Here is a 57,671-nt window from a genome sequence, read left to right as displayed (position 1 = left end):
AGGAAGAACACCAACAGCGACGGGACCAGGGCGATGGTGGACATGGCCAGCACCTCGTTCCAGGCCGTGGCTTCGGTTACGTCGATGGCCATCTTCAAGGCCAGCGCGACCGGATACTTCTCGACGCTGGAGAGATAGATCAACGGGTAGAGAAAGTCGTTCATGCTCCACATGAACTGGAACAGGGCGACAGAGATCACCGCCGGCATCACCACCGGAGCCACGACATAGGCAAGGATCTGCATGCTGTTGCAGCCGTCAATCATGGCGGCCTCTTCCATGTCCGGCGGAATACCGCGCAGAAACTGGATGACCATGAAGACGAAGAAGCCCTCGGTGGCGAAGGCGCAGGGCACATAGAGCGGCAGGAAGCTGTCCAGCCAGCCAAACTGCCGGAACATCAGATATTGCGGGATCAGCAGCACGCTTTTCGGCAGCAGCACCGTCGCCATCAGCAGGGCGAACCACAGCCGCTTGCCCGGAATGGCGAAGCGGGCGAAGCCATAGGCCACCAGCACCGAGGAGACGGAAGTCAACACCACCTTGGGAATGATGATGGCGAAGGTGTTGGCGAAATAGGTGGTGAAGCTGTACTCGGTCCCGGTCTGCCAGCCGCGGGCAAATCCATCCAGCGTCGGAGCATGGGGCCAGAGGCCGACGGAGGTGAAGATCTCATGGTTCGGCTTGAAGGCGGCCGACACCATCCACAGCAGCGGATAGAGCATCACCAGCCCCACCGCGGTCAGCACGGCATAGCGGAGCAGGACGTTGACGCGTCCGCGTTGGGCGGTGCGGCCCGCCCGCTGGACCATGACCGGGCGCTTCCGGCCGGGCGCGGCCGGAAGCGCGGAGCCCAGGCGCTGGCTGTGGATCTGCCCGGCGCTCATGTCCGCTCCCCCCGCTCGCCGCCATAAAAGACCCAGTAGCGTTGCGAGCCGAAAGCCAGGGCCGTGAACAGGGCCACGATCAGGAACAGCGTCCAGGACAATGCACTGGCATAGCCGACATTGAAATATTTGAACGCCTCGTCATAGATCATCAGCGGCAGCAGATAGGTGGACTTCAATGGTCCGCCGCCGGTGATGATGTAGGGGCCATTGAACTCCTGGAAGGCCTGGACGATCTGCATGACGAAGTTGAAGAAGATCACCGGCGTCAGCAGCGGCAGGGTGATGGTGAAGAAGATGCGGGCCTTGCCGGCTCCGTCCACCGTTGCCGCCTCGTAAAGATCGGTGGGGATGGTCTGCAGTCCGGCCAGGAACACCACCATGGCCGAGCCGAACTGCCACAGCCGCAGCAGCACGATGGTGGTCAGGGCATAGGCGGGATCGCCCAGCCAGTTGACCGCACTGATGCCCGCGGCCCCCAGTGCCTGGTTGATCAGCCCGTCACCGGCGAAGACGTAGCGCCAGAGCACAGCGATGGCGACGCTGCCGCCCAGGATGGAGGGGATGTAATAGGCGGTCCGGAACAAGCCGATGGCCCGCAGCTTGAAGTTCAGCACAAAGGCGATGAACAGGGCGAAGGCCAGTTTCAGCGGGACCGTGGCGAAGACATAGAGCAGCGTCACTCCCAAGGCATGGCGGAAGGTGCGGTCGCCCACCATCTGCCGATAGTTCTCCAGCCCAATGGCATGGGCTGCCGAAACCGGGTCCTGCAGCTGGTAATCGGTGAAGCTGAGCAGCAGCGACGAGACGAAGGGGAACAGGGTGAACATCACCAGTCCCAGCAGGAAGGGCGCGATATAGAGCAGTCCCGTGATCCTGTTCTCGTACATGGCCCCCTCCCCATGCAGCCCCTGCTCTCGGCGGAGCCTTCTTTCAACACGGCTGCCCCGTGCTGACGACCGTGCGCAGCCGCGACGCCCCGGCACCGGTGCCTGCGAAGGGGATATGACAGGGACCTGTTGTCGAGCGGGACTTTGGTCGTGGGCACCCCCATCCGCGAACCCGCCCGGTAAACCCTGATCCTCCCTTGCGCCACCGCCCGCCGTCTTTCCACGGTCTTTCGCGGCAGTTGCGTCTTAATGGTTTTGACTGTAACGGTAACCGGTGTCATTTACAACAGGGTTCCTGCCGCCGGCCGTAGAAATGACTGGCGGACAAAAAGAGCCCTCGCCCATGGCTGGACCGCCCGTGGGCAATCGGGAGGGAAGACGCTGCATGACCATCCACGCCGCCCCCACCGGGCCGGCCCTGCGCATCGACCCGCGCGACGATGTGGCCGTCGCCATCTGCCCCATCGCTGCCGGCGAGCAGGTGACGCTTGGCGATGTCCAGGTGACCGCGACGGCCGAGATCCCGCGAGGCCACAAACTGGCGCTCCGCCGGATCCCCGTCGGGGTCCCGGTGCACAAATATGGCTGGCCGATCGGGCTGTCCACGCGGGAAATCGCCCCTGGGGACCATGTCCACGCCCACAATGTGCGCACGCGCCTGTCCGGTACGCTGGCGTACCGGTACCAACCGGATATCCCGACGGCGGCGACGGCGGCCCCCGTCCGGCCGGGCTTCCTCGGCTATCGCCGGGCCGATGGGCGCGTCGGTACCCGCAACGAGATCTGGATTCTGTGTACCGTCGGCTGTGTCGGCCGCACGGCGGAACGCATCGCCACGCTGGCGGCGGAACGCTTTGCCGGCCGGGTGGACGGCATCCACGCCTTCCCCCACCCCTATGGCTGCTCGCAGTTGGGGGACGACCTGTCCCATACCCGCGACCTGATCGCGGCCCTGGCCCGGCATCCCAATGCCGGCGGCGTGCTGATCCTGGGGCTGGGCTGCGAATCCAATCAGCTTGACCGGCTGCTGGACCAGATCGGACGTGACAGCCGCATCCGTGCCTTCACCGCCCAGACGGCGGCGGACGAGGTCGAGGACGGGCTTGCCGCGGTGGAGGCCCTGGTTGCCCAGGCCGAGCAGGATCGGCGCAGCCCCTGCGCCTTCTCCGATCTGGTCATCGGCCTGAAGTGCGGCGGCTCAGACGGGTTCAGCGGCCTGACAGCCAATCCACTGGTGGGGCGCATCGCCGACCGGCTGGCCCTGGCCGGCGGTACACCGGTACTGGCCGAGATCCCCGAGATCTTCGGAGCAGAGGAACTGCTGATGCGGCGGGCCGCCGACCAGGCGGTGTTCAACAGCATTGTCGGACTGGTCAATGGCTTCAAGCAGTACTTCCTGGAGCACAACCAGCCTGTCTACGAGAACCCGTCCCCCGGCAATATCGCCGGCGGCATCACCACGCTGGAGGAGAAATCCCTGGGTGCGGTGCAGAAGGGGGGCCGGACAGCCGTGACGCAGGTGTTACGCTATGGGGAGCAGATCCATCGTCCGGGTCTGGCCCTGTTGGAATCCCCCGGCAACGATGCCGTCTCCTCCACTGCCCTGACAGCGGCCGGCGCCACCCTGCTGTTGTTCACGACGGGCCGCGGTACGCCGCTGGGGTTTCCCGTGCCGACACTGAAGCTGGCCTCAAACCCGGACCTGGCCGCCCGCAAGCCGCACTGGATCGATTTCGATGCCGGCATGCTGCTGCAGGGCCAGACCATGGAGCAGGCGGCCGATGCCCTCCAGACCCTGATCCTGACCACCGCCTCCGGCCAGCCAACCCGCAACGAACTGGCCGGCCAGCGCGATATCGCCATCTGGAAGAATGGAGTGACCCTGTGACCGCTTCCCGGCCCGGCATATCGGCGCCACGCCTGTGCAACGGCACCCTGCCCCGCCTTCCGGCATCCATGATCCGCCCGGCTTACGACCGCACGGCGGCGGCTATCGGCATCGTGCATTTCGGACCCGGCGCCTTCCACCGTGCCCATCAGGCTGTCTATGTGGACGACCTGCTTGCCCATGGCGGCGACTGGGCCATCAGCGGGGTCTCCCTGCAGAGTTCCGGCGTGCGCACAGCGCTGGCACCGCAGGACGGGCTCTATACCCTGGCGATCCTGAACGAGACGCCGTCCTGGCGCGTGATCGGCAGCTTGAAGGAACTGTTGGCGGCGCGGGACGATCCGGAGCCTGTCCTGCGCCGGCTGGCCGATCCCGCCACCCGCATCGTCACCATGACGGTGACGGAGAAAGGCTACTGCCTGACCGCTGGTGGCGACCTGGATGCCGCCCATCGCGACATCCGCCGTGATCTGGCGGCGCCGGAGAGGCCGGTCAGCCTCATCGGCTATCTGGTGGAAGGCCTGCGCCGACGCCGCGCGGCGGGGCTGCCCCCCGTCACCCTGGTCTCCTGTGACAATCTGGTGGACAATGGCACCCGGCTGCGTCAGGCCGTCATCCAGTTCGCCGGCGAGCACGACCCCGCCCTGGCCCGCTGGATCGGCGAGCACGCCACCTTTCCCAACACCATGATCGACAGCATCACGCCGGCCACCGACGATGCCCTGCGGGCGCGGGCGGCGGCGGCCACGGGCTTGACCGATGCGTGGCCGATCCAGCGCGAGGCCTTCAGCCAATGGGTGGTGGAGGACCGCTTCTGCAATGGCCGCCCGGACTTCGCCGCCGTGGGCGTGACCCTGACCGGCGATGTCGCCGCATTCGACCGGGCCAAGCTGCGTCTGCTGAACGGGCCGCATTCATCCCTGGCCTATCTGGGCCTGCTGGCCGGGCATGAAACGGTGGCCGATGCCATGGCCGATCCGGTCTTCGCCCGCTTCCTGAACCGGCTGATGCGGGAGGACATCCTGCCCACGGTGACGCCGCCGGCCGGCTTCGACCTGAACGCCTATATCGACGCGATCCTCCACCGGTTCGCCAATCCCGGCATCCGTCATCGTCTGGCGCAGATCGCCTGGGACGGGTCGCAGAAGCTGCCCTTCCGCCTGCTGGGCACGGTGGCTGACCGGCTGAAGGACGGGGCGGATATCCATCGGTTGTGTCTGCCGGTGGCAGGATGGCTGCATGTCCTGCGCGGCACGGCGGCCAGCGGCGCGACACTGGTCGATCCGCTGGCCGACCGGCTGTTGTCCATTGCCCGGCGCTGCGGTGCCGGGGTGGACGCGGATGTGGCCGGGTTCCTCGCTGTCGATGGCATCTTCCCTCCGTCCCTGGCCGGAAACGCCACCTTCCGCCGCAGCCTCGCCCACGCCTATGCCGTGCTGGGCCGCGCTGGACCGACAGCGATCCGTCAGGCCCTGGCAACGGCCTGACGGTCGGCATTTTCTACAAAAAGTCGAAAATGTTAGACAAATAGCACGCCCCAGATATAAGGTTGCGCCATCCACATCATCACCCCTTGGTTGCGCAGCAAGCAATGGCGGGCATCTCAGACATCACGGCGCAGCCTCCGGCTGCCGCCACGCCGGCCTTACCGGCCCGGTACACCTGGTCACCGCAGATCCTGACGCTGCTGAACCGGCTGACCGACATGCTGTTGCTGATGCTGGCCGCGGGACTGGCGGCCTGGCTGCGCTTCGGGACGCTCGTCCATTCATCGGACCAGGGGGTGATGGTCGCCCTGGCCCTGCTGCTGCATCTGGGGGTGGCCGGCCCGCTCAACGCGTATGATGACGCCAGGGGACGGGGGCGCGCGTGGCATCTGGGACGCTTGCTCGGCGCCTGGAGCCTGACGATCGCCGGCTTGATCGTTCTCTGCTATGCTAGCAAGACCGCGGATGACACGTCACGGCTGTGGATGTTCTCCTGGTGGCTGGTGGGGTGCGTGGCCCTGGGCATATCACGGCTGGGCTTTGAGGCCATACATGGCTGGGCCCTGGAACGCGGCCTGCTGCACCGCCGGGGTATCCTGATCGCACCGGCGTCGAATTGTGCCGATCTGGTGCAGGTCCTGCACGGGTTGGACCCACAGCTCACGCTGGACACCATCCCCCTGGCGGGGGACGCCGACCTGCAGCAGGCTGCCGACGGCATCGTCGAGGGCTGTGCGCGGCAGCCGCTGCATTGTGTGATCCTGGCGCCGCCCTTGGACAATATGGCGGCCTTCGACGCCTATGTTCAGACCTTCCGCTTCCTGCCGGCGGAAGTGCTGGTGGCCCCTCCCCTCTGTACATTGTGCCGGACGCTCAATACCGCCCGTGGTCGTGGCATGCCGGTCATGGAGGTGGTGGCCCGGCCGCCCCTGACAGAGATGGAGCGGCTGGTCAAGCGCATGACGGATCTGATCTGGGCCGCGCTCCTGCTGCTGCTGTTCAGCCCGCTGATGCTGCTGATCGCCCTGGCCATCCGTCTGGACAGCCCAGGCCCGGTCTTCTTCCTGCAGGAGCGGGTCGGTTTCGGCCGCGCGCATTTCCGGGTCTGGAAGTTCAGGACCATGACCTGGGAGGCGTCCTGCTCCGGCAATGTGACCCAGGCGGTACCTGGGGATTCGCGGGTGACCCGGGTTGGGCGCATCCTGCGTGCCAGCAGCCTGGATGAGTTGCCGCAACTGCTGAACGTGCTGCGCGGTGACATGTCCCTGGTCGGCCCCCGGCCCCATGCCATCGCCCATGACCAACTATTCTCGCAGCAACTCCGCCGCTATATGGCCCGCCAGCGCGTCAAGCCGGGCATAACCGGCCTGGCCCAGGTCAGCGGCAGCCGCGGCGTGGTCCACGATGCCGAAGAGTTGAACCAGCGTGTCGAACTGGATCTGATCTATGTGGAGAACTGGTCGCTGATGCTGGATCTGAAGATCCTGCTGCGGACGCTGCTGGTGGTGTTCAAACTGGATGCCTACTGACCCGTGCCGGCCTGTCGCTGGCCCGCCGGCCAGGCCCCATCCGAAGGCCAGCCCCCCACAGCGCCGGCGGTCCGGGGCAGATTATACGGAAACGACGGACAAGGCGCGGATCAGGTATGGAGGAAGCGGCGCTCCTGACCTTCCAGCACCAGGGCCGTTAGCCGGCCGGTGGCGAAGGCGCCGGTATCGATGCCGATACGGTTGTCGCGCACGTCCGGCCATTCCGTCATGCTGTGCCCATGGACCACCATGGCCCCGTGTCTGGCCCGGCTCTGTAGAAACGGATCACGTATCCACAACAGATCCGCCTCGCTCTGCCGCTCCAGCGCCACACCGGGCCGGATTCCCGCATGGACGAAGAGGTAATCCCCGACATGGTGCTGAAGGCGCAATCCTGACAGAAATGCCAGATGTGCCGGCGGCAGCCGCTGGTGCAATGCGGCTTGCAGCGCGCGATAATCGCCCGGCCGCTGCACCAGATCCGGCGGTACACCGTAGCTCAACAGGGTGGCGTCTCCACCAAAGGCCAGCCAGTTCCGTCCGACGGTACGGTCGGTCAGGAAGTCGAGCAGGGCTGCCTCGTGATTGCCTTTGAGAAAGACCGGGGCAGCATCCAGATCCAACCTCTGGAGCACGTACTCGATGACCCCGGCCGACTCCAGACCGCGATCGATATAGTCGCCCAGGAAGACCAGATGGGTCCGCCCGGAAAATCCCGCGGCATCGGCAGCGATCCGCACCAGCAGACGCTGGAGCAGATCACAGCGGCCATGGATGTCACCGATGGCGTACAGGCGGAGACCGGGGGGAACCGCAGGCAACATCCGCCAGGACGGACGGAGGAACTGCCGCAGACGGGTCAGCATGATCCCTCGCTTCGCCCTTGGGATCGGATGCGCGGGGACCCGAGACGGGCGCAGCCAGAACAGGCTTCAACACAGCTTGATGGCCCAGGGCAGTGATGGCTCGCCGCCAAGAATGTTGCGCCATAGGGGAATTCCATGCCATCACCCACAACACAACGTTTCATCCATGATGGAAGAGGTACCCTGCCGCTCCACGGGGCAGCAAGGAAAACCGCGGTGGCCCGGAGCTGCTGATGCCTGCCCTTCCCGTCCTGTGCCTGCTGCTGACCACCGGCCTGCTGCCCCTCGCCTTCGGTGGCGTGGGCGCCGCCGCCTGGAGCCTGTATGCGGCGGCCATCGGCACGCTGCTGGCCGTGCAGACCGTGTCCGGGGCATGGCAACGGACCGGGCGGGTGATCCCCTGGACATCACCCCAGCTGCGGACATTGTCGATGCTGGGAATGGGCTTCGTGCTGTTGGCTCTCTGGATCGCTGCGCAGGCCATTCCCGGCCTTCCCGGCATCCATCCCGTTTTCTCCCTGGCCGGCGACTATTTCCGGGGCGTGGGCCAGACCGGGCTGGCCCAGGCCGGAACCCTGTCCGTGGCCCCCGACCGGACGGCCGAGGCGCTCATCCGCTGGCTGGCCTATGGCTGCACCTTTCTGGCCGCAGCGGATCTGGCCCGGCAGCGGGAGCAGGCTTGGCGGCTGGTCCAAGGCACAGCCCTCATCGGCCTTGCCTATGCCGCCTATGGCATGTTGATGTACCTGGCCGGCATCCCCCTGGTGCTCTGGGTGGAGAAGACCGGTTTCCGGGATGCGCTGACCTCCACCTTCATCAACCGCAATTCCTTCGCCACCTATGCCGGCCTCTCCGCCCTGTGCTGGATGAGCTGGCTCCTGGCGGCTCTGCCCAGCACTGCACCGCATCTGCCGGCACCGGAGCGCAGGCTGCGGCTGATCCGGCATCTGCTCAACCGCTCGCTGCCGCTGGCGGTGTGCCTGATGTTGACGCTGTCCGCCGTACTGCTGACGAAATCGCGCGCCGGGATCGCCGCAACCCTGACCGGAATGATAGTGCTTGTGTTGGCCGATCTGGCCGCGCGCGGCCTGACAATGGCCCGGGCGCTGCGTGCCGGAGCCATCATTCTGGCCAGCCTCGCCGTTGTCGCGGTCAGTGCCGACGGGTTGGCCACACGGCTGCGCTGGCATGGCATCGCCGATCCGCTGCGGTCAGCCGCGGCAGACATCATGATCGAGGCCGTCCCCGATTCCCTCTGGACCGGAATGGGTCGCGGTGCCTTCGAGCCGGCATTCTCCCTCTACCGTGACACCCGTCTAGCCGCCCATTTTGACCGCGGACACCAGGATTATCTGGAGTTGCTGTTCGAGATCGGGCTGCCGGCAAGTCTGCTGTTGCTGGGGCTGAGTGTGGCCGTTGCCGTCAGTTGTATCCTGGGATTGCGGCGCCGGCAGCGGGACCGCACGCTGCCGGCGCTCGGGCTGGGGACGCTGGCCCTGGTCGGCGTGCATGCCCGCTTCGACTTCAGCCTGCAAATCCCGGCAGTCGCCGCCCTGCTGATGCTGATCCTTGGCATCAGTTGGAGCCAATCCTACAGGCAGCCGCGTCGCCGCCCCGCCGGAAACGGCGGCTGATCTACTTTTGGATGCATTTCATGTTGATTTTTCTCGGTCACAGCCCTATCCCAGTAGGGAAGTCAGCCGATCAGCATGCCCGGACGGAGACCCTGGATGGCAACGCCCTCGCGCTTCAAACGCTTTAGGCACCTGCTCCTGGCCGGTGTCGTTGCCCCGTTGGCGCTGGGAATGGCCACGGCGGCGGCTCAGACCAGCCCGCCCTTGTCACCACAACTGGCCAGCGCCATCCAGAATCTGGCCGGACTGAGCGGGGAGGCGTTGACGGCCGCCCTGCAGACGCTGGTCACAGCCAATCCCGATCAGGCGGCGGTCATCGCCGCCCAGGCCGCCATGGCCAATCCGGGAGCGGCGGCGATCATCGCCAGCACCGTCGCTGCCGCAGCCCCGGCGCAGGCGGCCCAGATCGCCACCGCCGTCGCGGTGGCGGTTCCCGCCCAGGCGGCACAGGTTGCGGCGGCCGTCGCCCAGGCGGCGCCCACCCAGGCCGCACAGATCGCCGCCGCGGTGGTCCAGGCCAATCCGGCCCTGGCCACGCAGATCGCAGCCGCCGTGGTGCAGGCGGTGCCCTCGCAGGCCGCACAGATCGCGACCAGCGTGGCCCAGACGGCGAATCTGCCGGTTGCCGCCGTTCAGGCCGCCGTGAACACGCAGACGGCGGCACCGCCTGCTCCGCCGCCCGCGCCTCCTCCGCCGCCGCCGCCGCCTCCGGCGTCGCCCACCTGAGACCGATCCTTCGGCCCCCCGGTGGGTGTTCCGCCGCTGGACGCGTCAGGCCCGGATCTGTCCGGGTCACCGGTGACCGGCTGGCGGTATGATCCGACAGGAACGCGGCAGCAGGATCACGGCAAGGGGGTGGCCAGAAGGCGGGCCAGCTGCCCCAGGTCGGGCGGCGTCAGTTGATCATGCAGCAAGGACAGATGCCCGTGCTGCCGCAGCAGGGCCACCAGCTGCACCGGCGCAAAGATCCATCCGGCCCGGATCTGCTGTGCCAGCAGCTGGCGATCATCGGCGCCCAGCAGCGATTCATGCGCCAACAACAAACCGACCCGCCAGACAACCAGCGTCGCCTCCGCCGGTGCCATGCTGATCGACAGGCGCAGGGCCGACAGGCTGGCGTCCCCCGGCCCTGAACGCCGCAGACGGGCAAAGGCCAGCGCCGCCCAGGCCGCAGTGTCCGCCGGTGCCGCCGACAAGCCCTGCTCCAGCCGCCCGATGGCCTCATCCAGCAAATGGACGGCCAGCACCGGGTCCGACGTCACCAGCGCCTGCCCCAACCGCAGCCTGCCCATCTGCTTCTGGTCGCTGGCGGAGCCGAGGCGCCGGCTCGTCTCGAACCGCTCGATCTCTGCCGGTGACAACGGCTGAAATCGCAGGACCGAAGGGACCAGCTCATCGCCGGGCAGACGGACCAAGGCGGGCCATGCGGCTGCCAGTCCGGCCACAGCCGTGACCAGGGCCAGGACCAATGTCCCGCAATACTGGTATAGCCGCAGCATCCTGGCCATCTTCACGCAACCACGAACAGACTCCTGAACACAATCAGAACAAAAGATCAGTTCTTGTAATATTCTCGATAGCGACCGTAATAATATCCATAATCTCCATAACCATAACGGGCATGTTTACGCAGATCAACCTGGGACAGAACCACGCCGGCCAGCGGCGCATTGCAGGCGCGCAGCTGCTTGATACCCGTGGCTACCATCTCACGCGCCGTCGATCCCCAATGGACGACATAGAGTAGTGCATCGGCGACCTTGGACACGGCCAGGGCATCGGACACGGCCAGCACCGGCGGCGTATCGATGATGATGAGGTCGTAGAGCGCCCGCGCCTGATCGACGAAACGCTCCATCTGCTTGGAAGCCAGCAGGTCCTGTGGATTGGGCGTACCGGGCGCCGCCGCGATCAGATGGGCGCCGGACAGGGCGTCCACTTGGATGGCATCGTTGACCTCGTGGCTCCCCGCCAGCATGTCGGACAGGGTTGCTGCGGCGGGAACTGCCGCCATTTTGGTGATCCGCGGCCGGCGGAAGTCGGCATCGATCAGCAGCACACGGCTTCCCGCCCTGGCCGTCGCCCGGGCAAAACACAACGACAAGGTGCTTTTGCCTTCCCGCGGAACCGTGGAGGTGATGACGATCACCTTGGGCGGATCATCGACATTGGTGTAATGCAACGCCGTCCGCAGAGACCGCAGCGCCTCGGAAAAGGAGGATAGCGGTTTATCGAGCACGTACTGCTCCGGCTTCTGCTTGGTGGCACGCTCGTTCAAGGCCGGAACCTGGGCCAGGACGGGAAGCGCCAGCGCACCCTCGACCTGTTCGGCGCCCCGGAACCCCCGGTCCAGCCGCTCCAGCATGAAGGCGGCCAGGAGTCCAAGGGCCAGACCGGCTGCCGTTCCCAACGCCAGAACCATGCTCTTCTTAGGAAAGGACGGACCGAGCGGCATGACCGCCGGGGAGATCAGCCGGGCATCGGCCGACTGCAGATCCTGCTGCTCGCTGGTTTCCTTGTAGCGATTGAGGAAATTCTCATACAGGACACGGCCGGCCTCCGACTCCCGCTCCAGTTCGCGCAGACGCACCTCGGCCCGGGCATTGCTGCCTGTCGCCCCTTGCAGGTCATCGAGGGCGGCACGGAGGCTGCTTTCCTTGGCCTTGGCCACCTCCACCTCATTGGCCAGCCCCTGAATGATGCGGCGCACCTCTTCGGCGATCTTCTGGCGCAGATCCTGCAACTCGGCCCGGACATTGATCATGGTCGGATGCCGGGCGCCATAGCGGTTCGACAGTTCCGCCTCCCGGCGGCGAACCTGGGACTCCTGCTCGCGCAGGCGCTGGATCAGGGGTGACGCCAGCACTTCGACCGCGCTGTCGATTGTGTCGCCGCCGCTGGCCACCCGCTGAGCAGCCCGCAGCCGGGCCTCCGCCTGGCTGCGCTCGGCACGGGCCAGAACCAGCTGCGAATTGATTTCCGACAATTGCTGGGCGGAAATTGTCGCCCCCCGCGACTGGATGAGGTTGTTGGCTTCCCGGTACTGCTGCACGGCGTTCTCGGCGGCACGCACCTGGTCGCGCAGCTCGGCCAAGCGGTTGCTCAACCAGTCATTGGCCCGCTTCGTCGCCTCGAACTTGGCTTCCAGCTGGTCGGTCAGATAGGACTCGGCATAGCCATTGGCGATGCGCATGGCCTTGACGGCCGTGCTGGCGGTGAAGCTCAGACGGATGGAATAGGAGCGGCCATCATTGTCCGCCGCCAATCCGGCGATGACCCGGTCGATGATGGCAGCCCGGATCAGATCGGCCTGCACGTCCGGACCGGGTGGCGGCGGATTTCCCGCCAGGGCCAGACGCCAGGAGGCCGGAATCCAGGCCAGCGGGCTGATCCAGTCCCAGATGCTGGGGGCCTGCGGCAGTACGGGGTTGAACTCGGGATCGGCGGCCAGACCCAGCCTGTCCACCACTTTCGACGCCAGTTGCCGCGACCGCAACACATCCAGCTCGCTGCGGACGACGGCCGCATCCGGCGGCAGGCCGGACAGCACCGATTCCACATCGACCACCTGGTTCTTGCGGATATCCAGCATCAGCACAGCTTCGGCCGTGTAGAGCGGCTTCAGTTGAAAGGCCAGAAGCAGCGACAGGGTGACGAAGCTGGCCACCACCGAAAGGATGACCACGCGCTGCCGGGACAGGATGCGGAGAATTTCAGGCAGATCAATGCCCTGGGATGCCTGTGCTCCCGAGTGGTCCTGGGGGGGCAGAAGAAGATCCGTCATCACCGGGGTCCGATTCTGGGACATGTCAGAAGAGCCGCTCGGGCACGCGGATGATGTCGCCCGGCAGCACGGACGATCCCTCCTGCGCCATGGTTTCCCTGCCGCTGTCACCGCCCCGGACAATGACGATCTGGTCCTTGCGCGCGCGATAGGTGTAGCCGCCAGCCACGGCCACGGCGTTCAGCACCGTCATGCCGTTGACATAGGGGTATTTCCCCGGCTCCTTGACTTCGCCCAGGATGAAGAAAGGCCGGTAGTTCAGAACCTCGATGCTGACGCGCGGATTGACGAGATAGCCGTCGGACAGCGCCTTGGCCACATCCCGCTCCAGATCGCGCGGTGTCTTGGCCACTGCCACGATCTCACCGATCAGCGGCAGCGACAGCGAGCCGCCGCTGTCCACCTCGAATTCTCCGGAAAGGTCATCCTCACCGAAGACGACGATCCGCAGCTTGTCGCCGGCCCCCAGCCTGTAGAGTGACTTCGCGTCCCCACCACTTGCCCCATCACTTGGCCCGCCCGCCGGTGCGCTGGCGGATGCCCCCGTGGCCACGGCATCCGCCGCTGCCTGCGCCGACAGAAACAGAAGTGACAAGGTACCGCCCAAGCCGGTCATAAGGGTACGTCGTCGCGACAGCAGATCGGAGGCGTCCATGGGCGATCATTCCGGAACATTTACCATATATACGTGTAGACCTACCTCAAAAAGGTCGATCCGTCAAAACATAGATCTACCCTTGGTTTTGGATGCCATGTACAACCCAACCCAGATCCAAGAAAGATAAGGACATGAATATACAATAAAATATGTCGCAATATCCGCGATATTTTGTTGACACTTTGTGATTTCAAAGAGAAAGCCCTTAGGTATTACTTCGGAAAAAGCACCAAGCAATTGCAATGCACCCCTCCGCAGGCCGAAACTAACCCGTTTGTTGTCTTGACTGCCGAAACAAAACCCTCTTCGCTCTATACCCTGAACTTACGGAGGCAGCGGCGGTGCGGGTCCTTGTTACGGGTTGCGCAGGTTTCATCGGCTCCTGCGTCGTGCGGATGCTGAGCGGACAGGACGGGATCACGCTGTGCAACCTGGACCAGCCGACCTATGTGGCCGGTCCAGAGACGGTGGCCGCGGCTGCCCCGCTGGGCAAGACCGGCTATGGCGCGTATCTGCACCGGGTCGCCGATGAACGCCCCTGATGAGGCGGCGCCCGCTCGGGCGGTTCGCTGATGTGTGGTCTTGCCGGTTTCCTGCCGCAGCCCGGCCCGGCCGGTGCCGTCGCCCGGCTCCTCGACCGTATGTTGACCAGCCTTGCCCATCGCGGTCCCGATGGCGAGGGTTCGTTTCTTGATCTGGATGCTGGGATCGCGCTGGGCCATCGGCGGCTGGCCATCCTCGATCTGTCCCCCGCCGGCCGACAACCCATGATCTCCCAGGACGGGCGCTGGGTTCTGAGTTTCGTCGGCGAGATCTACAATCATCCGGATCTGCGGCGCGCGCTCCAGGAGCAGGGGGTCCGCTTCCATGGCCATGCCGACACGGAGGTCCTGCTGGAGGCTGTCGCCCGCTGGGGCCTCGCCGCCACGCTCGACCAGTTGAACGGCATGTTCGCCATCGCCCTCTGGGATCGGCAGGCGCGGGAACTGGTCCTGGCCCGCGATCCGGTGGGCATCAAGCCGCTCTATTGGGGGCGCGTGGACGGCAGCTGGATGTTCGCGTCGGAGCTGAAGGCGATCCGGGCGGCCAGCCCGGCCAACCTGCCGCTGGACCGGCAGGCCCTGACCAGCCTGCTGCGGCGGGGCTACATTGCCGGACCCCGCAGCATCTATGCCGGCGTGGCCCATCTGCCGCCGGGACACTGGGTCCGGCTGGCACCGGGATCGCCGGACCCGCTCGAGCTGCGGCCCTTCTGGTCGCTGGAACAGAGTTCCGCCTGCACCGAACCCATGAGCGAGGCCGAGGCGGTCGAGGCGTTGACCACCACGATCAGGGCGGCGGTCCGGCGCCAGATGGGCGCCGACGTCCCTTTGGGTGCCTTCCTGTCCGGCGGGCTGGACAGCAGCACGGTGGTGGCGGCCATGTGCGAGGCAACATCGGAGCCGGTCCGTACCTTCACCATCGGCTTCGAAGGGGGAAGCGACGAACGTCCTGCCGCGGCGGCCATCGCCCACCGGCTGGGAACCGAACATCGAGACCAGCTGCTGACTGATCGGGATGCGCTGACCCTGATTCCGGCGCTGCCCGCGCTGTACGATGAGCCCCTGGCCGATCCGTCCCAGATCCCGACACTGCTGTTGAGCCGCTTGGCCAAGACCCGCGTCAGCGTCGCCCTGTCCGGGGATGGAGGCGACGAGTTGTTCGCGGGCTATCCGCGCTATGCCATGACAGCCGCCTTGTGGACGCGGGCGGCCCGCCTGCCGCGACCGCTGCGGCAGGCCGGTGGCGGGCTGCTGACGCGGACCCCCGCGGCGGTCCTGCGCCGCCTCCAGCCGCTTCTGCCTCACCGGTTGTGGCGCCGCAGTCTGCTGGACACCAGCCGTGCCGCCGCCGGCGTGCTCCAGGCCACGACGGCGGATCTGGCCTATGAGGCGGCCCTGCGGATCTGGCCGCGGCCGCACCAGGTCGTCATTGGCGCCGATCCGGAACCACCATTGCCGCTGCCCGGCCACACCCGTCCCTTCGCCGACCGTATGCGCCTGCAGGACATGACCTGGTACCTGCCGGACGATATTCTGGCCAAAGTGGACCGGGCCAGCATGTCCTATGGGTTGGAGGTGCGGGTCCCCCTGCTGGACCGCGCCGTCGTTGAGCTGTGCCTGCGTCTCCCCCCCGGGCTGGTGGACCCGGCACGCCCCAAGCATCTGCTGCGGCAGGTGCGGCAACGTCTGCTGCCGGCCGACCTCGTCCAGGCGCCTCCTCCCCTGCCGGGGGGCAAGAGTGGATTCAGCCCACCCGTCGGCATGTGGCTGCGCGGCCCGCTGCGAAGCTGGGCCGAGGACCTGCTGACCGGACAGGGGCTGTCAGCCGACGGACTGTTCCATCCCGCCCCGGTTCGCCGCGCTCTGGCCGAACATCTCGGTGGCCGGCAGGACCATGCCCAGCGGCTGTGGACCATTCTGATGGCCACCGCCTGGCTGCATCAATGGCGGGCGTAGGCCTGAATAATCAAGGGTGTGGCACAAACCCTGCTCCAGCACAGTCGAAGCCTGGACGCCGAGAAGACGGATGGCCCGCCGCGGATCACCCAGGGAACGGGCGATATCCCCCGCCCGGGCAGGACCGTGCTGGATCGGGCTGTCCGATCCGGTCAGGCGCCGCAGAAGCGTGGCCAGTTCAAGAATGCTGGTGGGACGGCCGGTGCAGACGGTGAAAATCTCGGCCACCGCCGCCCGGTGTCCGTGCAGACGTCCCATGGCGGCCAGCAGATGGGCCACAGCGTCACCGACATAGACGAAATCACGCAGGGCGCTGCCATCGCCATTGATGCGGAGCGGCTGCCCCTGGCGGGCACGGTCGGCGAAAATGGCGATGACGCCGGTGTAGGGCGAGCGTGGGTCCTGGCCGGGGCCATAGATGTTGAAGAAGCGCAGCCCGGCCGTGGGGACGTTGTGGATCAGGGCGGCGACCCGCCCGTGATACTCACAGCCCAACTTATCGGCGCCATAGGCCGACAACGGCCCCGTCTGCGACTCTTCGGACAGGGGCAGCACCGGATTGTCGCCATAGACGGCGGCCGAGGACGCATAGACCACCGGAACGCGTCCGGCCTTCGCCGCCGCATCGAACACGGTGATGCTGCCGGTCAGATTGGTACGATGGCAGCCCAGCCAGTCCTGATGGCCGCGTTCGACCGAGGCCACGGCGGCCAGATGGAAACACCCATCCATTCCCAGCATCGCCTGCCGTACCACCGCCCTGTCGGCCACATCGCCAAGAATGAGATCGGCACCCGGAGACACCGCGGGAGCCGACCCGGTGGAAAGATCATCGAGAACACGGACATGATGGCCACGCTCCAGCAGCGCCGCCACCAGATGGGAGCCGATGAAGCCGGCGCCCCCCGTCACCAGGAAGGAAGACATGCGGCACCTCAGGCCTTGGGCTGGGGCAAGCGGTGGCGCTCCGGCCGCTGCTGCACCGCCTCGACCGCCACGCCGGCCAGGAACCGCGGCACCACATGCAGATAGCGCGGCCCCAGCCGCCGCGGTTCGCAGGCCATACGATAGGCCCATTCCAGACCCGACCGCCGGACCCATCCGGGTGCCTCAGTGCGACGGCCGGTCAGGAAATCGAAGGCCGCCCCGACACCGAGTTGGACATTGGCGGCCAGTCGGTCGCGATGGGCGTCCATCCACAATTCCTGCTTGGGCGTACTCAACCCCACCCAGACGATATCCGCCCTGGCAGCGTTGATGGTCCGTATGATCCGCTCATCCTCCTGCACGGTCAGGTTACGATACGGTGGCGACAGGACGCCGGCGACCTGAAGACCGGGATATGCCGCCCCCAACCGTCCAGCCAGTTCCTCCGCCACACCCGGGGCGCCGCCATAGAAGAAATGGCGGTAGCCGTATCGGATCGAATCAGCGCAGAGCCGGCGCATGAGATCGCACCCCCGCACCTGCGCAACGTGCCTGTAGCCACGCCAGCGCAGCAATGCCGCCACGGGCCAACCATCGGGCACCACCAGCCCGGCCCGGGCGTGCAGGTCACGCAGCCACGGTTCATCCAGCCCCCGCACAATGCCGTGGGCATCGCGCACGCAGACGAAGTGGTGCTGTCCATCGCGCAGCCAGCCATGGATGACGTGGATGGCCCGATCCAGGTCCACCGCGCTGACGGCGGTGCCCAGGACTGACGTATTGATCACCGTCGCCGACATCGCACCACCATCACTTTTGGTTGCCCAACACAGCAATCTATACGCTTAAAACGGGATCTGTGCTATTGAGATTGTGTTTTGCTAAAATTTTAACGCTTTGGTGGTAACGATGAGGCTGCAATTCCTGGCGCCCCTTCCGCCGCCGGTCCATGGCGTGACCCAGGTCACGCTGCAGGCCTGGACCCATCTGCGGGACCGTCCGGGTCTGGCCGTGCTTGCGGTCGATATCGGACAGTCCGGCAATCTGACCGACCTGGGGCGGAACAGGCTGCGCAAGGCTTTGCAGCTGATTCGCAGCGCAGCCCGCCTGCTGGTGGCGCGGTGCCGGCGCGGCCCTGCCGACCTCAGCTACACGACCCTGTCGCCTTTCGGGTCTGCCCGGTTCCGCGACGGGGCCATCATCCTGCTCGGACGGCTGACGGCGCAGCGCTGTCTGGTGCATCTGCATGCAGAGGGGCTGGAGGCGATCCTGTCCGGACGCGCGGCCGGCGACCGGCTGCTGCGTATCTGCCTGCGGGGAACAGAGCTTCTGACCAGCGCCAGCCACAGCGCGCGGCGTGCCCGGGGGTCCGGCCGATTCGCCCGGATCTGGCCGGTTCCCAACCCGGCGCCCGATCCTGGACCGCCACCGGACCGATCCCCCGGCCCGCTGCGTATCCTGCATCTGGCCAACCTCATCCCCGGCAAAGGCGTGCAGGAGGTGATCGCCGCCCTGGCGCAACTGGCCGCGGCCGGCATCCCCTTCGAGGCCAAGCTGGTGGGCGCTCCGACAGCGGCCCTGACCCTGGATCGGGTGCGCGGGGCCGTGCGGCAGGCCGGGCTGGAGCAGACCGTCGCGGTGACAGGTCCCCTTTACGGCGCAGACAAGGAGCGGGCCATCGGCTGGGCCGACATCCTGGCCTATCCCAGCCGCCACGACCATACGCCGCTGGTGGTGATCGAGGCCATGGCGGCCGGAACGGTTCCCATCGTCTATGCCACCGGCGCTGTGGCGGATCTGCTGGGGCCGGCGCTTCAGGACAATGTCATTGCCGCCGGGTCACCACCGGACACCATCTCCCGCCAACTGGCGGCGCGGATCGCCTTTTATGCCGCCGCGCCGGACCGCCTGCGGACCGACCGGCTGGCCGCACGGCAGCGCTACTGCACCAACTATACACCCGGTCACTTCCATGCGGCCCTGGATCGGGCCGTGAACGGCCCCCGTCTGCCCGATACGGCCCCGGTGCCCTCATTTGATCGCAGCAAGATCGCAGGACGGTAGTCCCCTCGACAGCGACAGGAGTCCGGCCGTGGCCACCCGTCTCGCCAGCGTCAGCTGATGATCATGACCGCCGGTCCTTACTCGGCCATGGCTCTCCAGGCGGAGGCCGGGGTGATCCGTCTCTGAGGTTTCATCGCAATGAGCGACCACCCGTTGCAGATCAATGGCTCAAACAAACCGCGGAAAATGACGACATTCACACGCGATAAAATCATCAGAATCTGGATATCACGTCCCAGCATCAGTCCCGTCTTCGTCTCCAGAGGTGCTGCATTTTCATTGGCCGATCAGGCCATACAGGGACTGGCCACGTTCACATTCACTGCACTTCTGACACGGACGCTCGGCGTCACCGAGTTCGGGCGATTCAGCTTGGTCTGGGTTCTGGCCTTTCTGGCAGAGGGATGCGTCTCGGCGCTCATCTCCGATCCGATGCCGATGGTTCACGCGAGATGCAGCAGATTCAAACGCCCTGAGCTGCTCACTTCGGGACTTTTCATCAGCTTCATTGCCTCAAGCGCCCTTTCAATACTAATTATTTTTTTCGGATACATGTCATGTATTGAAGATATATTCATGGTGATGTGCTTGGCCATTGCAAACATAACGTGGCGCATGCACATGCAGACACGGCGAAACTTCTATCTGCACGGATCTATCGGGAGGTCACTTCCCGGCTCCACCGCCTACCTTCTCCTCTTGCTGATTGGGGCGGCATTGTCTGCCCATGGTGGACACGCCGAAGGAGCCGTCTTGCTGTGGAGTGTGGCAAGCACAGCCGCAATTCTTGTGAATATCTGGCTTCACCCCACCCCGCTGGTGCGTCCGTCACGGCGCCTCCTGGTCTGGATGTGCCCACTCCTTTGGCGGGCCGGGCGCTGGCTCGTCGGCACAAGCGTGGCGTTCTGGATCGGAAATCAAGGCGTGATCGCGTATACCGCCTCTCTGGTCAGCCTGCATGACGCGGGAACCTTGCGCGCCATGCAGAACCTATTCATGCCGTTCACGCAAATCATGTCGGCGCTTTACACCGCAATGATTCCACGAGTGACAATGAAAATCCACAAGACCCGCCAAAATTCCGCCCGCAATTACAGCGCAATTGGCGGAATTTTATTCACAATAGCCGCTATTATGTACGGAATTTTCCTTTATTCATCAACGGATTTACTGATCATGTTTTTGTATGGGGATCAATCTCTCATTAAGTCCACGTCACTTCTGCTGCCTCTCTTCCTCATCGCCGCAACCGATGCCTGCCGGCAGGGGTTAGGCTTCGGTCTGCTTGCCACGGGAAGAACGCAACCGGTGTTCTGGAGCCGAATTGCCGGACTGGTCGTCCTGGGATTGGGGCTGCTGCTGCTGCCCCCGAGCGCAATGTCGATCGCCTGGGCCATGGCACTCGCAGGGATCGCGGTGACGCCCGGCATCGGGTGGGCGGCGTTGCGCACGCGTCAGGGACTATGACCTGCCGCGCCGACAAGGGACTGATAGAGATGCGCCACCTGGGCGGCCCGGGCCGGATAGCTGAGTTCCTGTGCCCGGGCGCGGGCGCCGTCGGCGAGTTTCTCGCGCGTCTCCGGCGACCGCCACAACGCCTGGATGGCTACCGCGAAGCGGGATGCCGCGGTAGAGGCCGGTGTCGTGGGAATGGCAATTCCGCAATCCGGTGTGATGCTGTCATGCATCCCGCAACAGTCAAAGCAGACAACCGGAAGCCCCAGACTCAGCGCCTCCATCACGACGGTTGCCGATCCTTCCAGCAGGCTGGGGAAAAGGAAGATGTCGGCATCTTTCATGATCTCGATCGCCTCGGCACGCGGCCGCCACCCATGCCAGACAATCCGCTCCGTGATCCCCAACCCGTCGGCCAGCCCCCGCAGATGGGGGGTTTCCGGCCCCTCGCCCAACAGATGCAATGTCCACGGGACATCCGGCCCCAGCAGGGCGAGGGCATGCAAGCCCACGGGAAGCGATTTCCGCGCGATATGCAGACCGCTGCTGACCAATGTCAGACTGTTTCCGGCAATCCGGCGGGGGCGGTCCGGCATGGGACCACACGCGGCATCGCCGGTGACCAGTGGCTTGAGTCCATAGCAACGGCGCATCATTTCCGCATCCGCCGACGTCGCCGCCAGAACCACAGCCGCCGTCCGCAAGGCTCGCGCAACCCGTCGGTCCAACCGCATGGTGAGGGTGTTCACGATGCTCCGCGCCGACTGGCGCAGGCGCTCGGCGGGCCGCAGAACCGGCATGTATGACCACGGATAATTAAGAAAGCCGCCCACAGGGCCGATGACAAAAGGACGATCAAGAAGCCAGAGGTAACCAGGTTCCCGATAGCCTGTCATGTTGAGATGGTGGACGATATCGATCTGGTTATCCGCAACAATCTTCTGCGCGTGCAAGAATGCCATCCATTGCCAGCGCCGATATGCCCGATAATATCTGAACGGAGAGGCGCCGATCCGGGCGCGGTCCGGATCATCGGCAGGGGGCAGGAATGCCGGCAGGTAATGGATTGTCGCCGATGGATGCAGTCCGAGGCCCTGCGCGCGAAGGCGGTCTATACGCTCTTTGTTGCCATTGTCATGCTGCGTGAGGATGTGCAGATCGGCATGCTCCGACAAGGCGCACGCCCAGTTCCAGCCCATCCCCGGCTCCGACCCGCGGCTTGGATCAAAGGCGACAGCCGAGAGCAGAACCCGGGGACGGCTGGGCATCATGACCCGTGCTGACGAATGATGGCCGCGCTTCCAGCCCCATTGAGCAAGGCCACCCCCATCATCAGCCCGAAGAATACGACGGGGATATCGGTGACCATCAGACAGAGCAGGCCAATGCCGGCAAGGACGGCCGCACGGTTAAGCGGGCTGCCGCTGTTCAGAGCGTGGCGATAGTTCCGGCGCAGGATGAGCAGGAGCGGCAAAACAAACAGAACCAGGCCAATCAGCCCGAAATCATAGAGCAGACGAAGATAATCATTATGGGCATGGGCAATGGCGTAGAACTTTATGGTCTCCATGCCGGATGAACCGGCACCATGCCCGATCCAGGGAGAGGTCTGCACCTTGGCGAACAGATGGTCCCACAGCACCATGCGCCCGCTGGTGTTGAGTGTGAGGCCGCCGACCTGGACGGCGGCATCCCCTTCCATCATACGGCTGCGCAAAGCGGGAATGGCATCGATCAGCCAAAGGAACAGTCCACCCAGACCGCCGAGACTGCCCAGCAGAAGCAGCCGGCCGGCCCAAGTGCCCCGGTGCAGGCTGGACAGAGTGACAAGCAACAGTGCGGTCAGCAGCGCCATGCGCGACAACGATGCGCCAATGGCCACCAGCAGCAGCAGAAGCCGCATCGCGCCGTGGGGCGACGTCCAGGGGGTGGCCGCCACGCTGACCGCTACGCCCAGGATCAGGATCATCGCCGTGCTGCGCGGCGCGAACACCAGATCGTGTCCAGGCCCCAACACGAGGGCCAGGACCAGATAGGTGGCGGCCAACAGCTGGGACAGCCGCAGGATCAGCCGCATCAGCCGCAGTGGAAAGCCAGGGTCCAGCAGGCTGAGCGCGGCCGAGGCATGGAGCGCGCCGATGAAGGCGGTATAGGTCACCAGATTCTGCACCCCGGATATCGGCAGGCCGGACACCAGGGATACGGTCACCGCCAGCAGCAGAAATCCGGACTGCATGCCGGCAGGAATCATGAGATGCCGGGGCAACCGGACGGCACTGAGGCAGTGGATCAGAATCAGGACGGCAAACAGTGCAGAAATTGCCCCCGCCAGGGACAGGCCGCCGGCCAGTGGAATTTTGTTGAAGAAGTCCGTGACAAAGCCGAAGGCACAGGCCGCAAGCAGCAGGGACGATGCCCCGCCGCCCACCCGCGGCAGCCGGGCCGTGACCAGGGTCATGGCAGCCCCCCCTGCAGCATGGCTGCCCTCCCGGACGATATGCCGGCCAATACCGCCGCCATATGGTCGGCCATGGCGTCCGGCGTGACCGCAGCGATCCGGGCCTGCGCGGCGGCCCGGATCACATCCAGCTCGGCCGGGGATGCCGCCATCAACCGGTCCAGGGCCGCAGCCAGACTGCCAGGCACCTCCGGATCGAAGATGAAGCCGGTGCGCCCGTCCTCGATCAACTCCTCCACGGCCTGTGCGTGCCGGCTGCCCAGAACCACCACGCCGGCCGCCATGGCCTCATTCACCACCAGACCCCATTCCTCATAGAGAGAGGGAAGGAGCAGAACGCCCGCTTTTGCGTAAAGGGCCGGCATGGCCGCGTAGGGGATGGGATCGGCGAGATGCGCCGTGACATTGGCCGGAAGCCGGGCCATCGCCTCCAGAACATCGGAACGCTGCCGGCCCCTGCCGATGATCTGCAGACGGATGCCGGCCACCGGCCGCTGCTCGGCCCAGCCGCGAAGCTGATCGAGGGCCGGAAGCAACCCTTTCCAAGCCTCAAGATTGCCGATGAAAACCAGATCGTGGGCCGTCTCCGGCGGTCGAAAGGGCGGCTGCCGGAACAGGGAAACAGGAACGGCTTGACCGATCGGATGGATGCGCTGCGCCGGACAGCCAAGCCGTTGCAGGTAGCGCCGGCCTGACTGGCCGTTGGTGAGAACGGCGTCTGCCCCCCATAGCAGCAGCCGGCGCAGCCTGGTGCGCAGACGTCCGGCCTTGGTTTCCGTCCGGTCCGACAGGGTGGCCCAGATGACCAGCCGGCTGCGCGGCACCAGCCGCCGGTAGAGCCAGGCCATCAGCGTGCGCAGGCCCATCTCACCGGTTATGACGATGTCGGGCCGGAGGCGGACCAGCTGGATCAAGGTGTCATAAGGCAGGTGCAGTTCGGTGTGAATGACGGTCCCGTCGGGATGCGTCAGTTTCATGGTCCGTGACAGGCTGGCCTGGAGGCGGACATCCAACCCGTCCCAATCCGGCTGCCAGTGCCGGTCCCGCTCCATGGTCGTGGAGATGAGGATGCGCAGGGCCGACAGGTGTGCCTGGAGCCTGCGCAGCACCGGCACGCGGTAGGGCGGCACGAAATTGACCAGCAGCGCCACGCGCCGGCGATGCAGCTCACCATCGGCGCCTCCCCTGGAAACCGTCATTGCACCAGGACCTTTCGCACATGGTACCAGCAGGGCTTCAGGTCATAGATGCGCAATGCCCAGGGAATCCGGTTCATCCGCCGGCCCGTTGCCAGGGCAGCGCGATAATCCCGGAAATAATCAGGGAATCTCCGCCGTTTGAAGCTGCTGTGGGGTGACAGGCGGACATGGACCAGCGGCTCGTCAACATAGACAAACCGCCCCTGGCCCAGCAGACGGAAATAGAAGTCGAAATCGATACAGGAACCGAGATCCTCGTTATAGCCACCGGCCGCAGCCCAAGCCGACTTGCGGAACAGCAATGTGGAATGGGCGACCCGGTTGCCGCGGTAGAAATCCGCAGCGGCAAACTCGATGATGCGGCCGCCGGGGTCCGGCGGGACCAGGGGCACCGGCATGTCCCCATGCTCGGCCACTGTCACAAAGGCGGTCCCGACAGCGACGGATCCTGGAGAGTCCGTCAGCGCCGCCACCTGCCGCCGCAGCCGGTGCGGCAAGCTGATATCATCGGCGTCGTTGATCGCGATCAGCGGTCCCGCCGCCGCATCCACCCCCAGATTGAGCGCCCGCGCCCGACCGATACGACCGGGTGTCAGCAACCTTATGCGCGGCCCGGCGGCGGCCCGGCGGCGCACGAGATCGACGGTCCCGTCCCTGGACCCGTCATCGACAATGACGCATTCGAGACTGTCCCAATCCAGGAGGGCAATGGCGTCCAGCATGCGGCCGATATGAGCGGCTGCATTGTAGGTGGTGGTGACGATGGACACCCGCGCACTCATCTCATTCCCTCTCATCCCCGCCAAGCCCGCCTGTACCGACGCCGGATTGGCGTCACAGCCGTCTGGACCGGGTTCCGCATGCCGGGTCCCGCCCGGAAACGCCGCCATGGAAAACCATCATTCCGTGCAATTTTCATAAAAAAACCAACTTCTGATAACAGGCAGCACCACGGCCGGCAACGAGGAATTTCGAGGAAATTCCAGGAAAAACCTCCTGTGGTTGCGGCCGCTGCCGCTATCCTGCCGGACAGGAAAGTGCTAGGGACAACCCGTGCAGCGTCCGGGCCGCGGCCCGGATCGGCGGACACAGCCAGTGGGATCGGGAGCAATGACGAAAACGGCGTTGGTCACAGGCATTACGGGGCAAGACGGCGCCTATCTGGCGGAACTCCTGCTGTCGAAGGGCTATCGGGTCCATGGGGTCAAGCGGCGTTCCTCCTCGATCAATACGGCCCGCATCGACCATCTGTACGAAGATCCCCACACCGGCAGCGAAAAGTCCCGCCGTTTCCAGCTGCATTACGGCGACCTGACCGATGCGACGAACCTGATCCGCCTGGTGCAGCAGGTGCAGCCGGACGAGATCTACAATCTGGCGGCCCAGAGCCATGTTCAGGTCAGTTTCGAGACGCCGGAATACACGGCCAATGCCGACGGTCTGGGGACGCTGCGGCTGCTGGAGGCGATCCGCATCCTGGGGCTGGAGCGGCGCACCCGCTTCTACCAGGCCAGCACCTCGGAGCTGTACGGGCTGGTGCAGGAGACGCCGCAGCGCGAGACCACGCCCTTCTATCCCCGCAGCCCCTATGCCGCGGCCAAGCTCTATGCCTACTGGATCACGGTGAATTACCGCGAGGCCTATGGCATGCATGCCTCCAACGGCATCCTGTTCAACCATGAAAGCCCGATCCGCGGCGAGACCTTCGTCACCCGCAAGATCACCCGCGCCGTCGCCGCCATCGCCCTGGGCCTGCAGGACTGCCTCTATCTCGGCAATCTCGACGCCAGGCGCGACTGGGGCCATGCCCGCGACTATGTCGAGGGCATGTGGCGCATGCTGCAGCAGGATCAGCCCGGCGACTATGTGCTGGCCACCGGCGAGACGCATACCGTCCGCGACTTCGTCGAACGCGCCCTTGCGCGTGTGGGCATCAGCCTTGTCTGGAAGGGCCAGGGTGTGGACGAACACGGCGTTGATGTCGCCAGCGGACGCGTGGTTGTCCGGATCGATCCGCGCTATTTCCGCCCGACCGAGGTCGATCTGCTGCTGGGTGATCCCTCCAAGGCGCGGACGGTGCTGGGCTGGCAGCACTCGACCCCCTTTGCTAAACTGGTCGAAGAAATGGTCGATGCGGATATCGCGCTGCTGAAGCAAGGCGCATCGACGCTGGGGGCCATGGATGACTGAACCGATGTATTCGTTGGCCGGCAAGCGGGTTTTTGTCGCCGGACATAAGGGCATGGTCGGCAGTGCCGTGGTCCGCCGCCTGCAGCAGGCCCCCTGCACCATCCTGACCGCCGATCGCCGGACGCTGGACCTGCGGGATCAGGCGGCAGTGACCGCCTGGATGGCGGACAACCGGCCGCAGGCGGTGGTGCTCGCGGCGGCCAAGGTCGGCGGCATCCTGGCCAATGACCGGCTCCCCGCCGACTTCCTCTATGACAACCTGATGATCGAGGCCAACCTGATCCAGGCGGCCCATCAGGTCGGCGTGGAGAAACTGCTGTTCCTGGGCTCGTCCTGCATCTATCCGAAGCTGGCGCCGCAACCGCTGACCGAGGACAGCCTGCTGACCGGACCGCTGGAACCGACCAACGAATGGTATGCGGTGGCCAAAATCGCCGGCATCAAACTGTGTCAGGCCTTCCGGCGCCAACATGGCTGTGACTTCATCTCGGCCATGCCGACCAACCTCTATGGCCCCGGCGACAATTTCGACCTGACGGCCAGCCATGTGCTGCCGGCGCTGATGCGCAAGATCCATGAGGCCAAACTCAGCGGCGCCGACAGTGTCGAACTCTGGGGCAGCGGCCGGCCGATGCGGGAGTTCCTGCATGTGGACGATCTGGCCGATGCGCTGGTGTTCCTGCTTGAGCACTATTCCGGCGAGACGCATGTCAATGTCGGCACCGGCCAGGATCTCAGCATCCTGGCCCTGGCCGAGCTGATGGCCGGGATCATCGGGTTCGAGGGGCGCTTCATCTTCGACACCAGCAAGCCCGACGGCACACCACGCAAGCTGATGGATGTCCGCCGCCTGACGGACCTGGGCTGGACCGCCCGCATCGGGATCGAGGACGGTATCCGCGACACCTATCGCTGGTTCCTGGAGCAGGAACGGTCCGAGCTGCGCGGCCTGTGACAGGCGCTTCCCCGCCACCGAGGCGGCGGGGATTCCGATTCAGAATCCGGCAGACGGACCGGACTTCGGGATCATGAAGCGCAGATCCCAGGCCGCCGGATCGAAGGGGCGGCGGGTTTCCGCATAGGCGGGATAGCCGCCAACCTGCCGTTCACTGTCGATAAAGCCGCCACGGCCTTCGATCACATCGGCAACGATCCGGGCATCGATCGGGTCCCGGTCCCAGGGCCGGGCGCCGGCTTCGGCGATGACGCGATCCTGAACCGCCGCGGCGGGCAATACCGCCAGCCCTGCCGGCCAGACAGGGGGCTGGTCCAGCGCCGACGCCGTGAGCGGCGCCGTGGTATAGCGTCCGACCTCCGGCAACGGCTGGCCGCGCCAATCGACCCGGATATTGTCGCGCAGATGATAATCCAGGTCGCCGGAGCCGCCGATCATCAGCAAGGGCAGCTCGGCCGGGGTATCCGGTCCCCCGCGCAGCACATTGCCCACCACCGACATCTGTCCACGCTGATAGGCATGGTCGCCCCATTCCTGGGCGATCAGGTTATAATGGATGGCCTTCGGCCCCGGATTGTAGATCAGGTTGTTGACGATGGCGCCGCGGACACCCCCCTTGAACAGGGGGCTGCGCTCCCGGTTGTGAGCGTACAGATTGCCCACGATCAGAATATCGGTGACGTTGTCGTGGATCAGCGAGCCCTTTGAATGCTCCCCCTTGGCATGGGTGGCATTGGCCAATCCCTCCGCCACCAGATTGTTGCTGAAGGTGATGCGGTGCGAGGTATTGCGGCGCCATTCGTCCGGTCCATCGCCCTTGAACCGGGGACCGGAGGCGGACAGGTTCTCATCCGTGGCCCAGGTCAGCGAGCAATGGTCGACGATGACATTGTACGCCCCGCCCACCGTCGAGATGGCGTCGATGTCCAGACCGCTGTGCTTGGCCGCCCCGGCTTCGCCGGGACGGACACGGATATGGCGGACCACGACATTATGGGTCGCGATCTGCAGGCCGCCGCGGATGAAGGTGATGCCCGGCGCCGGCGCCGTCTGCCCGGTGATGGTGACAAAGGGCTCGGTCAGCTTGATCTCCCGGCCCCCGAGATCGATGACTCCGCCCACCTCGAACACGATGATCCGTGGCCCCTTGGTCTCCAGGGCCTCCAGGAAAGATCCCGGCCCCTCGGCCGCCAGGCTGGTCACGCGGATGATCTGGCCGCCCCGCCCCCCCGCTGTGTCCGCGGCCCAGCCGAGGGCGCCGGGAAAGGCGGGCAGGCCCGCCGCCCGGGCACCGGTCGCTGCGGGACTGCCAGCGCTGGCCTGGGAGAGCGAACTGCAGGCCGCCAACGGCAACAGAGCCACGGCGGCAAGAAGAGCACGTCGGTCCACCATCATCCTCCCCCGAGTTTTTGCGGCAGGCCGCTCGGTCACGCGCAGATGTCGTGGCAAGACAGCCATTCTTGAAAATGACACCGGTTTCCTATAGTAGAGGCCAGGAGAAAGCGTCAAGACCCGTTTCACAAGAGCGGCAGGGCTGCTCGGCATTCCGCCGGTCATCCGGAGGACGCAGCACCGCTTCCGGGAGAAGAACCAGATGCCCCTGGATATCGAGCATATCGCCTCATCGTTCGTCGCCGCCCGCCAGGCCGGACGCGCATTGGCTGCCTATCCCGGCGGTCAGGTCCCGGAGACGCTGGATGCGGGGTATGCCTGCCAGGACCGTGCCCTGGCCCTCTGGCCCGACCACGTCGCCGGATGGAAGGTCGGGCTGGTGCCTCCGGCCTTGCGCCCCCGGCTGGGGGCCGAGCGGCTGGCCGGCCCGATCTTCCAACAGGCCGTGCAGATGGCACCGACGGATGGTCCTGTATCATTTCCGGTGTATCCGGACGGCTTCGCCGCCGTCGAGGCGGAATTCGTCATCAAACTGGCCCGTGATGTTCCACCGGGACCGGCGCCGACGCTGGAGGAGGCCGGATCGCTGGTCGCCGCCCTCCATATCGGAATCGAGCCGGCAGGCAGCCCGCTGGCCAGCATCAACGATCTGGGGCCGACGGTCGTGGTCAGCGATTTCGGCAACAACAACGGGCTGATCATCGGCCCGGACATTCCGGACTGGCATCGACAGCGGCCGGACGATCTGTACGTCGAAACCATGGTGGACGATGTGGTCGTCGGCCGGGGAACCGCGGCCTCCATCCCTGGAGGTCCATTGGCGGCACTGGTCTTCCTCATCGGGTTGATGGGACGCCGGGGCCTCTCCCTGTCGGCAGGAAGCTGGGTCTCGACGGGGGCCGCCACCGGCATCCATCGCGTGGACGCCGGCGCCCGGGCGCAGGTCTGCCTGGCCGGGGCCACACCCATCCGGGCCATGGCGGTCGCTGCGGCCTGATGCAAAAGCCCGGACGCAGGCGCCCGGGCCTCCCGTATCAGCCGGAAGGGCAACCTGCCGTCACAGGCTGCCACGCAGGCTCAACAGGACCTGATTGCGGGTATAGTCCTGGCCGGTCACATTCACCGAGCGGTCCGTCAGGGTGTAGCTGACACCGAGCCGCAACGAGCGGTTCAGCAGATAATCTGCCTTGGCACCTGCGGTCCACATTTTCTCCAGCCGGTCGAGGCCACGATAGTCGTTTTCCGTGTACCCGATGCGCCCCCCGATCAGCACATTGCGCCGCAATTCATGATCGATCTGAAGAGAGGCTCCGTTGGAAATATAGCCCGATGCACCAGCAAGGGTCGATTCATTGAGATCATTGATGAGAGAGAGCTGGACCGAGGTCAGACCGCTGGGATTCCACAACAGCGAGCCGCCATAGCTGAAGCCGGATTGCGAGGAAAAGCCGGGAGAGTCATAGGTCTGCGACCGGTAGCCGGCATAGATCTCACCCGTCGTGATGCCGCCAAAATCAAAAGCAAAACCTGTATCGAGACGGTATCCGTCTGAATCGCGATTGCCGCTGTCGTAGTCACGCCAGTTGAGATTGCCCTGGATGAACGTGTTGACGTCCGGCATGAACTCGTAGCCGAGCCGGACAGATCCGGCATATTCGGTGCGGTCACGGAAATCCTGGTCGATGATCGTGGCACCTGCGCCGGGCGTATCGTCATAATTGTAATAGGTCATGGTGCCGAGAGCCCGCAAGGTGATGCGGGTTTCGGTACGGTTCAGCCCCAGGGCGCTGTAGACCATGTCATATTCGGTCGGCTCCCGCCCGCCGGCGTCGCTCGGCGTGCCGCGCTCGTCATGCGCACGGCGATAGTCGCTCGTTGCTGTCGCGGACCAGCCCTGCGCGATATCGAGGCGTCCCTCCAGACCGGCTTGATAATCGTCGTAATCTTCCGCCGTGAAGTCATGATGGCGGCCCAATTCGGCGGCCGCATGGAACTCCATATAATGGACATTCCAGTCCGAGCGGATCAGCAGCTTCGGCGCGATGATGAAGATATAGTCGTCGTCTTTCCTGCTTTCCTGGGCATAGATATTGTCGTCATAGCTCGCCTCCACGGCGATTGATGGAAGGACCAGAAACCCCCCGGCGCGCAGCCCCACGGGATCGTAGTCGCTACGCGGACGATCCGCGACCGGTTGGCCGCGCATGTCCTGTGCCACGGCCCCGGAGATGCCAACGAACAAGGCGATTGCCGCAGCGAGCGTCTTCCGCATGATCCTTCCTTCCGGTACAGACAGCCAGAGGGCGAACATCCTTCCAGCCCTCACCGATCAGGTGCCGAACGGGCTCGGAGAAATAAACGCAAAAGTAGATAAATCATTTGCGTCAATCAATCAAGGCGCATGTCGCTGCGGCGCGACAGCCGGCATCGGATCAACAACCTGGACGCGATCTCCGAAACAGGGGACACGCTACACGGAAGCCGGAATTCAATACTCCGTGCAGAAAACGGGAATATTTCTGTAATATCCTCAGGATTCCTTGGCCGCCCCCAGAAGCGCCGCGTTGCGTGCGTTGACGGTGATAAGATCCCAGTTCTCCGCGGCGAGAGCACTGGCCGGTGCGATCCAGGACCCGCCCACGGCGGCCACACTCTTCAAGGCAAGGTAGGCGGACGCCTTGCTCTGGTCTATCCCGCCGGTCGGACAGAACTGTACCGATGGCAGCGGTCCGGCGATCGCTTTCAGCAACCCGACGCCGCCACACTGCTCGGCAGGGAACAGCTTGAGGATCTGGAACCCATCCTCGATGCGCGCGAGGATCTCACTGACGGTCTGCACCCCCGGAATGACCGGGACACCGGCACCACGCAATGCCGGAACCAGGGAGACCGGCGTCCCCGGCGTGACGATGAAATCGGCGCCGGCGGTGACCGCGCTGTCGACATCCCCGGGGGTCAGCACGGTACCGGCGCCAACCGTCAGCGCAGGGACCCGCTTCATACGTCGAATCACCTCCAGCGCCGCCGGCGTGCGCAAGGTGACTTCCACCACCGTCAGCCCACCTTCCGCCAAAGCCGTGGCCAGCGGTTCGGCATGCTCGACCCGGTCGACGACCAGGACCGGGATGACGGGTGAGCGGCGCAGGTGATCGGAAAAGCAGGTCATGGATGGACATCCTTCGCCAGGACATGGGCGGAAGAACCGGACAAGGGGCTGCCCACCGGGACAGCGGGGCCTTGTCCGGCAAAGTGGATCGGAAGACAGGGAAATACCCCTGGGATGGTCAGTATGTGTACTGGAAGCCCAAATAGAATTGCCGACCTGTATGGTGATAGACATAGACACGGTCACCGGCCGTATCCACATACTGATCGTTGAACTCGTCGGTCAGATTCAGGGCTTCCAGCGTCACCTTCAGCTGTTCGGTGATCCTGTAGGAGGTGGACATGTCGATGCTCAACGTGCCCTTGGTTCCCTCCACATCATTATTATTCTGGCCGGGCACGCGGGTCAGATAATCGTCGCGGTAGGCGGCGGAGACACGGGCACTGAAGGCATCATCCTCGTAATAAAGGGTGGCGTTGTAGGCATGCTTGGACAGGCCGGTCAGGGTCTGGGTCACCGTGGCCGTGCTGCTGCTGCCGCGCAGATAATCGATCTCAGAATCCACATAGGTGTAGTTCAGAATCGTGCCGAAGTTGGAGAAGGGCTCGGGCAGGAAAGAGAAGGGTGTCTGGAAACTGATCTCCACGCCTTTCAGCGGACCACCTTCGGTGTTCACGGGGCGGGTGAAGACGAAATCCTCACTGCCGGTCAGACCGGTCCCGTCCAGCAGGCTGAGCGGCAGGCCCGATGTGGTGAAGGGACGGGATTCCGACAGGCTCTGCACGAAGGTATCGATATCCTTGTAGAACAGGCCGATGGACAGCAGCGATTCCTTGGCGAAATACCATTCGAAGCCCAGATCGTAGGTGGTTGCCCGGAACGGCTCGATCTCGGGATTGCCGGAGGTGACGGAGCGCTGCGCCCCGCTGATGTTGACACTGCCGCCGGGCGTGACGCTGCCAAGGCCGGGGCGGGCCATGACCTTGGCCCAGCCGGCACGGACCAGGATATCGTCGGTCACGTCCAGCACCAGATTGACCGACGGCAGCCAGTCATCGTAGCTGCGGTCCGCCGTCACCTGGACGGGCGTGCTGCCGACGAACTGATAGCCGGTCGACGTCTGCTTGGTCTTGACGTAGCGGACACCGGCATTGCCATGGAACGGGCGGCCGAACAGCTCCAGTTCGAAATTGCCCTGGACATAGGCTCCCTGGTCCTCCTCCTCGACACTGCGGGTATCGCCCAGGGCCGAGGAGTTCTGCACCAGCGCGAAGGTGCCGGTGTTGCTGTAGATCCCAAGGAGGCGGTTGAAGGCGTCGATGTCCGGGATGACCCACCGGGTCGGCGTGCCGCCAGGCACATCCAGGTTCTTGCCGAAACCATCCACCAGCGTGGTCAGGTCGGCCAGAGTGGTTCCGGCCGGCAGTCCGGGCACCGTGGTTTCCGACTGGCGGCGCAGGGCGCGGCTGTCGAATTTGTACGTCTTCCAACTGAGACCGGACGACAGGGTGAACATCTCGTTCACCTCATAATCGGCGTCCAGGGTCCCCGTCTTGACCGTGTTCTCCACCCATTGCGGACGCAGACGGATCTCCGAGCCCGAACCGAAGGTATAATTGGCCGGATTCGTGACATCGTAGCCGTAGGACAGCTGTGGCAGCCGGTCGTCACCGCGATAGTCCCAGCTGTAATTGTCGGAATTCAGCCGGTCGATGGTGACGGTGGTCTGGATCGGGTTGGAATAGTCCGACTTGGCATAACCGGCCAGGGCGCGGACCTTGAAGCTGTCGGAGAATTCGTGCTCGCCGCTGAGCACATATTGCGTGTACTCGGTCGTCATCTCGTCATAGCGGGACTCCGAGCGGATATCGACGTCGTCAAAGACGCCATAGACCAGATTGTTGCGGCTGTCCCGCTCGCCCGCCTTGACGATGGTCTGCGGCTTGCCGCCCTGGGAGGCGGGCCGGCTGAAGGAGATGGCCTCCAGGAAGTCCTCCTGACGGGTGGAGTCCATCTTCGCGTACATGACATCGAGATTGAACAGCGTGCGTTCCGCCGGCTGCCATTGCAGCGCCCCGGTCAGCCCCAGACGTTCCTGTTCATGGGTCAGCCGGCCATAACGCGGCAGGCGCGGATGGAAGGCGGAGCGCAGGTCCGTCGTGCTGATACCGGTCGGGCTGGAGGCGGCATTGAAACCACCATTGCTGGTCCCGTTGTCCCAGCGGCCCGTGCTGTGGCCCTCCTCCAGGATACGACGCTTGGTATAGGCGGCGGAGAACAGGGCACCGAAGGTCCCATCGGCCCAGGTGTTGCTGACCAGCACGGCTCCGCGCGGATCAACCTTCTCCGACAGATCATTGTAGCCCCCCTGGCCGGAGACCACGAAGGTCATGTCGTCATAGTCGAACGGCCGCGCCGCCTGCAGGTCCACCGTGGCCCCCAGCGAGCCTTCCTCGACCTCGGCCGATGCTGTCTTGCGCACGGTGATGCTGTTGAACAGCTCGGACGCGAAGACATTGAAGTCGAAACCGCGGCCCCGGTTGGTGCCGCCCGAGGAGTCGGTGCCGCCGGTGGTGGTCAATGCCTCCATGCCGTTGATGCGGACGCGGGTGAAATCGGAGCTGAGACCGCGCACCGAGATCTGGCGGCCCTCACCGGCATCGCGGGCAATGGTGACGCCCGGCACGCGCTGGATGGACTCCGCCAGATTGTTGTCGGGGAAATCAGCGATATCCTCGGCCTTGATGACATCGACCACATCGGCGGAATTGCGCTTGGCATCGATCGCGGCGTTGAGGCTGCCACGGAAACCGGTGACAACCACCTCTTCCAGGCTGCCACTGGCGTCGGCAACCTGTGCCTGTGCCGCGGGTCCCAGAGCCACAACCGCCAGGGCCGCCACGGACACACCCGCCATCAGCTCCGGCACGCGGAGCGCTCCCTTCTTGAACAGCATGTTCCTCCCCACTCTCTTATCTGTCCCTCTGCGCTCCACCATCACGCCAGCCCGTTTGCACAGGGCCGGGGGCGCAGAGGATTATTCGCACCGGGCTGCCGCCGGATTTTTGACACCGGTAGCAGCACAAGTTAGACCTTATAATGACACCGGTGACAATAGGCTTTTTCGCCGGTGGAACGGGCAGGGTCCCCCCTCAGGAGACGCGCAACGGGACTGGTGGCCGTCAGCGCGCCAGCCAGCCGCCATCGACCGGAATCACGGCGCCATGCACATAATCCGCGGCGGGTGAGGCCAGGAACACAGCCGCCCCGCCGAGGTCGGACGGCTGCCCCCAGCGCCCGGCCGGAATCCGGGCCAGGATGTCCCGGTTGCGCTGCTCGTCGCGGCGCAGCGCCTCGGTGTTGTTGGTCTCGAAATAGCCGGGGGCAATGGCGTTCACATTGATGCCCTTGGCTGCCCACTCATTGGCCAGCAGCTTGGTCAGTCCGGCGATGCCGCTTTTGCTGGCCGTGTAGGAGGCCACGCGGATGCCTCCCTGGAAGGACAACATGGAAGCGATGTTGATGATCTTGCCCCCCTGCCCCTGGGCCAGCATCCGGGCGGCGGCGGCCTGGGCCAGGAAGAAGGGCGTCTTCAGATTGACGTCCATCACCAGATCCCAATCCGCTTCCGAGAAATCCAGCGCTTCGGCCCGGCGGATGGTACCGGCATTGTTGACCAGGATGTCCAGGCGGCCGGCCGCCGCGACCACGTCGGCCACCACCTGCCGGACGGGTGCGCCAGGACCGAGATCAGCACGGACCACATGAAAGGCCGCCCCTGCGCGGCGGACCAGATCACCGGTCGCAGCCGGATCGCTGCGCCCCACGGCAACGATGACCGCGCCCGCCTCCGCCAACGCCAATGCCAAGCCCTGCCCCAACCCCGTGTTGGCACCGGTGACAACGGCGACCTTGCCCTCCAGGCTGAATGGATTGCCCATATCCGTTCCCCCTCAGCGCAACTGGCAGATGTCCAGGATCGTCATGTCGGTATAGTCCTGGTTCTCGCCGCCCATGGCCCAGATGAAGGCATAGTTGCTGGTGCCCGAGCCCATATGGATCGACCAGGGCGGGGAGATCACGGCTTCCTCGTTGGCGACGACGATATGGCGCGCGGCTTCGGGCTCGCCCATGAAGTGGAACACCCGCTGATCCGGCTTGAGGCCGAAATAGAGATAGACCTCCGAGCGCCGGTCATGCAGATGCGGCGGCATGGTGTTCCAGACGCTGCCCGGCTTCAGAATGGTCAGACCCAGCAGCAACTGGGCCGATTTGCAGACACCGGGAATGATGTACTGGTAGATGGTGCGCGCGTTGGAGGTCTCCAGCGATCCGCGCTCCAGCGGCACCGCCTGGTCGATGGAGATCTTCACCGTCTCGAAACGGGCATGGGCCGGCGTGCTGACCAGATAGAAGCGGGCCGGCTCCGCGCCCGTGCTTTCGAACAGGACCGTTTCCGTGCCCATGGGAACATACAGGCCATCGCGGGGCGCCAGATCGTGGACAGTGCCGTCCACCGTCACCCGGCCGGGCCCGCCCACATTGACGATGCCCAGTTCACGCCGCTCCAGGAACGGCTTGCCGGCGGCCGAGGCCGGCTCGGCCTGCTGCGGCAGGGCCACGGGGGTGCCGGCGACCGGCGCGGCACCACCGATCACCATGCGCTCATTGTGGGAATAGGTCAGGCTCACCGTGCCCGGCACGAACAGGCCGGAAACAAGGTAGCGGTCGCGCAGATCGTCGTTGCTGGCCCCCGTCATCATCACGGGGTGCGTGGCCTGATAGGTTTTCTTGAACATGCTTCCTCCCCAGTCAGAATGTCCGACCGGCCATGACGGCCGGTCTAGAGCTTGTAGGCCCGCTTGGGCAGCCCGTAGGCCAGATCCACGGCGATGCCGGCGGCGGCGTCCTCGTCCAGCCTGTGCTCGGCAACCAGCCGTGCCAGAAAGGCGCAATCCACCCGCCGGGCCACGTCATGCCGGGCCGGGATCGACAGGAAGGCGCGGGTGTCGTCGTTGAATCCGACCGTGTTGTAGAAGCCGGCGGTTTCCGTCGTCGCCTCCCGGAAGCGCAGCATGCCGTCCGGGCTGTCGAAGAACCACCAGGCCGGCCCCAGCTTCAGACAGGGATAGTGGCCGGCCAGCGGGGCCAGTTCGCGCGAATAGCTGGTCTCGTCCAGCGTGAACAGGATCAGCGACAGGCGCGGGTCATTGCCGAACCGGTCCAGCAGCGGCTTCAAGGCCTGGACATAATTGGTGGCCTGGGGAATGTCGGCCCCCTTGTCGCGGCCGAAACGCTCGAAGATCTGCTGATTGTGGTTGCGTACGGCCCCGGGGTGGATCTGCATGACCAGCCCGTCCTCCAGGCTCATCCGCGCCATCTCGGTCAGCATCTGGGCCCGGAACAGCTCGGCCTCGGCCGGTGTGGCCCGGCCGGCCACCACGGTGGCGAACAGCCGCTCGGCCTCGGCGGCCGGCAGGTCGGCCGTGGCGGCCGTGGGATGGCCATGGTCGGTGGAGGTGGCCCCGGCGGCAGCAAAGTCGGCGCGGCGCTTGCGGTGGGCGGCCAGATAGCCCGACCAGCGATACACATCCTCACCGGTCAAGGCCGCGAAGGCCTCCAGCGCGCCAGGAAACTGCTCATGCTCCGGGTCCACCACCGCGTCGGGGCGATAGGCGGTGATGACCCGCCCACGCAGACCGCTGGCCCGGATGGTGGCGTGGTGCGCCAGCGTGTCCACCGGGGATTCGGTGGTGGCCAGCACCTCGATGTTGAAGCGCTCGAACAGGGCGCGCGGCCGGAACTCCGGTCGTTGCAGACTGTCGGTGATGGTGTCGAAATAGAGATCGGCCGTCTCCTCCTCCAGCCGGACCGTAAGGCCGAAGACGGTAGAGAAGACATGGTTCAGCCACAGGGCCGACGGCGTGGCATGGAACAGATGCATGTGCCGGGCAAACAGCCGCCAAGCCTCCCGCGGGTCCGTCGCCGGACGCCCCTGACGGGAGGGCACCCCCAGCGCCTCCATCGGCACGCCCTGGCTGTACAGCATGCGATACAGATAATGATCCGGCACCAGGAACAGGTCGGTGGCATTGGGGAACGGCGCGTTGGCCGCGAACCAGAGCGGATCGGTGTGCCCGTGCGGGCTGATGATCGGCAGCTCCCGCACCTCCGCGTACAGCCGGCGAGCAATGCCGCGGAGCGTCGGCTCCGCCGGGAACAGGCGGTCCTCATGCAATACCAGTTGCTTCGCCATGGGCGTGCGGCCTCTCCCTGCATATGCGTCCCTGCCGCCTTCCCCCTGCGGGTCAGCGGGCGGTCCCGGCTCTGACGGCCGGATGGATGCCGCCAGGGCGACGGGAGCCCCCAATAGGTAACCGGTGTCATTGACGAATTCAACAGGGAACACCGGTGCCATCGGCAATCATGCGGCCGGGTCCGGACAGGTGAGGGTCAGGTCAGGTGGCGGGCGCCGCCGAGCTTTCGCGCACCAGCAGATGGGGCACCACTTCGCTGGCACCGATCGGGGCGGCATCGCCGGCTGCGATGCGGGCGATCAGCTTTTCCGCCGCCATCCGGCCCATATCGCGGATGGGGGAGCGCACGGTGCTGAGCGTCGGACACATGCGCGATGCCAGCGCGCTGTCGTCGAAACCGATCACGGTCAGGTCGCGGGGAATGACCAGCCCGCGCCGGTAGGCCGCCTTGTAGACACCGGCCGCCATCTCGTCATTGCTGGCGAATATGGCGGTTGGCCGATCCGGCCGTCCCAGCAGGGTCTCCGCCGCGGCATCACCGGACTCGAAGGTGTAGGCGCCCTCCACCACCCGCTCCGGCGGCAGGGTGATGCCGTGGGCGGCCAGACGGTCGATGAAGCCGCGGGCACGTTCATGGGCCGAGCGGTAGAAGGACGGGCCGGTGATGAAGCCGATGGCGCGATGGCCCAGATCCACCAGATGGTCCGCCACCTCGCCCGCCGCCTTCCAGTCATGATAGACGACGGTGTTGGCAGGCTGGTCCAGGGGCGCAGCCACGATGCGGACCACCCGGCAGCCGGCCTCGGCCAGCGTCTCGGCCAGGGCATTGTTCTCCGACACCGGCGGCAGCAGCACCACCCCGTCCAGCTTCTGCCGTTCGACGAATCGCTTCACATCGGCGGCGAAGCGGGGATTGCTGCGGTCGCAGGGATGCACCACCAGCTCGTAGCCCGCCTTGCGGCTGGCCTCCAGCACACCGTTCTGGATATTGACGATATATTGGGCATTGGGGTTGTCATAAACCAGCCCCAGCAGGAAAGAGCGCTGGGACGCCAGTCCGCGGGCCTGGGGATCGGGGGCATAGCCGATCTGGCGGATGATGGCGTCGATCTTCTCCCGCGTGTCGTCCTTGACGAAGGGCGACTGGTTGATCACCCGCGACACCGTCTTTTTCGACACCTCGGCCAGGCGGGCCACATCATTGATGGTCGGCTTGCGCTTCAGGGTCCAGGTCAGGGGGGCGGCGGCATCCGTGGCCGGCTGCACACCCTGTTTCGTCTTCTTCGTCTTGGACTCGACCATGCCTTGCGACTTCCCTGCGTTCCGGCCCATCCTGATCCAGCCGTGCGGGCCGGGTCCAGAGGTACAGCAAAGGCCCAGGCTCTGTCATGGCCCATCGGTTGTGGTCAGCAGGTCGAAATAACGCCGCAGCATGCGGTCGAGCCCGTATCCGGCCTTGGATCCGGTTGGCCGGTCCAGACGCCGCCGCAGACCGCCGTCGCGCAACAGGGCCGCCGGCGCCACCTTTCCGGCGTTGAAGCCGATATCGTGCCCGATGCGGCAATGGCACGGTCCGGATAGGCACGGACTCTTGCCCTTGGCGCGTTGCCTGGGCCAGCATGGGTCAACCATCCCGCTGTTTCCGGTGCCCCGATGAACCATCGCCAAATCCTGGATCGTGCCCTGGTCGGGCTGCCAGCGGCCAAGGCCGCCTATCTGCTGCGGGTGGCGGACATGGTGGAGCAGCGCGAGGGGCTGGAGGATCGGCGGCACCTGCTCTATCCCGTTCTGGCCGCCGCCGTGAGCGGAATCGAGACGGTGCTGGAACCGCAGGAGGTGGCCGATACGGTGGTCGATCTGGTGATGCACCATGGCGAGGGCATTGCCGCCACGCTCTATGCGCCGGCCTATCTGCGCCAGGGGTTGGCAGCCATGGCGCCCTGGGCCGAGCGGCTGCAGGCGGAACTGGCGGTCCGCATCTTCGACCGCATGGCCAGCGGCCAGCTGCGGATCGACGAACCCAAGGTCTGGCGCTTCCGCACCGACACGCAGGACGGCCCGGCCTTTCCCTTCGCCGACGAGGACGGGGACTGACCATCCGGCCCGCACCGGCCCGGCCGTGACACCGGCGCGATTGATCGCGGCACCCTGACTGCGCCGCCGCCCGCCGCGCGGATGGAGGGGATGACGGCCCCTTGCCGATATCCCGGATGGAAGACCAACGGCCGGCATCGGCCGACCGCACCACCCGACCATGCCCTTGGCACTGCAAAATTCAGAAGCCGACGACGGGCCGCGCTGCCAAACCCTTGAAATACGCAAGAAAATCCCACCATGATGGGGATGATGTCGACCACAGCCCGCATTCTCATCATCGAGCCGTCTGCCGCACTGGCCCAGGGCTTTGCCCTGGCGCTGAAGCGGGACAACCATATCCTGGATCTGGTGGACAGCGTCACCGCCGGGCGGCAAAGGCTGGCGCGGGAAGGGACCCAGCTGATCCTGCTGGACCTGGACGCCGGGGGTGTGGACACGGTGCCGCTGCTGAAAACGGTGGCCCGGGGCGCGCCGGTCATCGTCCTGACCGGACAAGGGTCGGTGCAGTTGGCCGTCGATGCCATGCGGGCCGGGGCGGCCGACGTGCTGCTGCTGCCCGCCGGTGCCGACCGGCTGCGCGCGGCGGTGACAGCGGCCCTGGCACGGACAGGGACGCAACCCGATGCGGCGCCGCAACCACTGCAGCCGGCCCCGCCCTCCGCGGACACCCACCCGCCAGCCGCCGACAGCGGCGGTCCGGCTTTCGCCGGTTTCATCGGTGAATCCCCGCCGATGCGTGCGGCCTACAAGCTGATCGAGGCGGCAGCGCCCTCGAAGGCCACGGTCTTCGTCACGGGGGAGAGCGGCACCGGCAAGGAGGTCTGTGCCGAGGCCATCCATCAGAAAAGCCCGCGGAGCGGCGGCCCCTTCATCGCCATCAACTGCGCCGCCATCCCGAAGGATCTGATGGAGTCGGAGATCTTCGGCCATGTGCGCGGCGCCTTCACCGGGGCGGCCACGGAGCATGCCGGCGCCGCCCTGCAGGCCGACGGGGGCACCCTGTTCCTGGACGAGATCTGCGAGATGGATCTGGCATTGCAGGCCAAGCTGCTGCGCTTCCTGCAGACAGGCATGGTGCGCAAGGTGGGGTCGGAGAAGCTGGAACCGGTGGATGTGCGCATCGTCTGCGCCACCAACCGCGATCCCTATGCCGAGGTCCAGGCCGGGCGCTTCCGCGAGGACCTGTTCTACCGGCTTCAGGTCATCTCCATCGAACTGCCGCCGCTGCGCGAGCGCGGCGACGATGTGCTGTTGATCGCCCGGCACATGCTGGCCCGCTTCAGCCGGGAGGAGGGCAAGTCCTTCCGCGGCTTCAGCCCAGAGGCGGAGCGCATCCTGCGCGACTATGCCTGGCCCGGCAATGTGCGGCAGCTGTTGAATGTGGTGCGCAATGTGGTGGTGCTGAATGACGGCGAGGAGATCCGGCCCTTTATGCTGCCGCCGCCCCTGAACCGGCCGGCCATGCTGGTTCCCCCCCTGCTGAACGATCCGCGTTTCGCCGCCATGGCCGGGCCGCTTCTGGCCGGTATGCGCGGCGGTGTGCTCCCGGCCGCGCTGTCGCCCGCCCCGACGCTGCCGGGGACCGCCCTTCCCCCCATTCCCGACATGCCGCCGCCCCTCCAGGCGCCCCCCCAGGCGCCCCCGGTGACGCAGACCGCACCGGACCCCGCACGGTCCAGCCCCGATGACAGCGCACCCGCGCTGGCCCGGGACGATGGCGAACGGCGTATCCGGCCGCTATGGATGATCGAGGAGGAGGCCATCGAGGACGCCATCCGCATCTGCCAGGGAAACATCACCCGCGCCGCCGCCCTGCTTGAGATCAATCCCTGCACCATCTACCGGCGGCGCCAGAAAAAGCGCGCGCCGGCAGGCCACTGAGGACGCCCCCGATGATCACCGAGATCCGGCATATCATCTTCTCCAATGACGAGTTGCGGGCGGTCTTCCAGACGGTGCCGCCCGACGGGTTCGACCCGGGCCGCCGCATCGTGGAGGTGCAGGTGCTGGAAGGCCCGCCGCCGTCGATCCGGCTGGTCAGCCAGTCCACAGCCGGGGTCAGCGGTGCGCTGGAGGTGGAAAGCTATCAGCTGGCCCGGCTTATCGTCGCCTATTGCCGGGTCAAGAAGATCCCCTTGCCCAAGGATGCGCTGAAGACCCTGCACGCCCAGGGCGACGCCCTGTGCTTCTCCATCATGAGTACGCTGGACTGACCCCTTCCGGGGGAATGGCCCCCTGACCGCGCGGGGCTTAGGATGGCGGCACCGAACCGACCGTGCCACCGGGGCCGCCCCTGCAGATCCTTGCGCTGACCCGTTACGACCGGATGGGTGCCAGCAGCCGCCTGCGTCTGCTGGATCTGATCCCGGATCTGGCCGCAGCGGGCATCGCGGTCACCGCTTGCCCCTTCTTCGATGACGCCTATCTGCGCCGGCTCTATGCCGGCCAGGCAAGCAGTCCCCTGCGGCTCGCCGGCTATTACGCCGCGCGGCTGCGCACGCTGCTGCGGGTCGGGCAGACGACGCCAGGATGGCCGGGCTCGCCGGACCTGATCTGGATCGAGAAGGAGATGCTGCCCTATCTGCCGCTGGCGCTGGAGCGCCGGCTGCTGCGCCGCCGCCCCTATCTGCTGGATTTCGACGATGCCTGGCACACGCGCTATGCCGGCCATGCCAGCCCCCTGGTTCGCCGGATCCTGGCGGACAAGCTGGAGCGGCTGGCAGCCGGGGCGGCCGCGGTCACGGTCGGCAATGACTGGCTCGGCCAGTGGGCCGCATCCGCCGGAGCCCGCCTGGTGGTGAAGCTGCCGACGCCGGTGGACCTGCGCCGCTATCCCGACCACCCCGCGCCGCCTGTGTCGGCGGCGGCTGAATTCCGGCTGGGCTGGGTGGGAACGCCCGCCTCGGCCCGCTATCTGGCCGCCCTGGCCGCCCCCCTGCGCCGGTTGGCGGGGGAGCAGGCGTTGACGCTGGTCACCATCGCCGCCCACCCGGCCGGACTTCCCGGCGTACCGGAGGAATTCCATCCCTGGGCGGAAAGCAGCGAAGGTCCTCTGCTTTCCGGGGTGCATGCCGTGCTGATGCCGGTGCCCGACGCCCCGTTCGAGCGCGGCAAGTCCGGTTACAAGATCATCCAGGCCATGGCCGCCGGACGACCGGTGGTGGCCTCCCCGGTGGGTGAGAACCGCGTCCTTCTGGCGGATGGCGGCTGCGGGCTGCTGGCCGAGGGGCCGGATGCCTGGGTGACGGCCCTGCGCCGGCTGCGCGACGATGCCGGGCTGCGGCTGCGGCTGGGACAGGAGGGGCGGCAGCGGGCGGCTTCCCTGTTCGACCGCCCGCGGGTGGCCACGGCCCTGGCCGGCGTCATCAGGCAGGCCGTGGCATCGGCTCCACGGTCCGACAATCACCGGCCGGTGGCCGACTGACGCTCAGGTCACCGGCTGCGCCGCCAGGATGCCCGCCACCAGCTCATCGAGATTGCCGCCCCGGAACAGATAGCCGGGGATGCCGGCCGCCGCCGCGGCCTGCACATCCGTGTCCTTGTCGCCGATCATGAAGCTGCGGCCCATATCGACCGGCCAATGCCGGGCCAGATCGAACAGCATGCCCGGCTCCGGCTTGCGCCAGTCGGAGGCACAGCGATAGGCCGGCAACGGCGCCTCGGGATGATAGGGGCAATAGCGCGCATCGTCGATCCGGGCGCCCATGGACGCCAGTTCGGTCTGCATCCAGCGATGCAGATGCTCCACCGTCGCCTCGTCATAATGGCCGCGGCCGATACCGGACTGGTTGGTGACGATGAAGACCCAGAATCCGGCCTGGTTCAGCCGGCGGACCGCCTGCGGCGCCCCGTCGACCCAGACCACCTGGTCCGGCCGATGGACGAAATTGAAATCGACATTCAACACGCCGTCCCGGTCCAGGAAGGCGGCAGGCTTGGCGGCAACGGGGCTCATGCGAAGGCGTTCTCCACCAGTTCGCACAGCAGATGCCCGACGGCGATGTGCATTTCCTGGATACGGGGGGTATGGGCGGACGGGACGCAGAGGCACAGGTCGCAGGCATCGCGCAGGGCGCCACCGCCCTGCCCGGTCAGTCCGATGACGCCGATGCCCATCTCCCGGGCGGCCTTGACCGCCTCCAGCACGTTCGGGCTGTTGCCGGACGTGGTGATGGCCACCAGCAGGTCGCCGGACCGTCCCAGCCCCCGCAGCTGGCGGGCGAAGACATCCACGAAACCGAAATCATTGCCGATGGCCGTCAGCGCCGAGCTGTCGGTCGTCAGCGCCAGGGCCGGCAACGCCGGCCGGTTGCGCAGATAGCGCCCCAGCAGTTCGGTGGCCAGATGCTGGGCATCGGCGGCCGAGCCGCCATTGCCGCAGAACATCACCTTTCCGCCGGCGCGGATGCTGGCGATCATGCGTTCGGCCGCAGCAGCCACCTGCGGCGCCATGCCGGCCAGGGCAGTGAAATTGGCCGCGCTGTCGAGAAAGCTGCGGCGGATCAGCTCTTCGCCGTCATGAGCCATGGTCGGGATCTGCTCCGGCTGGGGGTAGAGGCGTTATCTAGCCTGCCGCCAGCACGGAGACAATGCGGCGCACCGTCAGGCCGGGATTGCAACGGACGCCAGAGATGCCACGGCCCGGTCAGCCAGGGCCAGGGATGCCGTCAGCCCCGGGGATTCAATTCCGTAGAGATTGACCAGACCAGGCACGCCATGCTCCGCCGGCCCCTGGATCATGAAGTCGCTATCGGCTGTTCCAGGCCCCACCAGCTTCGGCCGGATGCCGGCATAGCCTGGAACCAGGGCGTCATCGGGCAGATCCGGCCAGTACCGCCGAACGGCGGCATAAAACCGCTCCGCCCGGGCAGGGTCGACATCGTAGCCGACCTGCTCGACCCATTCCACGTCCGGCCCGAATCGGGCCTGCCCTCCCAGGTCGATGGTGACATGCACACCCAGGCCACCCGGCTCGGGGATCGGATAGATCAGGCGGGAAAAGGGCGACCGGCCGGACAGGGCGTAGTAATTGCCCTTGGCCAGGTACAGGCCCGGAACGCTGTCGGGCGGAACACCGCGGATCAGCCGGGCCACGGCCTGCGCACCCAGGCCGGCTGCATTGACCACGGTCCGGGCCAGGATGGCGCAGGGCGAGGCCCCGCCCACCTCCAGGACCAGCCCGTCCCGGGTGACGCTGCCGCCGACCAGCGGGCTTTCATAGGCGATGGCGCCACCTGCGGCTTCGACATCGCCAAGATAGGACAGCATCAGGGCATGGCTGTCGATGATCCCGGTCGACGGCGACCACAGGGCCGCGACACAGCGGATGGCCGGCTCCATGGCCTGCACCGCGGCAGGATCAAGTGGCACCAGATCCGTGACGCCATTGGCAAGAGCCTTGGCCTGCAAGGCCGCCAGCCTGTCCATCTGGCTGGAATCGGTGGCAACGATGAGCTTGCCGCAGCGCCGGTGCGGCAGACCGCGCGTGTGGCAATAGGCATAGAGCGCATCCCGGCCGGTAACACACAGCCCCGCCTTCAGCGACCCGGTGGGATAATAGAGGCCGGCATGGATGACCTCGCTGTTGCGCGAACTGGTGCCGCTGCCGAAGCTGCGCTCGGCTTCCAGGATCACCACCTCATGCCCGGCCAGGGCCAGGGCACGCGCAACCGCAAGACCGACGACTCCAGCCCCGATCACCACCGAATCGACCCGATCCATCACGGACCCCGCGCAAGGTCAAAGATGAGGCCCAGCTAAGGCCTTCGGACCCTTGAAAACAAGGGGGCAGGATGAGAAATCGCCTGCGGCGAATGTGGAGCCCCTTCACGGAAGGGTAAGAAATGCAAGTCGTTCATGAGCAGGAGATACATAAAATAAACAAATAGAAATATAAATAAGGATGAAAGTAGCCAAAATTAAATTCATCAGCAATTCCGCTCAATCATTGGACACCATCCTGCAACCGCCGAACCATAGTGGATTAGCCGCGCCGGCATGGTCAGCGCAAGCACAGAATGTGCTATTGGAACCGTAAACGCTCGTCGTCACCGCCCGCAACTGGCATGATCTTGAGAAACCTACTCCCACCACGCTTCGTTCCGGGTCCATGCCGATCTTCGTGACCGGAGCCAATGGCTTCATCGGACAAAGGGTCGTCTCCCATCCCACGGCGCAGGCAATCGGCGTCCGTGCCGGCGTCCGTGCGGCGGCGAGGGAGGGGGGCACGCCCCTGGTCGCCGCACCGGCCTCAAATCAATATCCCGGCTGGGAATTGCGACTCGATGCACTGCCCTGGCGGGATCTGTGCGGATGCGAAGCGGTGATCCATTGCGCTGCCCTCGCCCACAGCAGCGGCCATACCCCCCGCGATTACGAGGAGATCAACCTCCAGGGTTCGATCCGTGTCGCCGAAGCGGCAATCCGGGCCGGGGTCAAGCGGCTGGTCTTCGTCAGCAGCGCCAAGGTCTTCGGCGATCACAGCGGCCCCTCTCCTTTCGGCCCACAATCGGTGCCGGCCCCCAACGGTCCCTATGCCCAGTCGAAGTTCCTGGCAGAGCAGGCCCTACAGGCGCTGGCGGCGAGGACGGGACTGGACCTGGTGATTGTGCGCCCACCACTGGTCCACGGTCCCGGCGTGTGCGCCAATCTGTTGCGCCTGCTGCGGCTGGTCGAGCGGGGAATGCCCCTGCCGCTTGCCGGCGTGCGCAGCCGGCGCAGTCTGGTCGGTGTCGCCAATCTGGCCGATCTGCTGCTGCGGGCGGCTCTCCACCCCAGGGCGCCCGGACAGATCCTGACCGTGTCCGATGGCGAAGACCCGACGGTGCCGGCCCTGGTCCGGATGCTGGGGCAGGCCCTGGAGCGGCCGGCGCGCCTGTTCGCCGTGCCGGAGCCGCTGCTGGGGGGTATCCGCCGGCTGGCCCAGCCCAGGCTCGACCTTGGTCCGCTGCTGGACCCGTTGCAGGTGGATATCGGCGCAACCAGGGCCCTGCTGGACTGGCAGCCGCCGGTCCCGCTGGAGCAGGGGCTGGACGAGATGGCCCGCTGGTACCGCCGGTCGGTCAGGCCCTGAGCAGGCCGGCGATGATGGCAGCCGCATCCTCTCCGCCGGTCGGATGCGGCGGCGGCGGCACCGGCCGCTCCAGCAGAGCGGTGATGGCCAGATCCAGGGCCGGGGTGTTCAGCACAGCGGGCGGCAAGGCCTCCGTCACCCCGTGCCGCTCGGCCCAGGCGACCATGCCCGCTGTCTCCGGCCAGTCCGGCCGCTCCAGAGAGAGCAGCCGCGTGCCGTTGCAGACGGACTCGACGAACATGCCGTAGCCGGGCTTGGTCAGCACAAGGTCGCTGCTGCGGACCAGGTCGGGAAAGGACAGGCCGAGACTGTCGGCATGCAGGATGTCCGGCCGACCCGGCGCCGCCAGGGCCGGATCGCTGACCAGCCAGAGCACCGCTTCCATCATGGGAACACGCTGCAACGGCCCTTGTCCGGGCCAGCCGCCGAAGGAAACAAGGATGATGTGGCGGCAGCGCGGACGACCGGCCAGCAATGCCGCCCGCCGGTCGACCCCCAGCCGCGCCACCGGGCCGGCGCTGCGGCAATTCGGGAAATCGGCCATGGGCAGGGCCGGATCCAGGCGGATGAAGGCGGCCGCACCGGCATAGGCGGCCCGCATCGGCTCAAGCAGGGGAGCGGCTTCGGGCGGAAAATAGGCGCGGGCGATGTCGTACCAGTCCAGCGAACTGACGGCCACGGCCGGAATGCCCCGGGCCTGGGCCGCGGCCAGCCCCACATGGCCCGCATTGGCCACCAGGAGATCGGGGCGCAGATCCGCGAGGCGTGCCCCTTCCTGCCGCACCAGCCCGTGCCAATCGCGGTGCAGGTCGCGGTAATAGGCGAGACTGCGGTCCACATCGACATCGTTCGGCCCCAGCATGGCCATGCCCAGTTCCGGCGGCGGATCGGCGCGGTCCCAGGGCGGCGGGATGAAGCGGGACACCACCTCCGCCCCATGGGCGCAGCGCAGGGTCAGGCGCAGATCGGGATACCGGCGGCGCAACGCCGCCACCACCCCGGCGCTCTGGGCCAGATGGCCGAATCCGTGCGGACTGATATCGTAAACCAGATGCGGCCCTGCCACTGCCATCGGTATGTGCTCCGATCCCCTGGACCGGCGCCACTATGGAGAGGGGCGGATATCGGCAGCAAGAGACCAGAGCGGCCGTCTGCCCCGCACTTCCGGCAGGCTAGATGATCCAGACGAGAAACCCGATCAGCAGCCAGCTCGCCAGACATAGGCCGAGGATCACACGCAGCCGGACCGCCAGCGGCGCCCGTTGGACGGCCACCTCCGTCCGTCGTGGGACTTGGCGTGTAAAGGACGTGCTGCGTTCCATCCGGCCCCTCCCTGCCTGCGTTCCGGGACAACACCAGATGGAGGACAGCGGATCTCAGCGGACGGCGGATCAATGGGTCGGGCCGCCCTGCTTCCGCGGGAGCCTGTTCCCCCGACCGGCGATCCTGACAGGAGGAGAGCGGGAGGCGCAGGCTGGATTATGCCCCGGCTCTGATGTAAGGCGATGCCATCGGGAGCAAGGGGGATGTCGATGCCAACGCTGGTGACCGGGGCTGCGGGCTTCATCGGCTATCATGTGTGCGAGGCGCTGCTGGCGCGCGGTGACACGGTCATCGGCCTGGACGAGGTCAACGCCTATTATGACGTGGCGCTGAAGGAGGCGCGTCTGGCCCGTCTGGAGGACCGGCCCGGCTTCCGCTTCGTGCGCGCCAGCGTGGCCGATGCCGGTAGCATCACCGCGCTGGTCCAGGCCCATCCCGATATTGACGGGATCGTGCATCTGGCCGCCCAGGCCGGGGTGCGCTATTCGCTGGAAAACCCCACCGCCTATGTCACCGCCAACATCATGGGACAGGTGGTCCTGTTCGAGGCGGCGCGCCGGCTGCCGCGGCTGCGCCATCTGGTCTATGCCAGCTCCTCCTCTGTCTATGGCGCCAATACCAAGCTGCCCTTCGCCGTGGCGGACCGGGTCGACCATCCCGTGTCGCTCTATGCCGCCAGCAAGCGCTCGGGCGAGCTGATCGCCCGCACCTACAGCCATCTTTACGGGCTGCCGGCGACCGGACTGCGCTTCTTCACCGTTTATGGTCCCTGGGGGCGGCCCGATATGGCGCCGGTCCTGTTCGCCAACGCCATCTGCCGCGGCGAGCCGATCAAGGTGTTCAACGAGGGGCGGATGCGGCGCGATTTCACCTATATCGACGATATCGTGACCGGAGTCGTCGCGGCGTTGGATCGTCCGGCCACGGTGGGCCAGGACAGCGTGCCCCATGCGCTCTACAATCTCGGCAACAGCCGCAGCGAACAGCTGCTGGACTTCATCGCCGCGCTGGAGACAGCGCTTGGCCGTGCGGCCGTGCTGGACCTGCAACCGATGCAGCCCGGCGATGTGGAGGCGACCTATGCCGATATCGGGGAAAGCCGGGACGCCCTGGGCTATGATCCGCGCACGCCGATGAGCGAGGGCATTCCCCGCTTTGCCGCCTGGTTCCGCGACTATTACCGGCTGTGATGCCGTCACCCCAGGCGCCAACGGATACGGGTCCTGGCGAAGGGACACAGCGCCCGTCGCTGGACATCGTCATCGTCAATTTCCGCTCCACGCCCCTGGTGCTGCGCTGCCTGCAGTCCATCGCCCGCCACCCGCCGGCCGGAGTGACCCTGACCGCCATCCGGATCGAGGACAATTCACCGGCGGAGTCCGACTGGTCCGGCCTGTCGGACCTGACCCTGCCGGTGATCCTGTCCGGCAGCGGCGGCAATGCGGGTTTCGGCCAGGCCTGCAACCGGGCGGCGGCGGCGTCCGTCGCCGATCTGCTGCTGTTCCTGAACCCGGATACCGAGATCCTGGCCGGGACCCTGGACCGGGCCGCGGCGGCGCTGCTGGCGCCGGTGGCCCCCCGGCGCGGGGCCGTCGGCGTGCAGTTGCTGGACGCGGCCGGGCGGGTGCAGCGGACCTGCAGCGTCTTCCCCACCCCGTCCATGATGCTGGCCCAGGCGCTGGGACTGCACCGCCTGGGGCTGCGTGCGGCCCAGCCCTTCATGGCCGACTGGGACCATGGTGACAGCCGGCCGGTGGATCAGGTCATGGGCGCCTTCCTGCTGATGCGGCGGCGGGATTTTCAGACCATCGGCGGCTTCGACCGCCGCTACTTCCTGTATTACGAGGATCTGGACCTGTGCCGCCGGCTGCGGGCCGCCGGCCTGACCGTCCAGTTCCTGGCCACGGCGCAGGCGCTGCATCTGGGCGGCGGCAGCAGCCGCACCGCCGTCGACCTGCGGCTGACCCAGTGGCTGCGCAGCCGGGTCCTGTATTGCCGGCGCTGGTTCGGCCTGCCGGCCGCCCTGGCCGTGCTGCTGCTGTCGGCCGTGGCCGAACCGCCGCTGCGCCTGGGGCAGGCGCTGGCTACCGGCGATGATGTGGCCGCCGTGCTGCGCGGCATCGCCGGCTATTGGCGCGGCCTGCCGGCGCTCACCGCCCGGATTCTTCGCCGGACAGAAGCACCTTCCCCGGATTCATGATCCCGGCCGGGTCGAACAGCGCCTTCAGCCGGTGCATCAGATCCAGCTCGACCGGGTCCTTCAGGGCGGCCATCTCCTCGCGCTTGCGGTTGCCGATGCCGTGTTCGGCACTGATGGAGCCGCCAAGCTCCACCACGGTGGCATGGACGATGGCGGTGATCTCCTTGGAGCGGGCCAGATAGTCCGGGCCGGCCATGTCCGCCGGCCGCGCCACGTTGAAATGGATGTTGCCGTCGGCCACATGGCCGAACGGATAGGGCCGGATCCCCGGCATGAACGCGGCCAGACGCTGCTGGCCCCGCTCGATCAGGGCCGGGACCTGGGCGACCGGCACCGACACGTCGTGATGCACGGCGCCGCCCACGGCGCGGCCGATCTCCGGCAGACCCTCGCGGATGCGCCAGAGCCGGACCCGCTGCTCCTCCGTCTCGGCGAAGACGGCATCCTGGACCAGGTCCTGTTCCAGCGCGTCGGCCAGAGCCGTCTCGGTCGCCTCGCGCAGACCGCTGCCGGCGCGCCCACCCGTCATTTCCAGCAGCACATACCAGGGCGACGGGGCCGACAGGGGATCGAAGTCCCGCCCCAGAAGCTGGCGGGCCCCGTCGATGGCGAAACGCGGCATCAGCTCGAACGCCGTCAGCGCATCGCTGCTGGCGGCGCGGATGGTGGACAGCAGCTGCACCGCGGCCCCCGGATCGGCCACGGCGATCAGCGCCGTCTCCACCTGCCGCGGCCGCGGGAACAGCTTCAGCGTGGCGGCGGTGATGATGCCCAGCGTTCCCTCCGCCCCCAGGAACAGATGCTTGAGGTCGTAGCCGGTATTGTCCTTGCGCAGGCGGCGCAGGCCGTTCCAGATGCGCCCGTCGGGCAGCACCACCTCCAGCCCCAGCACCAGATCGCGGGCATTGCCGTAGCGGATGGTCAGGATGCCGCCGGCATTGGTGGCAAGATTGCCGCCAATGGTGCAGGTCCCCTCCGCCCCCAGGCTCAAGGGAAAGATCCGGTCCACCGCCTCGGCCGCCGCCTGGACATTGGCCAGGATGCAGCCCGCCTCCACCGTCACGCTATGGTCCAGCGGATCGATGTCGCGGATGCGGTCGAGACGGCCGAGATTGAGCAGACAGGCCGGCCGGCTGCGCCGGACCACCGTGCCGCCGACAACCCCCGTATTGCCGCCCTGCGGCACCAGCGGCATACCCGCCGCGGCACAGAGCCGGACCACGGCCGCCACCTGGTCGGTGGAGGCGGGGCGCAGCACGGCCACGGGATGGCTGTCCTCGATATGCCGCCAGTCGAAGGCGTAGGGGGCCATGTCCTCCCCGGTCAGCACACCGGTCGGACCGAGCAGGGCGGCGAGTTGGTCGAGCAGAGCGGACATTGGATAAAGCTCCCACGACGGCCGGTCAGGCCGCGTCCATAGCGGCGGCGGCGAAGGCCGTGCGCAGACGGTCACACAGAGCCGCGGCGGCGGCGGCATCATAGGGCTTGCCAAAGCTACGCCCCCAGACGGGACCGGGCCAGGCCGGATCGGTGGCCCAGCGCGCCAGCACATGCACATGCAGCTGGGACACCACATTGCCCAGGGCGCCGACATTGATCTTGTCGGGCGCATACAGGGTCCGCAGCACCAGCGAGGTCCTGGCGATTTCCTGCATCAGCAGCGTCTGCTCGGCCGCCGGAAGGTCGATGATCTCCCGCAGTCCCGGACGGTCCGGAACCAGGATCAGCCAGGGCAGCGCGTCATTGTTCATCAGCAGGACCTGACACAGTTCCAGGCGGCACACCGCGACGGTGTCGGCGGCAAGACGCGGGTCGAGATCAGCCATCGGATATGCTCCTTTCCCGCCGCCGGGCGCGGCAGGGCGCAATCCTAGGCGCCCGACGAAGGACAGGACAAGCCCAGTAGTTCTCCTCCATCCGCTGTGCTAGGTCTTTGACAGCCATTCCACAGGAATCAGGTAATCGCAGATGGACGTGCGGACGACAAAGCTGAACGGGGTGCTGATCATCACGCCGAAGCGGTTTGGCGACGCCCGGGGCTGGTTCAGCGAAACCTACCAGCAGTCCCGCTACCGGGACGCCGGCGTGCCGGTCAGCTTCGTGCAGGACAATATGTCCCTGTCCCGCGACATCCATACCGTGCGCGGTCTGCATTTCCAGCGCCCCCCCTTCGTCCAGGCCAAGCTGGTGCAGGCCGTGCGCGGCCGCCTGCTGGATGTGGCCGTCGATCTGCGCCCGGGCTCGCCGACCTACGGGCAGCATGTGGCCGTCGAACTGGACGCGGAGTCCGGCCGGCAGCTGTTCATTCCTGGCGGCTTCGCCCACGGCTTCTGCACGCTGGAGCCGGACACGCAGGTTCTCTACAAATGCTCCGCCCCCTATGCCCCGGCCGCCGATGGTGGTGTGCTCTGGCACGATCCCGATCTGGCCATCGACTGGCCCGTCGGTCCGGACCGGGCCGTGGTGTCCGACAAGGACCGTGGACTGCCGCGGTTGACCGATCTGGGCCTGATCGACTGGCAGGACGGACCGCACTGAGATGCCACGCCTGTTCCTCACCGGCGCCACCGGCCAGGTCGGATCGGCCCTGGCGGCGCAAGCGCGGTCCGCGGGCTGGGATGTCACCGCCCCCGGCCGGGCCGACCTGAATCTGGAATCGGCACGGACCGGAGAAGGCTTGGCGCCCCTGCTGTCCGGCCATGATCTGCTGGTCAATGCGGCGGCCTTCACCAAGGTCGACCTGGCCGAAAGCCAGCCGGACGCAGCCTTCGCCGCCAATCGGGATGGTCCCGCCGCCCTGGCGTCGGCCGCCCATGCACTGGGGATACCGCTCCTCCATATCTCGACCGACTATGTCTTCGACGGCACGGCGGACAGGCCCTATCGCGAGGAGGACACGGTCTGCCCTCTGGGCGTCTATGGTGCCAGCAAGGGGGCCGGGGAGCAGGCGGTCCGGGCAGCGGCCCCCCGCCATGTCATCCTGCGCACCGCCTGGGTCTTTTCGGCCCATGGCCAGAATTTTCTCAAGACCATGCTGAAACTGGGCGCGGAACGGCCGGAACTCCGCGTCGTCGCCGACCAGCAGGGCGGCCCCACCCCCGCCGACGACATTGCCGCCTGCCTGCTGCGGATGGGAACCGTCCTGCTGCGGGACCAGCCGGCCACCACCGATCCGCGCTGGGGCACGTTTCACTTCGCCGGCAGCCCGTCGACGAGCTGGCATGGATTCGCCGCCGAGATCTTCCGGCAGGCGGCGGCGGACGGGCGGCGGGTGCCGCTGCTGACGCCGATCCGCACCGTCGACTATCCCACGCCGGCCCGGCGGCCGGCCTGGTCGGTGCTGGATTGTGCCAAGATCGAGCGCCTCTATGGCATCCCGGCGCCGGACTGGCATGCCGGCATCGCCCGTGCCCTGGAGCATCTGCCGGCATAGACGCCCTGGATGGCCCGCCGGTAAATGTCACAACGCGCAGAAGGGGCAGTCACAGTCGCGCAACAGGTTTTGTTAACCATCGTCCGTTGGGATGGGCCTGCAACGGGCGGGGCCGTTTTCCGAGGTCCCGTCCGCTTCCAGCCGGCACCGGTTTCCGTGTGCGGCGCCACGGAAAGGCAGGACGATGCAACCGACCCGGAAGACCGAACTGAAGCAAGCCATCCAGCGCTGCGGAACCGGTTTCTTCGCCGCGGCCGTGTTCAGCTTCTTCATCAACATGCTGATGCTGGCCTCCCCGCTCTACATGCTCCAGGTCTATGACCGGGTGCTGGGCGCCCGCAGCGAGGCCACGCTGCTGATGCTGACGCTGGTGCTGACGGCCATGCTGGCCGTCCATGGCATTCTGGAATTCCTCCGCTCCAAGATCCTGGTGCGCGTCAGCAACCGGCTTGACGCCGCCCTGTCCCCCCGGCTGTTCGATGCGGTCTACGAGCGGTCGCTGCGCCTGCCGAAATCCAACCGGACCCAGCCGCTGAACGATCTGCTGACCCTGCGCCAGTTCCTGACCGGGCATGGGCTGTTCGCCTTTTTCGATGCGCCGTGGACACCGCTGTTCATCGGCGTGATCTTCCTGTTCCATCCCATCCTGGGGGCCATCGCCACCGTTGGCGCCATCATCCTGTTCGCCCTGGCCATCGCCACCGAGGCCCTGACGCGCAAGCCGCTGAACCAGGCCAATGTCGAGCAGATCCAGGCCAGCCAGTACGCCGAAGCCAATCTGCGCAATGCCGAGGTGGTGGAGGCCATGGGCATGCTGCCGGGCATCCGCCAACGCTGGCTGGACCGCCATGCCCGCATGCTGCAGCACCAGTCGCTAGCCAGCGACCGCGCCGGCGCCGTGTCGTCGCTGACGAAATTTGTCCGGCTGCTGGTGCAGAACCTCATGCTCGGCGCCGGCGCCTATCTGGCCATCCATCATGAACTGACGCCGGGCTACATGATCGCCGGCACCATCGTGCTGGGCCGGGCCCTGGCCCCGGTGGAGATGGCCATCGGCAGCTGGAAGCTGCTGCTGGGGGCGCGCCAGGCCCATCGCCGGCTGGAGGACCTGTTCGCCAAGGTGCCGCCGCAGCTGCCGCCCATGCCGCTGCCGGCCCCGACGGGCGATCTGGGGGTGGAAAGTCTGGTGGCGGTGCCGCCGGGCGCCGAAGTCCCGACCCTGCGCGGGGTCAGCTTCACCGTGCGTGCCGGAGAGTCCGTGGGCATCATCGGTCCCAGCGCCGCCGGCAAGTCCACGCTGGTCCGCGCCATCGTCGGCATCTGGCCCGCCTATGCCGGCAAGGTCCGGCTGGACGGCGCCGATATCAACCGGTGGGACCGGACCCGCCTGGGTCCCCATATCGGCTATCTGCCCCAGGATGTGGAGCTGTTCGCCGGCAGCGTGGCGGAGAACATCGCCCGTTTCGGCGCCGTGGATGCCGACGCCGTGGTCGAGGCGGCGCGGCAGGCCGGCGTGCATGAGATGATCCTGCACCTTCCCGCCGGCTATGACACCCAGATCGGCGAGGGCGGCTGCGTGCTGTCGGCCGGCCAACGTCAACGGGTCGCCCTGGCCCGCGCCCTGTACGGCAAGCCTGTGCTGGTGGTGCTGGACGAACCCAACTCCAACCTGGACGACGAGGGCGAGACGGCCCTGGTCCGGGCCATGGCCCATCTGCGCCAGCGGGGGGCCACGGTGCTGATCGTGGCACACCGGCCCAGCGTGCTGGTCGGGGTCGATCATATCCTGGTGCTGCGCGACGGCCAGGTGCAGGCCTTCGGGCCGCGGCAGGAGATCTTCGCCCGCTACACCCGTCCGGCTCAGGCCGTCTCCAATCCCCACCAGGGGGCCGCGGCGGTCGCCGCCGGTGCCCGCCCGCAACTGCAGCCGGGAGCGGCTTCCTGATGACGACGACCATGGAGCATCCGGCCACGAAGGGGCCGGGCATCGATACTTCCTTCCGCAGCAGCATCCTGGCCGGCGCGGCGGTGCTGGGCGTCGCCTTTGGCGGCTTCGGTCTCTGGGCGGCGCTGGCCCCCCTGTCCAGCGCCGCCATCGCCCCCGGCGTCGTCGCCGTCAGTTCCAGCAACAAGCAGATCCAGCATCTGGAAGGCGGCATCATCGCCGCTATCCGTGTGCGGGACGGCGAGCGTGTGGCGGCCGGCGATGTGCTGATCGACCTGGATCCCACCCGCGCCCGCAGCCAGGTGGAGATCGTGCGCGGACAGTTGGATGCGGCGCTGGCCCAGCAGGCCCGGCTGCAGACCGAGCGCGATGGCGGCACCGAGATCGGCTTCCCGCCCGACCTGCTGGCCCGGCAGCAGACACCGGACATCGCCGCTCTGATCAACGGCCAGAACGCCCAGTTCGAGGCACGGCGGCTGAGCCGGGAGGGCCAGGTGACCATCCTGGGCCAGCGCAAGGCCCAGGCGGAGGAACAGATCCGCGGGCTGGAGGCGCAGCAGAAATCCCAGGAACGGCAGATCGCCCTGATCGAGGACGAGCTGAAGGGGCTGCGCGAGCTGAACAGCAAGGGCTATGCGCCCCGGACCCGCATCCTGGCCCTGGAACGGGAAGCGTCCCGCCTTCTGGGTGAACGGGGGCAGCTGGTGGGAGAGATCGCCAAGACCCGGCAGCTGATCGCCGAGACAGAGTTGCAGGTGGTCCAGGTCCGCAAGACCTTCCAGGAGGACGTGGCCAACCAGCTGCGCGACGTTCAGACCCAGGTCTATGATCTGCGCGAACGGCTGCGGGCGGCGGGGGATGTGCTGGAGCGGACCACGGTGCGGGCGCCCACTGCCGGGACCGTGGCGCAGTTGCAGGTTCACACGGTCGGCGGCGTGGTCCCGCCGGGACAGACCATGCTTCAGGTCGTGCCGGACCAGGATGAACTGGTGGTGGAGGCTCAGATGCAGGTGACGGACGTGGACAATGTCCGCATCGGCATGCCAGCCGACGTGCATTTCAGCGCCTTCAAACAGGCGGTGACACCGGTCCTTGAGGGCACGGTCAGCTACATCTCACCGGACCGGATCGTCGATCCGCGGACCGGCGCCCCCTATTACAGTGTCCGCATCACCGTCAGCGATGTGGAGCGCAGTCGGCTGGGCACGCTGACCCTGATGCCCGGCATGCCGGCGGAGGCCTACATCAAGACCGGCGAACGCACCGCCTTGCACTATCTGGTCCAGCCGCTGACCCAGGTCATCGACCGCTCATTCAAGGAACAGTGAACGGGGCCGCCGCGGCCCTCGCGAGGGTGTCAGATCTTTTGTGTAAATGAGCGGCCCCGTGGGATCCTGTTTCACAAGGAGACCACGGAATGCCAATTGACGACGAGATCATAGAAAAGCTGCTGGCTGGCTACGAGAAGCCGGAAGAC

The 57,671-nt window shown here is 66.4% G+C and carries 49 protein-coding genes and 1 pseudogene (1 of these 50 running past the window's edge); 23 read left to right on the top strand and 27 right to left on the bottom strand.

Annotated elements, in window-relative coordinates; translation table 11 throughout:
* Positions 1–887 carry the 5' portion of a carbohydrate ABC transporter permease gene (locus tag DK368_RS19945; protein WP_205028315.1) on the bottom strand. 52 nt of this gene lie to the left of the window's left edge, so 887 of the gene's 939 nt are visible here — the first part of the coding sequence; its start codon is at positions 885–887; its stop codon lies beyond the left edge, outside the window.
* Positions 884–1,777, bottom strand: a complete 894-nt coding sequence (locus DK368_RS19940; protein WP_114395741.1) for a carbohydrate ABC transporter permease — start codon at positions 1,775–1,777, stop codon at positions 884–886. The genes DK368_RS19945 and DK368_RS19940 overlap by 4 nt, the downstream gene beginning before the upstream one ends.
* 385 nt (positions 1,778–2,162) lie before the next feature.
* Here DK368_RS19940 and DK368_RS19935 point away from each other — a divergent pair, with 385 nt between their 5' ends.
* The 3 genes from DK368_RS19935 (at position 2,163) to DK368_RS19925 (ending at position 6,681) form a co-directional block, all read left to right on the top strand.
* The gene (locus tag DK368_RS19935; protein WP_114395740.1) at positions 2,163–3,665 is read left to right on the top strand and encodes a UxaA family hydrolase; all 1,503 of its coding nucleotides are present in this window, start codon (positions 2,163–2,165) and stop codon (positions 3,663–3,665) included.
* Positions 3,662–5,152 carry a mannitol dehydrogenase family protein gene (locus tag DK368_RS19930; protein ID WP_240002585.1) on the top strand — a complete coding sequence of 497 codons (1,491 nt, stop codon included), beginning with the start codon at positions 3,662–3,664 and terminating at the stop codon, positions 5,150–5,152. Before DK368_RS19935 ends, DK368_RS19930 begins: the two co-directional genes overlap by 4 nt.
* A gap of 104 nt (positions 5,153–5,256) precedes the next feature.
* Positions 5,257–6,681 carry an exopolysaccharide biosynthesis polyprenyl glycosylphosphotransferase gene (locus DK368_RS19925; RefSeq protein ID WP_114395738.1) on the top strand — a complete coding sequence of 475 codons (1,425 nt, stop codon included), beginning with the start codon at positions 5,257–5,259 and terminating at the stop codon, positions 6,679–6,681.
* Between the two features lie 110 nt (positions 6,682–6,791).
* Here DK368_RS19925 and DK368_RS19920 read toward each other — a convergent pair whose 3' ends face one another.
* The gene (locus DK368_RS19920) at positions 6,792–7,547 is read right to left on the bottom strand and encodes a metallophosphoesterase family protein (RefSeq protein ID WP_193552323.1); all 756 of its coding nucleotides are present in this window, start codon (positions 7,545–7,547) and stop codon (positions 6,792–6,794) included.
* A 233-nt stretch (positions 7,548–7,780) separates the two neighbouring features.
* On the opposite strand from DK368_RS19920, the gene DK368_RS19915 reads away from it, so the two are divergent.
* Positions 7,781–9,181, top strand: coding sequence for an O-antigen ligase family protein (locus DK368_RS19915; protein ID WP_114395737.1), 1,401 nt, complete (start codon positions 7,781–7,783; stop codon positions 9,179–9,181).
* A gap of 96 nt (positions 9,182–9,277) precedes the next feature.
* Complete coding sequence (locus tag DK368_RS19910; RefSeq protein ID WP_155524653.1) at positions 9,278–9,907, top strand: hypothetical protein; 630 nt, start codon at positions 9,278–9,280, stop codon at positions 9,905–9,907.
* 116 nt (positions 9,908–10,023) lie between these two features.
* Here the strand turns inward: DK368_RS19910 and DK368_RS22345 are convergent, their stop codons facing one another.
* From DK368_RS22345 to DK368_RS19895, 3 genes are read right to left on the bottom strand one after another with little or no spacing between them, the layout of a single operon-like run.
* On the bottom strand, positions 10,024–10,689 hold the full coding sequence (locus tag DK368_RS22345; RefSeq protein WP_155524652.1) for a hypothetical protein: 666 nt from the start codon (positions 10,687–10,689) through the stop codon (positions 10,024–10,026).
* 47 nt (positions 10,690–10,736) lie between these two features.
* Positions 10,737–12,965: a polysaccharide biosynthesis tyrosine autokinase gene (locus tag DK368_RS19900; protein ID WP_162306117.1), complete on the bottom strand. Its 2,229-nt coding sequence runs from the start codon at positions 12,963–12,965 to the stop codon at positions 10,737–10,739.
* Positions 12,966–12,990: 25 nt separating this feature from the next.
* Complete coding sequence (locus tag DK368_RS19895; RefSeq protein ID WP_240002584.1) at positions 12,991–13,620, bottom strand: polysaccharide biosynthesis/export family protein; 630 nt, start codon at positions 13,618–13,620, stop codon at positions 12,991–12,993.
* Positions 13,621–14,018: 398 nt separating this feature from the next.
* Here DK368_RS19895 and DK368_RS21535 point away from each other — a divergent pair, with 398 nt between their 5' ends.
* Positions 14,019–14,165: a hypothetical protein gene (locus tag DK368_RS21535; protein WP_155524651.1), complete on the top strand. Its 147-nt coding sequence runs from the start codon at positions 14,019–14,021 to the stop codon at positions 14,163–14,165.
* Positions 14,166–14,195: 30 nt separating this feature from the next.
* Positions 14,196–16,043, top strand: a pseudogene (asnB, locus tag DK368_RS22155) (asparagine synthase (glutamine-hydrolyzing)); the annotation flags it as partial.
* On the opposite strand, the gene DK368_RS19885 reads toward asnB, so the two are convergent.
* Positions 15,987–17,048, bottom strand: a complete 1,062-nt coding sequence (locus DK368_RS19885; protein WP_155524650.1) for an NAD-dependent epimerase/dehydratase family protein — start codon at positions 17,046–17,048, stop codon at positions 15,987–15,989. The pseudogene asnB and the gene DK368_RS19885 overlap by 57 nt on opposite strands.
* 8 nt (positions 17,049–17,056) lie before the next feature.
* On the bottom strand, positions 17,057–17,848 hold the full coding sequence (locus DK368_RS19880) for a WecB/TagA/CpsF family glycosyltransferase (protein ID WP_114395731.1): 792 nt from the start codon (positions 17,846–17,848) through the stop codon (positions 17,057–17,059).
* Between the two features lie 109 nt (positions 17,849–17,957).
* Between DK368_RS19880 and DK368_RS19875 the strand changes: the two genes are divergently transcribed.
* Positions 17,958–19,112 carry a glycosyltransferase gene (locus DK368_RS19875; RefSeq protein WP_114395730.1) on the top strand — a complete coding sequence of 385 codons (1,155 nt, stop codon included), beginning with the start codon at positions 17,958–17,960 and terminating at the stop codon, positions 19,110–19,112.
* Between the two features lie 138 nt (positions 19,113–19,250).
* On the top strand, positions 19,251–20,579 hold the full coding sequence (locus tag DK368_RS19870; RefSeq protein ID WP_155524649.1) for an MATE family efflux transporter: 1,329 nt from the start codon (positions 19,251–19,253) through the stop codon (positions 20,577–20,579).
* Here the strand turns inward: DK368_RS19870 and DK368_RS19865 are convergent.
* From DK368_RS19865 to DK368_RS19850, 4 genes are all read right to left on the bottom strand, one after another.
* Positions 20,567–21,766 carry a glycosyltransferase family 4 protein gene (locus tag DK368_RS19865; RefSeq protein WP_162306116.1) on the bottom strand — a complete coding sequence of 400 codons (1,200 nt, stop codon included), beginning with the start codon at positions 21,764–21,766 and terminating at the stop codon, positions 20,567–20,569. The genes DK368_RS19870 and DK368_RS19865 overlap by 13 nt on opposite strands.
* Positions 21,767–21,834: 68 nt before the next feature.
* On the bottom strand, positions 21,835–22,995 hold the full coding sequence (locus tag DK368_RS19860; protein ID WP_162306115.1) for an O-antigen ligase family protein: 1,161 nt from the start codon (positions 22,993–22,995) through the stop codon (positions 21,835–21,837).
* Between the two features lie 26 nt (positions 22,996–23,021).
* Entirely contained in the window at positions 23,022–24,224 is a 1,203-nt protein-coding gene (locus DK368_RS19855) for a glycosyltransferase family 4 protein (protein ID WP_114395726.1), read from the bottom strand.
* On the bottom strand, positions 24,221–25,006 hold the full coding sequence (locus DK368_RS19850; RefSeq protein WP_162306114.1) for a glycosyltransferase family 2 protein: 786 nt from the start codon (positions 25,004–25,006) through the stop codon (positions 24,221–24,223). The genes DK368_RS19855 and DK368_RS19850 overlap by 4 nt, the downstream gene beginning before the upstream one ends.
* 328 nt (positions 25,007–25,334) lie before the next feature.
* Here DK368_RS19850 and gmd point away from each other — a divergent pair, with 328 nt between their 5' ends.
* Positions 25,335–26,414 (top strand): GDP-mannose 4,6-dehydratase, encoded by a 1,080-nt coding sequence (gene gmd, locus DK368_RS19845; RefSeq protein ID WP_114395724.1) that lies wholly within the window; start codon positions 25,335–25,337, stop codon positions 26,412–26,414.
* Positions 26,407–27,369: a GDP-L-fucose synthase gene (gene fcl, locus DK368_RS19840; RefSeq protein WP_114395723.1), complete on the top strand. Its 963-nt coding sequence runs from the start codon at positions 26,407–26,409 to the stop codon at positions 27,367–27,369. Before gmd ends, fcl begins: the two co-directional genes overlap by 8 nt.
* A 39-nt stretch (positions 27,370–27,408) precedes the next feature.
* Here the strand turns inward: fcl and DK368_RS19835 are convergent, their stop codons facing one another.
* Entirely contained in the window at positions 27,409–28,758 is a 1,350-nt protein-coding gene (locus DK368_RS19835) for a pectate lyase family protein (protein ID WP_155524648.1), read from the bottom strand.
* A gap of 205 nt (positions 28,759–28,963) precedes the next feature.
* Here DK368_RS19835 and DK368_RS19830 point away from each other — a divergent pair, with 205 nt between their 5' ends.
* Entirely contained in the window at positions 28,964–29,758 is a 795-nt protein-coding gene (locus DK368_RS19830; RefSeq protein ID WP_114395721.1) for a 2-keto-4-pentenoate hydratase, read from the top strand.
* Between the two features lie 60 nt (positions 29,759–29,818).
* On the opposite strand, the gene DK368_RS19825 is transcribed toward DK368_RS19830, so the two are convergent.
* The 8 genes from DK368_RS19825 to DK368_RS21530 all read right to left on the bottom strand — a co-directional run bounded on the left by DK368_RS19825 (position 29,819) and on the right by DK368_RS21530 (position 39,786).
* Positions 29,819–31,033 carry an outer membrane beta-barrel protein gene (locus tag DK368_RS19825; RefSeq protein ID WP_162306113.1) on the bottom strand — a complete coding sequence of 405 codons (1,215 nt, stop codon included), beginning with the start codon at positions 31,031–31,033 and terminating at the stop codon, positions 29,819–29,821.
* Positions 31,034–31,291: 258 nt separating this feature from the next.
* Positions 31,292–31,927 (bottom strand): bifunctional 4-hydroxy-2-oxoglutarate aldolase/2-dehydro-3-deoxy-phosphogluconate aldolase, encoded by a 636-nt coding sequence (gene eda / locus DK368_RS19820; protein WP_114395719.1) that lies wholly within the window; start codon positions 31,925–31,927, stop codon positions 31,292–31,294.
* Positions 31,928–32,045: 118 nt separating this feature from the next.
* On the bottom strand, positions 32,046–34,823 hold the full coding sequence (locus DK368_RS19815; RefSeq protein ID WP_205028313.1) for a TonB-dependent receptor: 2,778 nt from the start codon (positions 34,821–34,823) through the stop codon (positions 32,046–32,048).
* A gap of 226 nt (positions 34,824–35,049) precedes the next feature.
* Complete coding sequence (gene kduD, locus DK368_RS19810) at positions 35,050–35,808, bottom strand: 2-dehydro-3-deoxy-D-gluconate 5-dehydrogenase KduD (protein WP_114395717.1); 759 nt, start codon at positions 35,806–35,808, stop codon at positions 35,050–35,052.
* A 12-nt stretch (positions 35,809–35,820) separates the two neighbouring features.
* The gene (kduI, locus tag DK368_RS19805; protein ID WP_114395716.1) at positions 35,821–36,666 is read right to left on the bottom strand and encodes a 5-dehydro-4-deoxy-D-glucuronate isomerase; all 846 of its coding nucleotides are present in this window, start codon (positions 36,664–36,666) and stop codon (positions 35,821–35,823) included.
* A gap of 44 nt (positions 36,667–36,710) precedes the next feature.
* Complete coding sequence (gene uxaC / locus DK368_RS19800; RefSeq protein ID WP_114395715.1) at positions 36,711–38,123, bottom strand: glucuronate isomerase; 1,413 nt, start codon at positions 38,121–38,123, stop codon at positions 36,711–36,713.
* Positions 38,124–38,325: 202 nt separating this feature from the next.
* Positions 38,326–39,426 carry a LacI family DNA-binding transcriptional regulator gene (locus DK368_RS19795; RefSeq protein ID WP_114395714.1) on the bottom strand — a complete coding sequence of 367 codons (1,101 nt, stop codon included), beginning with the start codon at positions 39,424–39,426 and terminating at the stop codon, positions 38,326–38,328.
* An 84-nt stretch (positions 39,427–39,510) separates the two neighbouring features.
* Entirely contained in the window at positions 39,511–39,786 is a 276-nt protein-coding gene (locus DK368_RS21530) for a hypothetical protein (RefSeq protein ID WP_155524647.1), read from the bottom strand.
* Here DK368_RS21530 and DK368_RS19790 point away from each other — a divergent pair.
* The 4 genes from DK368_RS19790 (at position 39,778) to DK368_RS19775 (ending at position 43,645) form a co-directional block, all read left to right on the top strand.
* Entirely contained in the window at positions 39,778–40,218 is a 441-nt protein-coding gene (locus tag DK368_RS19790) for a hypothetical protein (RefSeq protein ID WP_114395713.1), read from the top strand. The two genes, DK368_RS21530 and DK368_RS19790, sit on opposite strands and share 9 nt — an antisense overlap.
* 240 nt (positions 40,219–40,458) lie before the next feature.
* On the top strand, positions 40,459–42,102 hold the full coding sequence (locus DK368_RS19785; protein WP_205028311.1) for a sigma-54-dependent transcriptional regulator: 1,644 nt from the start codon (positions 40,459–40,461) through the stop codon (positions 42,100–42,102).
* An 11-nt stretch (positions 42,103–42,113) separates the two neighbouring features.
* The gene (locus DK368_RS19780; protein ID WP_114395712.1) at positions 42,114–42,434 is read left to right on the top strand and encodes a hypothetical protein; all 321 of its coding nucleotides are present in this window, start codon (positions 42,114–42,116) and stop codon (positions 42,432–42,434) included.
* 62 nt (positions 42,435–42,496) lie between these two features.
* Entirely contained in the window at positions 42,497–43,645 is a 1,149-nt protein-coding gene (locus DK368_RS19775) for a glycosyltransferase family 4 protein (RefSeq protein ID WP_114395711.1), read from the top strand.
* A 3-nt stretch (positions 43,646–43,648) separates the two neighbouring features.
* Here DK368_RS19775 and DK368_RS19770 read toward each other — a convergent pair whose 3' ends face one another.
* The 3 genes from DK368_RS19770 to DK368_RS19760 form a co-directional block, all read right to left on the bottom strand.
* Positions 43,649–44,176, bottom strand: a complete 528-nt coding sequence (locus DK368_RS19770) for a D-glycero-alpha-D-manno-heptose-1,7-bisphosphate 7-phosphatase (RefSeq protein WP_114395710.1) — start codon at positions 44,174–44,176, stop codon at positions 43,649–43,651.
* Positions 44,173–44,748: a D-sedoheptulose-7-phosphate isomerase gene (locus DK368_RS19765; RefSeq protein ID WP_114395709.1), complete on the bottom strand. Its 576-nt coding sequence runs from the start codon at positions 44,746–44,748 to the stop codon at positions 44,173–44,175. The genes DK368_RS19770 and DK368_RS19765 overlap by 4 nt, the downstream gene beginning before the upstream one ends.
* A 75-nt stretch (positions 44,749–44,823) precedes the next feature.
* Entirely contained in the window at positions 44,824–45,942 is a 1,119-nt protein-coding gene (locus DK368_RS19760; protein ID WP_114395708.1) for an NAD(P)/FAD-dependent oxidoreductase, read from the bottom strand.
* A 388-nt stretch (positions 45,943–46,330) separates the two neighbouring features.
* Here DK368_RS19760 and DK368_RS19755 point away from each other — a divergent pair, with 388 nt between their 5' ends.
* Entirely contained in the window at positions 46,331–47,293 is a 963-nt protein-coding gene (locus DK368_RS19755) for an NAD-dependent epimerase/dehydratase family protein (RefSeq protein WP_114395707.1), read from the top strand.
* On the opposite strand, the gene DK368_RS19750 is transcribed toward DK368_RS19755, so the two are convergent.
* Entirely contained in the window at positions 47,283–48,365 is a 1,083-nt protein-coding gene (locus DK368_RS19750) for a hypothetical protein (RefSeq protein WP_114395706.1), read from the bottom strand. The two genes, DK368_RS19755 and DK368_RS19750, sit on opposite strands and share 11 nt — an antisense overlap.
* A gap of 460 nt (positions 48,366–48,825) precedes the next feature.
* On the opposite strand from DK368_RS19750, the gene DK368_RS19745 reads away from it, so the two are divergent.
* Both DK368_RS19745 and DK368_RS19740 read left to right on the top strand, forming a co-directional pair.
* Positions 48,826–49,806: an NAD-dependent epimerase/dehydratase family protein gene (locus DK368_RS19745; RefSeq protein WP_114395748.1), complete on the top strand. Its 981-nt coding sequence runs from the start codon at positions 48,826–48,828 to the stop codon at positions 49,804–49,806.
* On the top strand, positions 49,806–50,816 hold the full coding sequence (locus DK368_RS19740) for a glycosyltransferase family 2 protein (protein WP_114395705.1): 1,011 nt from the start codon (positions 49,806–49,808) through the stop codon (positions 50,814–50,816). Before DK368_RS19745 ends, DK368_RS19740 begins: the two co-directional genes overlap by 1 nt.
* Here DK368_RS19740 and DK368_RS19735 read toward each other — a convergent pair.
* Positions 50,767–52,194 (bottom strand): FAD-binding oxidoreductase, encoded by a 1,428-nt coding sequence (locus tag DK368_RS19735; protein ID WP_114395704.1) that lies wholly within the window; start codon positions 52,192–52,194, stop codon positions 50,767–50,769. The genes DK368_RS19740 and DK368_RS19735 overlap by 50 nt on opposite strands.
* 25 nt (positions 52,195–52,219) lie before the next feature.
* Positions 52,220–52,642, bottom strand: coding sequence for an HIT domain-containing protein (locus DK368_RS19730; protein WP_114395703.1), 423 nt, complete (start codon positions 52,640–52,642; stop codon positions 52,220–52,222).
* 142 nt (positions 52,643–52,784) lie between these two features.
* On the opposite strand from DK368_RS19730, the gene rfbC reads away from it, so the two are divergent.
* The 4 genes from rfbC (at position 52,785) to DK368_RS19710 (ending at position 57,522) form a co-directional block, all read left to right on the top strand.
* Positions 52,785–53,354, top strand: a complete 570-nt coding sequence (gene rfbC, locus DK368_RS19725) for a dTDP-4-dehydrorhamnose 3,5-epimerase (RefSeq protein WP_114395702.1) — start codon at positions 52,785–52,787, stop codon at positions 53,352–53,354.
* Position 53,355: 1 nt separating this feature from the next.
* Complete coding sequence (gene rfbD / locus DK368_RS19720; RefSeq protein ID WP_114395701.1) at positions 53,356–54,249, top strand: dTDP-4-dehydrorhamnose reductase; 894 nt, start codon at positions 53,356–53,358, stop codon at positions 54,247–54,249.
* Positions 54,250–54,433: 184 nt separating this feature from the next.
* A complete protein-coding gene (locus tag DK368_RS19715; RefSeq protein WP_114395700.1) occupies positions 54,434–56,194 on the top strand; it encodes a type I secretion system permease/ATPase in 1,761 nt (586 codons plus the stop codon).
* Positions 56,194–57,522 (top strand): HlyD family type I secretion periplasmic adaptor subunit, encoded by a 1,329-nt coding sequence (locus tag DK368_RS19710; RefSeq protein ID WP_114395699.1) that lies wholly within the window; start codon positions 56,194–56,196, stop codon positions 57,520–57,522. The genes DK368_RS19715 and DK368_RS19710 overlap by 1 nt, the downstream gene beginning before the upstream one ends.
* Positions 57,523–57,671: the final 149 nt, after the last annotated feature.

It is taken from the genome of Oleisolibacter albus, from assembly GCF_003336875.1.
Taxonomy (GTDB): domain Bacteria; phylum Pseudomonadota; class Alphaproteobacteria; order Azospirillales; family Azospirillaceae; genus Niveispirillum; species Niveispirillum album.
This window is presented reverse-complemented; position numbering and strand designations above follow the sequence as displayed.

Bases quoted from the DNA above. Each gene is read 5' to 3' on its own strand.
- DK368_RS19940 (WP_114395741.1), bottom strand. From the start codon at position 1,777: ATGTACGAGAACAGGATCACGGGACTGCTCTATATCGCGCCCTTCCTG.
- DK368_RS19935 (WP_114395740.1), top strand. From the start codon at position 2,163: ATGACCATCCACGCCGCCCCCACCGGGCCGGCCCTGCGCATCGACCCG.
- DK368_RS19925 (WP_114395738.1), top strand. From the start codon at position 5,257: ATGGCGGGCATCTCAGACATCACGGCGCAGCCTCCGGCTGCCGCCACG.
- DK368_RS19920 (WP_193552323.1), bottom strand. From the start codon at position 7,547: ATGCTGACCCGTCTGCGGCAGTTCCTCCGTCCGTCCTGGCGGATGTTG.
- DK368_RS19915 (WP_114395737.1), top strand. From the start codon at position 7,781: ATGCCTGCCCTTCCCGTCCTGTGCCTGCTGCTGACCACCGGCCTGCTG.
- DK368_RS19910 (WP_155524653.1), top strand. From the start codon at position 9,278: ATGGCAACGCCCTCGCGCTTCAAACGCTTTAGGCACCTGCTCCTGGCC.
- DK368_RS22345 (WP_155524652.1), bottom strand. From the start codon at position 10,689: ATGGCCAGGATGCTGCGGCTATACCAGTATTGCGGGACATTGGTCCTG.
- DK368_RS19900 (WP_162306117.1), bottom strand. From the start codon at position 12,965: ATGACGGATCTTCTTCTGCCCCCCCAGGACCACTCGGGAGCACAGGCA.
- DK368_RS19895 (WP_240002584.1), bottom strand. From the start codon at position 13,620: ATGGACGCCTCCGATCTGCTGTCGCGACGACGTACCCTTATGACCGGC.
- DK368_RS21535 (WP_155524651.1), top strand. From the start codon at position 14,019: ATGCTGAGCGGACAGGACGGGATCACGCTGTGCAACCTGGACCAGCCG.
- DK368_RS19885 (WP_155524650.1), bottom strand. From the start codon at position 17,048: ATGTCTTCCTTCCTGGTGACGGGGGGCGCCGGCTTCATCGGCTCCCAT.
- DK368_RS19880 (WP_114395731.1), bottom strand. From the start codon at position 17,848: ATGTCGGCGACGGTGATCAATACGTCAGTCCTGGGCACCGCCGTCAGC.
- DK368_RS19875 (WP_114395730.1), top strand. From the start codon at position 17,958: ATGAGGCTGCAATTCCTGGCGCCCCTTCCGCCGCCGGTCCATGGCGTG.
- DK368_RS19870 (WP_155524649.1), top strand. From the start codon at position 19,251: ATGAGCGACCACCCGTTGCAGATCAATGGCTCAAACAAACCGCGGAAA.
- DK368_RS19865 (WP_162306116.1), bottom strand. From the start codon at position 21,766: ATGGGCTGGAACTGGGCGTGCGCCTTGTCGGAGCATGCCGATCTGCAC.
- DK368_RS19855 (WP_114395726.1), bottom strand. From the start codon at position 24,224: ATGACGGTTTCCAGGGGAGGCGCCGATGGTGAGCTGCATCGCCGGCGC.
- DK368_RS19850 (WP_162306114.1), bottom strand. From the start codon at position 25,006: ATGAGTGCGCGGGTGTCCATCGTCACCACCACCTACAATGCAGCCGCT.
- gmd (WP_114395724.1), top strand. From the start codon at position 25,335: ATGACGAAAACGGCGTTGGTCACAGGCATTACGGGGCAAGACGGCGCC.
- fcl (WP_114395723.1), top strand. From the start codon at position 26,407: ATGACTGAACCGATGTATTCGTTGGCCGGCAAGCGGGTTTTTGTCGCC.
- DK368_RS19830 (WP_114395721.1), top strand. From the start codon at position 28,964: ATGCCCCTGGATATCGAGCATATCGCCTCATCGTTCGTCGCCGCCCGC.
- DK368_RS19825 (WP_162306113.1), bottom strand. From the start codon at position 31,033: ATGCGGAAGACGCTCGCTGCGGCAATCGCCTTGTTCGTTGGCATCTCC.
- eda (WP_114395719.1), bottom strand. From the start codon at position 31,927: ATGACCTGCTTTTCCGATCACCTGCGCCGCTCACCCGTCATCCCGGTC.
- DK368_RS19815 (WP_205028313.1), bottom strand. From the start codon at position 34,823: ATGCTGTTCAAGAAGGGAGCGCTCCGCGTGCCGGAGCTGATGGCGGGT.
- kduD (WP_114395717.1), bottom strand. From the start codon at position 35,808: ATGGGCAATCCATTCAGCCTGGAGGGCAAGGTCGCCGTTGTCACCGGT.
- kduI (WP_114395716.1), bottom strand. From the start codon at position 36,666: ATGTTCAAGAAAACCTATCAGGCCACGCACCCCGTGATGATGACGGGG.
- uxaC (WP_114395715.1), bottom strand. From the start codon at position 38,123: ATGGCGAAGCAACTGGTATTGCATGAGGACCGCCTGTTCCCGGCGGAG.
- DK368_RS19795 (WP_114395714.1), bottom strand. From the start codon at position 39,426: ATGGTCGAGTCCAAGACGAAGAAGACGAAACAGGGTGTGCAGCCGGCC.
- DK368_RS19790 (WP_114395713.1), top strand. From the start codon at position 39,778: ATGAACCATCGCCAAATCCTGGATCGTGCCCTGGTCGGGCTGCCAGCG.
- DK368_RS21530 (WP_155524647.1), bottom strand. From the start codon at position 39,786: ATGGTTCATCGGGGCACCGGAAACAGCGGGATGGTTGACCCATGCTGG.
- DK368_RS19785 (WP_205028311.1), top strand. From the start codon at position 40,459: ATGATGGGGATGATGTCGACCACAGCCCGCATTCTCATCATCGAGCCG.
- DK368_RS19780 (WP_114395712.1), top strand. From the start codon at position 42,114: ATGATCACCGAGATCCGGCATATCATCTTCTCCAATGACGAGTTGCGG.
- DK368_RS19770 (WP_114395710.1), bottom strand. From the start codon at position 44,176: ATGAGCCCCGTTGCCGCCAAGCCTGCCGCCTTCCTGGACCGGGACGGC.
- DK368_RS19765 (WP_114395709.1), bottom strand. From the start codon at position 44,748: ATGGCTCATGACGGCGAAGAGCTGATCCGCCGCAGCTTTCTCGACAGC.
- DK368_RS19760 (WP_114395708.1), bottom strand. From the start codon at position 45,942: ATGGATCGGGTCGATTCGGTGGTGATCGGGGCTGGAGTCGTCGGTCTT.
- DK368_RS19755 (WP_114395707.1), top strand. From the start codon at position 46,331: ATGCCGATCTTCGTGACCGGAGCCAATGGCTTCATCGGACAAAGGGTC.
- DK368_RS19750 (WP_114395706.1), bottom strand. From the start codon at position 48,365: ATGGCAGTGGCAGGGCCGCATCTGGTTTACGATATCAGTCCGCACGGA.
- DK368_RS19745 (WP_114395748.1), top strand. From the start codon at position 48,826: ATGCCAACGCTGGTGACCGGGGCTGCGGGCTTCATCGGCTATCATGTG.
- DK368_RS19740 (WP_114395705.1), top strand. From the start codon at position 49,806: ATGCCGTCACCCCAGGCGCCAACGGATACGGGTCCTGGCGAAGGGACA.
- DK368_RS19735 (WP_114395704.1), bottom strand. From the start codon at position 52,194: ATGTCCGCTCTGCTCGACCAACTCGCCGCCCTGCTCGGTCCGACCGGT.
- DK368_RS19730 (WP_114395703.1), bottom strand. From the start codon at position 52,642: ATGGCTGATCTCGACCCGCGTCTTGCCGCCGACACCGTCGCGGTGTGC.
- rfbC (WP_114395702.1), top strand. From the start codon at position 52,785: ATGGACGTGCGGACGACAAAGCTGAACGGGGTGCTGATCATCACGCCG.
- rfbD (WP_114395701.1), top strand. From the start codon at position 53,356: ATGCCACGCCTGTTCCTCACCGGCGCCACCGGCCAGGTCGGATCGGCC.
- DK368_RS19715 (WP_114395700.1), top strand. From the start codon at position 54,434: ATGCAACCGACCCGGAAGACCGAACTGAAGCAAGCCATCCAGCGCTGC.
- DK368_RS19710 (WP_114395699.1), top strand. From the start codon at position 56,194: ATGACGACGACCATGGAGCATCCGGCCACGAAGGGGCCGGGCATCGAT.